Genomic DNA, 41,836 nt, shown 5'->3' with positions numbered 1-41,836 from the left:
CTGTCCTGAGCCTGTCCTGAGCCTGTCCTGAGCCTGTCCTGAGCCTGTCCTGAGCCTGTCCTGAGCCTGTCCTGAGCCTGTCCTGAGCCTGTCCTGAGCGGTGTCGAAGGGCGGTGTCGAAGGGCGGTGTCGAAGGGCGGTGTCGAAGGGCGGTGTCGAAGGGCGCAGTCGAAGGGCGCAGTCGAAGGGCGCAGTCGAATAAGCCGAAGTGCTTTCAAAAAGTGCCAGCTTTTATGAGGTGGCAACTGAAAAACCTTGCACTTAATTCCTACTTAAAGAAAAAATCGTTCCTATCCAACTCTTGAAACTGTCACCGTGGCGTAGCACCTGTCACCTAGCCTTCACAGATAACTTTTTCAGCAAACCCTAATTAAGAGGCTGAATAATGCCTCTCAAACCCATGCTACTCAAGGTTTGAACCATTTGATTAGCACTATCTTGACTGCTAAAAACGCCCACTTGCATGACTCTGCGACCTTGTAAGACTCTGGAAAAAGCATCAGGAACTATTGAACGCACTAATTCCTGTTGTGAGTCACTGATAACCGGCACTACAACCCGATAACGTACACCCGGACGAGTATTTGTATAGCTTCTGGGTGCTGTGGCTATTCTAGAATTACTAATAGTTTTTGGGTTATCGGGTTGTTGATTTCTCATAAGTTGAGGTGCAACAAACTCAATAACCCCTGGTTCAACCTGCACATAATTTAATTCCGATGTGTTTTGGGAATTATTTCTGGGCAAAGAACCCTGTCCGTTAACATTGGTAGTTGGTAGCTGTGGTGATTGACCTGATTGACTATTTGGGCGTGTATTTCCGCTACTCGATAAAATCACGCGAGATGGGTTAAATTTTTGGGGAATGTTGGCAGCAGCAAAAACTATTTCTGTTTCTGTAGCTATTTCCTCTACAGGTACAGAAGTAGGTGGAGAATTTCTGACTATTGGTGCTGTTGTGCCGCTAGTATCTACATTGCCGCTAATGCGATTTTTGTTGAGGTTATTGCCAGCAGCATAAACTACTTGTTTAGCAGCTTTGGCGTTAATATCATAACGACGATTATTTCTAAATTCATTACCACCCGGTTCTCTGCTATTACCTAAATCTGGTGTAGCTTGGGCAATGACTACTAAACCATCTTCTTGACTGCCTTGAATGAGATTATTCCGCAAAACTGGGCTAGTATTGGCTTGAACTACAATCCCTGATCTATTGTCTAAAATCTGATTACCAACCACTACGGGAGCCGCATTTTGGGCAATGTTAATCCCAAAACCGGTACTTTGAAAGAGATTTTCCCTAATTTCAGGACGGGCATCACCAGAAATTGTAATTCCATTAGCACCATTACCCTGAAAATAATTTTTGCGAATGCTGGGAGTAGCATTACCAGTGATGGAAATTCCATCTTGGGTATTGCTGGTAAAGGTGTTTTCCTCAACTACCGTATTAGCAAATTCAATCCATAAACCATAACCACGGCTGTTAGAGTTGGTGACAGTAACACCGCTTAAACTGGCTTGATTTGCACCTACAATGGCTACGTTTTGACGGCCAAAGCTGCGACTGAGATAGTCACCACCACCAACAATATTTACTCCTTTGCCTTTTTTACCAATATTTCCTTGAATAGCTACACCTGGTTTGATGATTAAGGGAAATACTTCTCCTGTGTTGGCGCTGTATGTACCAGTAGCCAGCATAATCACAGTATTTGATTGTGCTAGTTGCAAAGCTTGAGTAATTGTCCCAAAAGGAGCGTTTCGACTACCATTCCCATTTTGGTCATTGCCGATACTGGGGTTGACAAACAGCAGGTTAACTTGAGAAATTGTACTCTCATCGTTAAATTTCTGTTCTGATCTGATGGTAATCTGAGCAATGGCGCTGCTAAAATTTGTGTCTAAAAGTGCTATACTTCCTATTCCTAAAGCAACGCTCACACTTAATATTGAGGTGGGCAGAACTGAAGGTTTAAGTAGGTAGGAGCAAATCCGCTTTTGTAAAGGGATATTTGGTAGACGCTTATGAAACTCTTGAAGGGGAGGCATAAACTTTATATAACTCCTGAAAAACACACAAATGATTTTTATCCGCTCAACCAGTCTTGTCCATAATATTCTTATTTTTCACCCAGTGCCTGTTTTTGATCCGGGTAAATTTAGTCAATTTTTCACAAAAAACCGCAAAGATGCAGATATTATTTAAGAGGCTGGATGTTTCTGTGAGACTACAAGCAAGGTTATTTTAATGGTCGAAGCCCACAGCCAAACACAACAAATACAACAAGTGGTTTATCGCATTTTAGACGCAAATTTGGATCGCGCCCGCGAAGGGTTGCGAATTATTGAGGAATGGTGTCGTTTTGGTTTAAATGATGCCCAGTTAGCTGAAGACTGTAAGCACCTCCGTCAAGAGGTCTCTAAGTGGCATACTGCACAAATCAGGGCAGCACGAGATACGCCAGGTGATATTGGTACTGATTTAACCCATCCCCAAGAAGAACAACGAAGTTCAATTACATCTTTGTTACAAGCTAATTTTTGCCGTATACAAGAAGCTTTGCGGGTTTTGGAAGAATATGGCAAGCTTCATGATGCCGAAATGGGGAAAACTTTTAAGCAAATGCGCTATCAGGTTTACACCCTGGAAAGCACTTTGATGGGTTATCAACGTCATCAGTTACTTTGGCGATCGCGTCTGTATCTGGTAACATCCCCGGTAGATAATTTGTTGGAAATTGTGGAAGCTTGTCTCAAAGGCGGGTTAACTTTGCTACAGTATCGAGAAAAATCTGCTGATGATATGATTCGTTTAGATAGAGCTAGAAAACTACGGCAGCTATGTCACGATTATGGCGCTTTGTTTATCATTAATGACCGTATAGATTTGGCTTTGGCTGTAGATGCAGATGGGGTACATTTGGGACAACAAGATATACCTATTGCTGTAGCCCGTCAGTTGTTGGGTCCCCAGCGGTTGATCGGTCGCTCTACCACAAATCAAAAAGAAATGCAAGGGGCAATTGCTGAAGGTGCGGATTATATTGGTGTGGGTCCTGTATATGAAACACCGACTAAAGCAGGTAAAGCCGCAGCAGGTTTAGATTATGTGAGGTATGCGGCTAAAAATTGTCAAATTCCTTGGTTTGCTATTGGGGGCATAGATGCCAGTAATATTAATGATGTCATGGATGCGGGAGCGCAACGGGTAGCTGTGGTGCGATCGCTCATGCAAGCTGAACAACCTACTTTAGTCACACAATATTTTATTTCTCAGCTTTATAGGAAGTAGGGGACTGGTGACTGGTGACTGGGGACTGGGAAGATAAATAACGTAATTACCAATTACGAATTATGTCTAATCAAATTAGTTTACAAGTGAACGGGGAAACACGCAGTTGTTTATCCCCAACGCTTTTACCAGAATTACTTCAGCAGTTGGGTTTTAATCCCCGCTTGGTAGCGGTGGAATATAATGGTGAAATTTTACACCGTCAGTTTTGGACAGAAACTCAAATTAAAGATGGCGATCGCCTAGAAGTTGTTACCATCGTCGGTGGAGGATAGAAGAGGTTACAGGTGACAGGTGACAGTTGATAGTTGATAGTTGATAGTTGATAGTTGATAGTTGATAGTTGATAGTTGATTGGTGATTGGGAAACATCAAATTGATTACCCAGTCCCCAGTCCCCAGTCATCTAATTCAATAGACAAGAATAACGAGATTCAGGATTATATAACCAGCGGTGATAGGTTTTGCGTTTGGCTAATTCTTGTCCTTGACGACCGAGTTTTTCCCGCAGTTGTTGGTCTTGACATAATCTTTTGAAAGCTTGTAAAACTTCATAACCAGAATTGGGATCTACCAACAGGCCATTTTCTTCATGGTGGACTGCATCCAAAATACTCCCTAAGCGAGAGGCGATTACAGGTTTACCAAAGTATCCTGCTTCTAAATGAACTATTTCAAAATTATCAAAATTATCAAAATTATCTATGTTTCTGGCTTTGTCTTCCTGTAAATTTAGCATGGCGAAAATGTCACAGGCTGCATAATAATTGGCTAATTCCCGTTCTGGTACATTCCCAGCAAAATGCACTCTTTTATCCACCCGCAAACGCTGACATTGGGATTTTAGTTGTTGTTCACAAAGTCCTATTCCGCAAATTATGTAATGAACATCTACGCCAATAGTTAATAGTAAAGGAATGTTATCTATTACTTTGTCAAAGTTTTTATTTTTAATTAATTTACCGACAGAAAGAATGACAATTGCTGTTTCAGAAATGTTGTAAGTTTGACGTAAGCGGATACGTAAATCATCCAGATGACTGAGATTGCTAGGAGTACCAAACTTTTCTAGTCTTACTATTGGGTTAATGACATGAGTAGGAGTATCTAAGCGAAAAATATTTCTTAAAGTTTCTCTAATATAAGAATTGTTACAAACAATTCCTTCGGCTCTTTTGAGGGTAATTTTCAATAAAAATCGCCATAAAGGATGACGGGAAATATCAACCAAATCATTACCGTGGAGGTAGATAAAAAAGCGAATCGGTAAGATATAACTGAGTAATAACAAAGCTGGAAAATCGTAGCCGTGACACCATTCGATGTAACGGTAATGATAGCGAAAATATAATCTTATGGCTAGTAATAATGAGCAAACAAAGTTAAAAAAATTGAATAATGGCTTGATTATAATGCTCAAAAAATTACCACCAAATAAACTCAGCCAAAGACTCAAGTTAGTCCAACGATAAACAGGAAACTGTTGTGATTTATCAAATATTTTATCTCCACAGCAACCAGCAGCCAGTACAATTACTCTGTCTGGATCTTGTAAACAACGATTATAAATATATTCTCCAATGACAGCTTCTTGGGGATGAAAGATGCGGGAGATAACTAAAATATCTGGACAAGCAGTTTTCTCCCTAATTTGTGTTCCTAGTTGTGAAATATGTTCCATAATTCAGGTTGATAAATAAGCTGCAAATTTTTAAACTACAGTAGGGAACTTTTAACAGGGAACAAGGTTAAAAGCATCTAATTAAATAATGTATTTAAACTTTAAGAAGTATGAAAATAGCCTTATCAATCTGTAAAGTAAACTTGATCGTGTTTAGAGATTGATTGGGAGCATCCCAAATGTGTAAATTTATTTTTATCTAGGGAAATAAAATGCTCCAAGACTTGATATGATTGAACCGCAAAGGACGCAAAAGACACAAAGATAAGAGATTATGAGAGATTTTTTAGTGTTGCTGCGTTCATTTGGTCAAAATTGGGATGCTCCTGATTGATTTTGCAAATTGTAGCTACAAAACTTGGTTCAATATATTCATGCCAGAATTTTTAATCAATATTGATTATCCCCATTTGCTCAAAAAATTGGTATCAAATTGGTATCAAACATTTGTTTCTTGTCTGCCAATTTCTTACCAAAGGAGGATTTTTAACATGATTATTTTGACACGATGAAATAAAGCTAGAGTTGCTCGTTGATATGCTCCAGTAATTGTATAGCGACTGCTGGAAAAATTAAATCTAGCTGATACTTAGTAGATTAGCTTGAATTTTGCCAAAATTCATGCCAAAATGCCAAAAAGTCATGAATAAATGATACTTTGAATTATGCTTCTTCTATCAAAATGATGATTTAAATCACATAATATTTTGTAATTCCTCATAGTTAATATTATTATTTATTGTGTTGGATAGATTATAAGTATGAAAACGAAAACTATCAATAAATAGGTTGTCATTTGCTTTGATTAATACTGGTGTAATTTTACCAAGCTTTCTCAAGGTAATAGCTGATTACTGATAGCTAATTACTGATAACTGATTACTTAAACCTCCTTACCAATATGTGCTGAACATAGGTTCTTGATCCGGAAAAAATTTATTCACTATCAAAAATAATTTAACCGAGAGGTTGTTATACCTAAGTTAAAATTATTGCTGTTAAGTATGTCATGCTCCAGAGAAGGTAATAATTAATTGATTCCAAAGTTTTGCACTGGTACAGATATTTTGCGGTACGGTTATCAACCAAGGAATCTTCGCTGTCTTCCCTGCCAAGTAGTGTGCATTCACGGTAGATTAAAGATATGGCTGACAATCCCTGCGGCAGATTGTGGTGATTATGTTCTACCTTGTCTGAATCCTAGCAATAGGAGAAAAATCTTAAAAATATTGTTTTTTGGTAGCTTGTTTATGCAAAAAAAATTACAACGAATCCTCAAACCCCTGTTAAAAATTTCTTTTGTCCTGGGTCTAGTTTTGGCTTTAGCATTGGGTAATGCTGATGGTGCTTTAGCTGCACGCAGTGGTGGACGTATTGGCGGCGGTTCGTTTAGAATGCCATCAAGCAGGACTTACACACCTCGTACATACTCACCTCCTGGTGGTGGGGGATATTATCCTGGTGGTGGTTTTGGTTTTCCTTTCCTGATACCTTTTTGGGGTATTGGTGGTGGTTTTGGTGGACTGTTCACAATTTTGATTTTCTTTGCGATCGCTAACTTTTTAGTCCAAACTTTCCGTCGTGTCACCAGTGGAGATACTGAAGAAGTAACTTATAGCAGTAACCCCAATGTTTCTATCACTCGGTTACAAGTTGGTTTATTAGCACAAGCTAGAGGTTTACAAAGCGAACTTAACCAAATAGCTGAAAAAGCTGATACCAACACTCCAGAAGGAAGAGCAGAAATTTTACAAGAAGCAAGTTTAGCTTTGCTGCGTCATCCTGAATATTGGGTTTATGCTGGTGGTGGTACACAACAAGCTAAGTTAAACGCGGCTGAATCTCAATTTAACCGTTTATCCTTGGCTGAACGTAGCAAATTTAGCGAAGAAACTCTTTCTAATGTCAACAATCAGTTAAAATCTGTTTTGGCTAAAGAATTACCCGGTGATGTGGATAACCCTACCCGTTTAATTAGTGAAGGTCCAGGAGAGTATATTATTGTCACCTTATTAGCTGCAACCTTGGGTAAATGGGACATTCCCCAAATTAATAGCGCCGACGACTTACGTCAAGCTTTACGACAAGTTGGTAGTCTTCCCGGTGAGCAAGTTTTAGCTATTGAAGTGTTGTGGACTCCCCAAGCAGAAGGTGATACTTTGACTTCTGATGATTTGTTTGCTGAATATCCTGATTTAAAGCTGGTTTAGTCAACCTATACTCACAAAGTAAAATGTAGGGGTTTAGCAATGCTAAACCCCTATCTCATTATTGTTGACATTTAAACTTCAGCGGAAAACACCACCCGAAAACCCGACATTCTTAAACCACTTTCCGCTTCATTCCAACTGCGACTAGCACTGCGACAAAGTTCCGCGCTAAAATTCCAAGCACCACCGCGCAAAACCCGACGATGGATATCACCACCAATATCCCAGACACTACCATTTACAGGTGCGCCATGATAATTATTATGCCAAGGATCTGCACACCATTCCCAAACTAACCCGTGCATATCATACAACCCAAAGGCATTTGCTATATCCAAACTGCCTACATCTGTTATTTTGTTGTAGAAATTACTTTTGGGTTCAATTGCATAAATTTCACTACCGTTACAATTAATTAAATCAGAAGTTACTGTTTCCCCAAAATGAAAAGATGTGGTAGTTCCTGCACGACAAGCGTACTCCCATTCTGCTTCACTCGGTAAACGATAATTTCTTCCTGTTTTCAGCGACAACCGCAAACAAAATTCTATTGCTTCATACCAAGAAACGTTTTCTATCGGTAAATTTGCACCTTTAAATTTTGCTGGGTTGGGATTTAAATCTTGAGTAACTTTGGGTAATGCTGCTACCGCTTTCCATTGTGCTTGAGTAATGGGATATTTCCCTATATAAAAAGGTTCTATTTTCACTCGATGTTGGGGATGTTCATCCGCATTACCTTCAAATTCTGGTGAACCCATTAAAAAACTACCACCAGGAATTGATACCATTTCTAAGGTGACGTTTCTATTCAATTCTTCTGCGAAAAATTGGGACTTTCCTCTGTCTCGGTAAAGTTCTCTCCCTCCTGTATCTACAGTAATAATCTCAAAATCAAATGTTTCTAAATCTGGAACAGGAACAATAATTTTTTGTTGTTTTGTAGGTGTTTCGATAATAGGGGCAAATTTTAACTCTATCGGTGTTGATGATTCGATGTTTAAATAATTTGGGAAATTATTTGGTAAATTATTTGGGAAATCATGTTTTAAATCATGTAACACTTCTATTGCTGACTGATATCTATCACTAGGAAAATGTTGTAGCAAATGATCTAAAATGTATGTTAATTCTTCACTAATAGTAATCCCTTTTTCTTGTAAACGTTGTTTCCATAACCATTTTGCATTCATCGGATCATACAGAGGATCTTTCAATCCATAGGTATGTTGCATGGGTAAATCTTGAGTTAATAATCTCACACAAGTTACACCCAAAGCATATAAGTCACTTCCATGACAAGCAAAACCTGCCATTTGTTCTGTGGGTGCATATCCTAATGTATAAATAGCTGTTGCTTGTCTAGCTATACTTGTTTGGGTGACTTGTTTTGCACCACCAAAGTCAATTAATACAGGTTTTTGGTCTGCATTTCTTCTAATAATATTCTCTGGTTTAATATCCCGATGGATAACGTTTTTTTTGTGAATAAAATCAATAACTGGTAATAAGTCTATTAGCAGTTGACGCACTTCTTTCTCAGTATACGTCTTTTCTTTGACTTCTTCTAGGAGTGTTTTCCCAATAATAAATTCCTGCACTAAATACAAACTTGAACCTTGTTCAAAGTAAGCTAATAAACGGGGAATTTGCGGATGGTTTTCTCCTAGTTCATACAACCGAAAAGCCTCTTCTTTGAAAAATTCTGCGGCTTTTGCTCGTTGTCCTGTTCCCTGCACTTGGGGGAAAAATTGCTTAATAACGCAAGGTGCGTCTAGTCTGTCTACATCTTCTGCTGCGTAAGTTTTGCTAAACCCACCTTCACCTAATAACCGCAAAACACGGTAACGGTTTCTGAGGATTTCACCAAATTTATCATGTCCACAAACGATGCAAAACTTACTGTAGTTGGGGTTGAAGGGGTTGGAACAATTGGGATTTTGGCAAATTTGCATGGCTGAGGGGAAGATAGCATTTTTTCCAAATTCAGCCCCAATATTTAATTAGTTATTAGTTATCACTTATTCATTTATCAGCAGTAATTAAAAAGGGTTATATATGGGCGCACAGATTTCAATTATAAGATAAAGATTAGAATAATTTTGATAATTTGTCAATGGTTTTTTAATTGTTTTTTGGTAGCTTTATATCATATTTTTGCCCTGTAAATAGTTATATAATGTCCGGTTGAACACTTATCATATCTGTGGAGGCTGGTAATTGGTAATTGGTAATTGGTAATTGTTAATTGGTAATTGGTAATGGAACACCTACATGGTAAGTGATTGGGCAGACATAATATTATTTACTATGCTAATTTACTATGCTGATTTTATATTTATAAACCAATAACCTGTGTAGAGAGGCTGTATACAACATCTGTGAATACCACATCTCTACATTAAGTTGTAAATTGGCGGAAACCTAACTACTCAACGCCTTGATAAACCGCTGCAAACTCTTAAACACACTGGGTTTTTTCGCGGGTGTTCCGTCAGTGGTTTGTGGTTGTTCTTTCATCAGGATCATGTCTATTTCATCACCTGATGGTTTTTTAGGTAATTCAGCTATTTTTTGATATTCGCCTGCGGTTTCTAACCACACTTCCCAATCTCCAGGATAGCAGCGCATAAGGGCGCTTTCATCATCGACAGGACGCAGATAATAGCAAGATTCAATGGTACTAATGAAACGTTTGCGGGTTTCTCGCGCTGCATAACCTATACCCACTGTACCGGAGTCTTCCAGACGGGGGTTTAACATGACAAAGGGGCGTTCACCAATTAATTCACAAAGTTTTTCTAGTTGGGGTACTTCTACGGAAGTAGGGGCGATAAACAGGAAAATTTCATCTTCTGGCTGAATTTTTGCTTCTAGGGAAGCAGTTCTTCCTGTACCGATATCTAAAATTTTAAATGGTACATCTGCCCAGTCTCGACAGGCTAAAGCGGCTGCACCAGCATCTGCAAAGAAGACTTTAAGACCAGATTCATATTCAGCGAATACAGGGAGAAATTGTTCTGCAACTGGCATAAATTTGAGTTCTGGGAACAGTAACTCAACTTGAATGCGAGTGATACCATCAGCTAAAGCCGATTTTACCGCTTCACGAGATTGAGCGATCGCATCTTCTAGGGTTTTGGGTAGTTCAGCCATAATTTACAGAAGTACGTTTTTTCATCAATTATTAAGAATAACTCGAAAACTCTAATTCATTTTGTAGGCGTAAGTAAAAGACGGAAGTAAAATGTAAGCTGTTGTGCATTTAATTTATATAAGTGGAACAGGCATCTTGCCTGTTAAACAAGAGTTTAGAATATTAGGATTATACAATTTAGCTGTGTAACAGCTTAGTAATGTGAAATTGTGGTTAGGTGATGCAGAATTAGCCTTTCAATCACGTTAATAAAGTTCAATTTTGTGAAGAATTCGGGGATATTTTTCAGGAGTATCCCAAATATATAAGTTTATTTTTTGCCTGATTTAAAGACGTGAAATGAACAAACCACCTTAACTGAAGTGTTCCCGCAAGGTAGGACAAAAAGGATACGAAGGGAAGAGAGAAAAATAGAGTTTTTGGTGTTGCTGAGGTTATTTTCTAAAAATTGGGATGTTCCCTATTTTTCACTATAAACCAGATCGCCTTCCTGAAAAAGGATCTAATAATATACCAGGCTTTGGCTGTAAATTTTCCAAAAGAAATCGGCTATTTTTCTGTTTAAACTTTTATTCAAATTTACAAACACCTAATACCGCTTTCCAAACCTTCACAAACACCAACAAGAAAATCTAAATCCAAACTAGCAATAGTATCACTCGGTTTGTGATAATTAGGATTTCGCATAAATGCCGTATCTGTCACCATAATTGCTGGATAACCTTGATCCCAAAAAGGTGCATGATCACTTAGTCGAGTTTGGGGAACTAATAAACCCCGATTTGGTACTGGTAGTAACTGACAAGGTAAACCCGATTTACTAATAGCACTACGGATATTGACTAAATCTCCTAAAGTCCGTAAATTGCCAATTAAACCAATAAAATCTCCAGTATTGGGGTACAATCTATCTAAAAAAGCTGGATATCTTTGCGAACCAGGTCTGCAATCCCGATATCCTAACATTTCCAAAGAAATCATTAAACGTAGACGTTGCTTTTGTTGGTGTAATAAAGCTGCATAGTCAGCACTACCTAACAAACCATATTCTTCCATATCAAAAGCAACCAAGCGCAAAGGATATCTAGCAGGTGCTTGGGTAAAAGTTCTGGCAAATTCTAACAAAACTGCCACCCCAGTAGCATTATCATCAGCGGCTACAGTACCAGGTACACCATCATAATGAGCGCCCACCAAAATCGGAGGAAAATCAAGCTTTTGTCTTTTCTCTTGAGCAGGTAAATTTAAAATCAGGTTATTACAACTTTTACTCCCCACTTTAAAGGTGTGGATTTCCACACTTCCCCATTGTCCTAATTCGTTGCGGATGTATTCTTGAACAAAGAAATGTCCCGCACTGGCCATATAAGGATCGCGTTCCCGTGCAATTTCTTGGAGATGATTTTGCAATCTTTGTTTTAAAGTCAAGATGGTGATTGGTGACTGGTGACTGGTGACTGGTGACTGGTGATTGGTGATTGGGAAAGAAAATTATTAATTTTGTATGAGTGCCTTCTGTTCCCTGTTCCCTGTTCCCTGTTCCCTGTTCCCTTTCTGCAAATGCTATCCTATGTTTGGCAAGTGACAGGTTAAGCTACAATTTCTCTAAATTATCTAAATTATTGAATTTATGGAATTAATGATGATAATTATACCATTGGGCGGTTTTTAACATCTGGTTGCAAGCGGAAAATATGCCTCCCAATCATAATATATAGATGTAGTCAAACACGCAGCAGGAGAAGAGTAACGCATGGGCAAGGTAGTCGGCATCGACTTGGGTACAACCAACTCAGTAGTCGCCGTGATGGAGGGTGGCAAGCCGGTGGTGATTGCCAATGCTGAAGGTATGCGAACCACCCCTTCTGTTGTCGGCTTCAGCAAGGAAGGCGAAAGGGTGGTAGGGCAAATGGCCAGACGGCAAACTGTGCTGAATCCCCAAAATACTTTTTTTGCAGTTAAACGCTTCCTTGGGCGCAGGTATGCTGAACTTAATCCAGATTCCAAGCGCGTACCCTACACCATTCGTAAGGATGAAATGGGCAGTATTAAAGTTGCCTGTCCGCGATTAAATAAAGAATTTGCCCCGGAAGAAATTTCAGCAATGGTGCTGAAGAAATTGGCGGCTGACGCTAGTCGTTATTTGGGTGAACCTGTTACAGGGGCTGTAATTACAGTACCTGCTTATTTTAATGATTCTCAACGTCAAGCTACTCGCGATGCTGGCAGAATCGCAGGTTTAGAAGTGCTACGTATTCTTAATGAACCTACCGCCGCTTCCCTAGCCTACGGATTAGAAAGAGGTGACGTAGAAACCATCCTGGTTTTTGACTTGGGTGGTGGAACTTTTGATGTTTCTATTCTAGAAGTAGGTGACGGAGTTTTTGAAGTTAAAGCTACCAGTGGAGATACTCAGTTAGGTGGTAATGATTTTGACAAAAAAATAGTTGATTGGTTAGCGGAGCAGTTTTTAGAAGCAGAAGGAGTAGATTTAAGACGCGATCGCCAAGCTTTACAACGGTTAATGGAAGCCGCAGAAAAAGCCAAAATTGAACTTTCTGCCGTCAGCGTTACCGATATTAACCTACCCTTTATCACCGCTACCGAGGACGGACCCAAACATTTAGAAACTCGCCTCACCCGTTCCCAGTTTGAAGGTTTATGTGCTGACTTAATCAGTCGTATTCGTAACCCAGTCAAACGGGCGTTAAAAGATGCCGGACTATCACCTGTAGATATTGAAGAAGTTGTATTAGTAGGTGGTTCAACCAGAATGCCAATGGTGAAACAGCTAGTACAGGATTTAATTGGCATTGAAGCCAGCGAAAACGTCAACCCTGATGAAGTGGTAGCCGTAGGTGCAGCTATTCAAGCAGGTATTCTGGCAGGAGAAACAAAGGATGTCCTGTTATTAGATGTCACACCCTTATCCTTGGGTTTAGAAACCATAGGTGGTGTGATGAAAAAACTCATTCCCCGCAATACCACCATCCCCGTCAGACGATCTGATATTTTTTCTACATCGGAAAATAACCAAAACAGTGTAGAAATTCACGTAGTCCAAGGGGAAAGGGAAATGGCAGCAGATAACAAATCCTTGGGACGTTTCAAACTGTATGGTATTCCCCCAGCACCTAGAGGTATACCGCAAATTCAAGTAGCTTTTGATATAGATGCCAACGGTATTTTACAGGTAATGGCATTAGATCGGACAACTGGACGAGAACAGAGTATTACTATTCAAGGTGCTTCTACTTTGAGTGAATCAGAAATTAACAGAATGATTCAAGATGCTCAGAAATATGCTGATATTGACCGGGAACGGAAAGAAAGAGTAGAAAAACGGACTCGTTCCGAAGCTTTGATTTTACAAGCAGAAAGACAACTGCGGGAAGTAGCCTTAGAAATGGGGATGCAGTTTGCTCGCAACCGTCGTCAACGCATTGACAATATTTGCCGGGAACTGCGAGAAAGTTTAAAAGATGATGATGATCGGGGCATTGATCAGGCTTACTCAGACTTGCAAGATGCTCTCTATGAGCTAAATCGAGAAGTCCGTGAGTATTATGCTGAAGATGAAGACGAAGATTTATTTGGTGCGATTCGGGAAATCTTCACAGGTGATAAAGAACGGGAACGGGATTATTCTCCCAGAGAAACCTATCGAGAACGGGATTCTTATAACAGAGACTATGGTAGAGGCAATGGTAGAGGCAATGGCAGGGAATATGGAAGAGACTATGGTCGAGAAAATCGTTCTTCCTCTTATGATAACAGTCCTCCCCCCCGTCCCAGTCGTCCCAGCTACCAGGATAATTGGGATGATGACGATGATTGGCTGTAAATTTTAGATTCAGGAGTCAGCAGGCAGAAGGTAGAAGTCAGAAGGCAGGAGAAATGAAAATTGTAACTTTTGTCTCTTACTATTCCCTATTCCCTGTTCCCTGTTCCCTATTCCCTGCGATGCACTGAGCTTGTCGAAGTGTTCCCTGTTCCCACTGATAACTAATAACTGATAACTGACTATGCAAAACTTGCAAAATTTCCGCGATTATTACGAGATTTTGGGAGTCACAAAAGAAGCCTCTAGCGAAGAAATTAAAAAGGTTTATCGCAGGTTAGCAAGGCAATATCACCCTGATCTTAATCCTGGTGACAAGGAAGCAGAAGAAAAATTTAAGACTATTGGTGAGGCTTATGAAATTTTGTCCGATCCGAGTAGGCGATCGCAATATGATCAATTTAGCCGCTACTGGAAACAAAAAGGCTTTGCTGGTAGCAAACAGTCACCAAAACCAAAGGGTTGGGGAGATAGTCGCACCAACACCCGTACTAGTCAAGAGGTAGATCCCAGCGAGTTTCCTGATTTTGAAAGTTTTATTAATACAGTCATAGGTGTTAGCAGTCGCAAAGATACCAGAACTAATACTGATAGTACAACTACTAGCGACCCGTTTCGCACTCCCAGAACCAAAGTTGCTTATACAGTTAACACACCACCCCGTACTACTCGCAGAGATATTGAAGCGAGGTTAACTTTACCTCTAGAAAAAGCTTATCAAGGTGGTAATGAAAGAATACGTTTAGAAGATGGGCGATCGCTCGAAGTAACTATGCCACCTGCTATGGTTACGGGTCAAACTATCCGCTTGCGAAATCAAGGGATCGGCGGCGGTGATTTATACTTAAAAATTACTGTTGAAACCCATCCATTGTTTAAACTAGAAGGTGCAAATATTTTCTGTCAAATTCCTGTAACTCCCAGTGAAGCGGTTTTAGGTGGACAGGTGGAAGCACCCACTTTAGATGGTCCTGTGAAAATGACCATTCCCCCCGCAGTCAGATCCGGTCAAAGATTTAGATTAGCTAATAAAGGTTATCCCGTAGAAGGTGGTAAACGGGGTGATCAATTAGTAGAAATTCAAATAGTCACACCGAAAAATATTACTACTGAAGAAAGGCAACTGTATGAAAAATTGCGGGAAATTGAAAGTTTTAAACCAAGGGCGGATTTGATTTAATGGTAATTTTTTCATTATTTGTATTTTCATATTTCAGGTACATAGCTGATGGCTGACGGCTGATAGCTGAATGCTTACTGAAATTAATTAGTGAGGGCATATTATGAGTGTATTTCTCAAGAATGACCCAGGATTGCTATATTAATAGCAGATTTGTGATAGTGTTTTCTCATCATCAGGAAAAAATTATCTGCGTTTATCTGCGTTTATCTGCGTTTAATGCTAAATTCCCGCACCTCACTAGGACGGGAAAAGTAGTCATAATTTAAAATATAAGAACAGATGTGATCAAAGTGAATCAAAACCGTGAGTCAAACTGGGACACAGGCACAAAGCAGTAACACTACAACATATTACACCCTCTTGGGACTGCATCCCTCAGCGTCAGTCATAGATATACGTCGCGCTTATCGGGAACTAAGTAAACAGTATCATCCAGATACAACAGAATTACCTGATCATGTTGCTACTGCCAAATTTCAGGAAATTAACGAAGCTTACGCTACTCTCAGTCATCCAGAGCGCCGTTTAAGTTATGATTTAAAGATTGGTTATTCTCGATTTGGGGTAATTCAAATACCAACAGATTTAAACCATCCAACCCATAAACCCCATGATTATTCTAAATCAATGTACTTGGATGCAAGCGATCGCCCTTTATCATCGGGTGAAATCTTTGTATTATTTGTTTTAGGATTAACCTTTGTTGGTTGTTTAGTATTGGCGATCGCCATTGCTGCTTTGCGTGGTGAACCCTTACAAACCCAACTTACCCAACCCACCCCAACCACTCAACATCTAGTTTCCATGTTCCAAAATCACAACCCTCAACCAGCCGAATTTTTTTAATTTTTAATTTTTAATTTTTAATTTTTTTTAATTGCTTATGCTTCCCGCCAACACACCACTGTATAACCATCCCCTCCCACAAATTGAAAAATGGCTAAAAGAGCAAGGTTGTCAACAAGATGACACCGAGTTACATTGTTGGCGCGTGCAAAAACCAACTTGGCAAGCGGATCTATGGTTAGATATTGAACAAATCACCGTGAGATATATTAACGCTGGAGAAAATGGTCAAGATATCCAACGTTCCTTTAAATATTCTCTCAGTCGGGAAGATATTCAAGCAGCTGTTTTTTCTGGCCCATAAATCCAATTCCAGCATCGTTTTTACATCCTAAGTAGTCGTGCAAAATAAATTTCATAGTTAGGAGAGGGAACAGGGAACAGGGAACTCTTAACAGGGAACAGGTAAGGTTTACAGAGATTTTTTCTTCAATAACTATGTGCAATTAATTTTGCCTGGGTACTTATACAAAGAAGGCAAAAGGCAAGAGTTTGGGCTATCTGTTATCCCCAAATTTTTTGATTTCCGATCCCCGAAATGCACAGTTTTTCTGGTATACCTTTCAAAAGCCTTGCACTTTTCTGGGCGGACAGAAATGAAAAAATGTCTTTAATTCTCCTCCTGACTCCTGACTCCTAGCCCTAACGAAAGGACTTTTATGCCTAACAGCACGCTACGCGAACAGCAAGCCCTAGTTATTCTCCCAAAAGTTAGAATTTAGGAGTATTTCTAACTCCGATGAATACGGCCATTCCGAAGGAAAATTGACTGATTTATACTCACTCCTGACATTAGTTAAACTTCGTCGCCAAGCTTCCTGAAAACTCGTATCCCATAGAGACTTGAGACTGGGTACTTGGGTAATTAATACATCAAGTTCAGTTCGTTGAGTCCGAATTGTGCGTTCCCACCCATTATAATCGTAGGTTAAGTCAACATATAATCGCTTGAGTAAATGTTCTAGTAATACAATTAAACGACTCAATAGTTCTCTTTTTTGCGAAGTTCCCAAAGCCTCTACTTCCTCAATCAGATTTTCAATATCCAAGGTTTCAAAATCCCGTGCTTTGAGCTTCGCAACAGTATCTTCAACCCAGAGTAAAATATCTTGATCATAGAGGGATAGTGTCATATTTAATTTTTCTCCCAAATCTTACTATTGAATATAGCATTACTTCCTAAACCTTCCCAAACCGCCGTTCTCGTTGTTGATAAGCACATAAAGCGCGGTGAAATTCCTTTCTATCAAAATCTGGCCAGAGAGTATCAGTAATATAAATTTCACCATAGGCCATTTGCCAAAGTAAGAAATTAGATAAACGCATTTCTCCACTGGTGCGGATTAGCAAATCTGGATCAGCGATACCAGCTGTATATAAATGACTTTCAAATAACTGTTCAGAAATTTCATCTGGTTTTAATAAACCTTCCTCTACTTTTTGGGCGATCGCTCGACAAGCTTGTAAAATCTCCTGCCTACCGCCATAATTAGTAGCTACTGTAAACTTAATACTTTGATTATCCTTAGTTTCTGCCATAGAGCGAGAAATTTCTTCTTGTAGCGATTTTGGTAAAGCTTGTAAATTACCCACAAACTGAATCTGCACATTTTCTTCTACCATTTCCCGCAGTTCTTGACGCAGAACCCTTTGGAAAAGACTCATTAAAAACTCCACTTCTTCCTGTGGTCTTTTCCAGTTTTCCGTAGAAAAAGCGTAAGCAGTGAGAGCTTTAATACCCCAATCTTTACAACAGCGTAACAAATCCTTGAGGGCATCAACTCCCCGCTTATGCCCCATAATTCGAGGTAGACCTTGACGTTTAGCCCATCGACCATTGCCATCCATAATCACCGCAACGTGCTGGGGGAGTAATTCTCGTTTTAAATCAGAAGGCAAATATTGCAGTTCAGTATGTTGTGTAGTCATTTTTCGGTCTTATTTTTTTGGCGAGAAGCAGTCGATGGTAATCTAAGTAAACGTGAAACCAGTGCTAATGTTTGACCACCTAGTTGACGACCTAAACTGAAAAGACCAGGTGCTACAGCTTCTCGGTCTACAGTTGGCGAAAATCGTTCCTCTAAAGACTCTTTTAACTTTCTAATCGTCAGTGGTCTATATAAAGTTCCCCTTTCAGCTAAGGAAATAGAACCCGTTTCTTCTGATACAACGACACAAATGCAATTTTCGACACGCTCGGTAATTCCCATTGCTGCCCGATGGCGTGTACCCAACTGGCGTGAGGCTGTGCGTCCTGAAAGTGGTAAAATTATACCGGATGATACAATCCGCGAACCACGGATCAAAGTTGCCCCATCATGCAATAAAGTTTTGGGCTGAAAAATTGTCTGTATCAGTTCCTTAGACACCTCTGCATTTAACTTTACACCAGGTACAGAAAAATCTCGCTCATCCATTGGTCCGGTAGTTTCCAAAATCAGCAAAGCACCAATCCGATTTTTTGACAGTTCTTTCACAGCATCGACAATTTCATCAATCACGCTATCAGATTTAGGCACTGTCAAGCGGTTAGGTTGAAACAACTGCCGAAACTCACCCCGTCCCAATTGTTCCAAAAATCGGCGAAACTCTGACTGGAGTGCTACGGCCATAGCTACAGCACAACCAATTACCAACTTTTCCAAAACGAAATTGAGCAAAGGTAGTCCCAAATTCCCACTCAATGCTGAGGCCAGCATCAAGATTATAAATCCTCGCACCATCCATAGTATCCGGCGTTCACTAATAATCACCAGGATCATGTATGTCAACGCCAGCACTAAAAGAATATCCAGAGTCCCAAGCAGCAAGGACTGTGACCATCCCAGGTTTGTCGTCAGCCATTGCTTCCACCAATCTCTCATGACATCTGGATTCTAATAGTCATTAGTCATTAGTCATTAGTCATTAGTCATTAGTCATTAGTCATTAGTCATTAGTCATTAGTCATAATTCTTAGCTAATGACCAATGACCAAGAAAAAATAACTATTTCAATTTTTCAGGTAGGCAATCTTGGCGAATGATGTCTTGATAGGTTTCCCTTTGCAAAATTAAATTTGCTTCACCGTTAGCTACTAACACAGCAGCTGGTCGGGGTAGACGATTATAGTTAGATGCCATACTGTAATTGTATGCTCCAGTTGCCATAACTACGAGAACGTCGCCTGGTTCAGTTTTGGGAAGTGGGGCGTTTTTAATCAGAATATCTCCTGATTCGCAGTGTTTACCTGCTACTGTGACTGTTTCTGTTAAAGGAGCGGACATTTTGTTAGCAACAACAGTCCGATAAACTGATTGATAGGTGATGGGGCGGGGATTATCTGACATTCCGCCATCAATTGTCACATAAGTACGAATATCAGGAATTGTTTTAGCTGATCCAATAGTGTAGGCAGTAACGCAAGCTGTGGCAATGAGCGATCGCCCTGGTTCACACAGGAGTTTGGGGAGGGGCAAGTTTTCAGCAGCGCAAGCTTCTTGCACTACTTCACAAATCGCCTTTGACCATTCTTCAATGCTTGGGGGATCGTCTGATTCGGTGTACTTAATCCCTAAACCACCACCGACATTTAACTCTGTCAATTCTAAATTATATTTTGCTGCATCTCGCAACCACTGTACCATTACAGCAGCCAAATCTCTATGGGGTTGACGTTCAAAAATTTGCGAACCAATATGAGCGTGTACACCCACACAGTTTAAAGCGGGTTGTTTACTTACAAAGGCAAATACCTCTTCTAAATCATTAGGGTCAAACCCAAATTTACTATCTAAGTGTCCGGTGCGAATATACTCATGGGTATGACATTCAATCCCCGGAGTTAACCGCAGCATAATACGGATGGCTGAATCTTTGGTTGCTAGTTCTACCAAAGTATGTAATTCATACCAGTTATCAACAACAATGGTACAACCTGATTCAATGGCTAAAGTTAGCTCATCACGGGATTTATTATTTCCGTGGAGGTAGATTTTCTCTGGACTCACACTGGCTTCTAAAGCTGTGTAAAGTTCACCACCAGATACTACATCTATTCCTAAACCTTCTGAAGCGACAATGGCGCAAACTGCTAAACAATTCCATGCTTTAGAGGCGTACAATACTTGAGATTCACCTTTGTAGTATTTTTTAAAGGTATCCCGGTATTGTTGGCAAGCTGTCCGCAAGGTTGTTTCATCCAAAATATATAAAGGTGAACCAAACTGCTGAACTAGCTTTGTGACATCACACCCACCGATTTCTAGAAAATCATCACGATTAACTCTAGCAGTCAAGGGTAGGAGTTGTTGATTAGGAGAAATATTTGTACTATCCTGGCTGGGAGATAGATATTGATTGCCAGAAGGTTGAACCTTGACGGGGTGAGTCGATACCATAACTAAATTAGAATTTGTCCTTGTTAAAATTACGAGCGTGAGTTAATATCCCGATTTTCAGTTTACTGCTTTATTGGTGATTGGTGACTGGTGATTGGTGACTGGTGACTGGTGACTGGTGACTGGTGACTGGTGACTGGTGACTGGTGACTGGGAAAATAAAAATAATTTTCCCCTGCTTCCCCTGCTTCCCCTGTTCCCTGTTCCCTGTTCCCTGTTCCCTTCATCGTGAAACTATTAGATTTAAAAATTCAATCCTTAACTTCAGAGAATTTAAGTGAACTACTAGAACTTGATAAAGCCTGTTTTGATGGGTTGTGGACTATGGAGGGCTACCGTCGAGAACTGGAAAGTCCTAATAGTCATTTTTTAGGTTTATTTGCCCCATTTTCTAGTTGTGGTTTGTTGGGAATGGGTTGTTTTTGGTCAATTTTAGAAGAAGCGCATATTACAATTTTGGCGGTTCATCCTGAATATCAGGGTCAAGGTTTAGGACAGGCTTTGTTGTATGCTCTACTCAAAACAGCAAGCGATCGCGGTTTAGAAAGGGCAACATTGGAAGTTCGGGTTTCTAATGAAAAGGCAATTTCGCTTTATGAAAAATTTGGCTTTAAGACTGCTGGTAAAAGACCACGCTATTACCAAGATAATAATGAAGATGCTTTAATTTTGTGGACTTCTAACCTACAACAGCCCAGTTTTCTCAAAAATTTGGATGATTGGGAAGTGATGATTAGCGATCGCCTAGCCAAATCTTCTTGGAGTTTAACTGAATAGGTGACTGGGGACAGTAATAAGGGGATAGGAAATAGGGAGAAATATTTACCTTCTGCCTCCTGCCTCTCCCAATGCCCAATTTATCAATATTTCAAAATAAATATTTTTATTTAATAAAAATTTATTATATTAAAAACTTTTGTATTGACAATGTACCATTGTATATGATAATTAAGTTTGTTTGGGAATAGATTAACAAAATCTAAAAATTAGTAGTGTCTTGTTAGTCGTAATTTCCAGGAAGGCTAGTAAATTCAATCTCCTCACCAGACTAGCGATAGAAAAAGTAATAAAAATTAATGAATGAACCCATCAACTTGTGTGATGGCTGGGGGGTATCTATTTTTTTGATAGAGATATCCAAAATTTTAGCCTGTGCTAAAATCAGCATACCGGCACGACGCAGGTGATGGGAAAAATGCCATGTTTGAACGCTTCACAGAAAAAGCCATTAAGGTAATCATGCTGGCCCAAGAAGAGGCCCGCCGTTTAGGTCACAACTTTGTGGGAACTGAGCAGATCCTCCTGGGTCTGATCGGGGAAGGCACGGGGGTGGCAGCCAAGGTGCTAAAGTCAATGGGTGTCAATCTTAAAGATGCCCGGATTGAAGTTGAAAAAATCATAGGTCGGGGTTCCGGCTTTGTGGCTGTGGAAATTCCGTTTACGCCACGGGCAAAGCGGGTTTTAGAACTATCCTTGGAAGAAGCACGCCAACTAGGGCATAACTACATTGGCACCGAGCATCTGCTGTTGGGTCTCATCCGTGAAGGGGAAGGCGTAGCAGCCAGGGTGCTAGAAAACCTGGGTGTAGATTTGTCTAAGGTGAGAACCCAAGTGATTAGGATGTTGGGAGAAACTGCGGAAGTGACTCCTGGCGGTTCTTCGGGTCGCACAAAAACCCCTACTTTGGATGAATTTGGCTCGAATTTGACCCAAATGGCTGTGGATAACAAACTCGATCCTGTGGTGGGACGCGCCAAGGAAATCGAGCGTGTGATTCAAATTTTGGGTCGCCGGACTAAAAATAATCCAGTGCTGATTGGTGAACCTGGGGTGGGTAAAACAGCCATTGCTGAAGGTTTAGCCAGTCGCATCGCTAACAAAGATATCCCGGATATTCTGGAAGATAAACGGGTGGTAACTCTGGATATTGGTTTACTGGTTGCAGGAACTAAGTACCGGGGTGAATTTGAAGAACGTCTAAAGAAAATCATGGATGAGATCCGTCAAGCGGGTAATGTCATCCTGGTAATTGACGAGGTTCATACTTTAATCGGTGCTGGTGCTGCTGAAGGGGCGATTGATGCAGCGAATATCCTCAAGCCAGCTTTGGCACGGGGTGAGTTGCAGTGTATCGGCGCAACTACTTTGGATGAGTACCGCAAGCACATTGAACGGGATGCAGCGTTGGAAAGACGTTTTCAGCCTGTGATGGTTGGTGAACCGACCGTTGATGAAACAATAGAAATTTTATATGGTTTGCGCGATCGCTATGAAGCGCACCACAAGTTAAAAATCTCCGATGAGGCTTTAGTGGCAGCGGCGAAGTTGTCTGATAGATATATTAGCGATCGCTACCTTCCAGATAAAGCCATTGACTTAATTGATGAAGCTGGTTCTCGCGTCCGTTTGATTAATTCCCAGCTACCCCCAGCAGCGAAGGAATTAGACAAGGAACTGCGGCAAATCTTAAAAGAAAAAGATGATGCTGTTCGTTCTCAAGACTTTGACCGTGCTGGAGAACTGCGCGACAGAGAAATGGAAATTAAAGCGGAAATTCGCTCCATTGCTCAAAACAAAACCAATGCAGCCGGTGGTGATGGTGTTGAACCTGTAGTGACAGAAGAAGACATCGCCCATATCGTTGCTTCTTGGACTGGTGTACCAGTGAATAAACTCACTGAGTCTGAATCTGAGAAGTTGCTGCACATGGAAGACACCTTACATCAGCGCCTCATCGGTCAAGATGATGCGGTGAAAGCGGTTTCCCGTGCGATTCGTCGCGCTCGTGTGGGCTTGAAGAATCCTAACCGCCCCATTGCGAGTTTTGTATTCTCTGGTCCGACTGGGGTAGGTAAAACTGAGTTAGCTAAATCCTTGGCTTCTTACTTCTTCGGTTCAGAAGAAGCAATGATTCGCTTAGATATGTCCGAGTACATGGAGCGTCACACCGTCAGTAAATTGATTGGTTCACCTCCAGGTTACGTTGGTTATAACGAAGGTGGTCAGTTAACAGAAGCTGTACGTCGTCGTCCTTACACTGTGGTGCTGTTTGACGAAATCGAAAAAGCACACCCCGATGTATTCAATATGCTGCTGCAAATTTTAGAAGATGGTCGTTTGACTGATGCTAAAGGACGCACAGTAGACTTTAAGAACACTTTGTTAATTTTAACTTCTAACATTGGTTCTAAGGTAATTGAAAAAGGCGGTAGCGGTATTGGTTTCGAGTTTGCTGAGGATCAAACTGAATCTCAATACAACCGGATTCGTTCTTTGGTGAATGAGGAACTGAAGCAATACTTCCGTCCTGAGTTCTTGAACCGTTTGGATGAAATTATTGTCTTCCGTCAGTTGAATAAGGCTGAAGTTACCGAAATTGCCGACATTATGCTCAAAGAAGTGTTTGGTCGGTTGACAGAAAAAGGCATTACTTTAGAAGTGAGCGATCGCTTCAAGGACCGCTTGATTCAAGAAGGTTACAGCCCCAGCTACGGTGCAAGGCCATTACGGCGAGCAATTATGCGCTTGTTGGAAGATAGTTTGGCGGAAGAAATTCTGTCTGGACGCATCAAAGACGGTGATGTTGCTTACGTTGATGTGGATGAAAATGGTGTTGTCCAAGTTACAGCTAGAGAAAGTCGGGAGTTGTTGACTCCTGGTGTTGAGTTGTAGTTAGGATTTTTTAATAGTTAAAAAAACGGTGGAGGATGTAGGTTCTCTGCCGTTTTTTTGTTTTTTCTCACGCAGAGGCGCAGAGTCGCAGAGAGGAGGAAGGAGATTTTAGATGATTGAAACGAACAGTTCGTTTAGAAACTTCCAGTCGCGGAGAGGAGAAGGAGGTTTTTGTAGGCGACTAGTCATCTTCAACTAACCTCGGATCAGGTACTCCGTAAAGTCGTTTGGCTAGATCTATATCACGTTCATAATTTGGTTCATACCCGTAATACTCAAGCTTTATAAAATATGCTTATATATTAACTTATAAAAGCTCATAATCACCTTCATTTTCATCTCTCCTGCTGTATGGGAGATTTTTTTTACAGATGAAGTAATAACATACAAAATACTTTTTAGCAAGTAGTAATATAATAACCTCTGAGGACGGTATTCTCCCATATAGACCATTTTCGGTTAGATATAGACCTCATTAAGTTTGTTATATAAAGTAAATTAGGTAAAATTAAATGACATCAGAATTAATTAATCGTCACATTATCCTTGACGTTAGACATATTGCCAAGCATTTACCAAGAACACTGCAAATGCAAAGACTTCTAAAAAAAAGGACAAGCTGCTCATGTATTTAACGATGAAAATACCATGAATCAAGTTGCTCAGTGCATAATAGAAAAAGGTGAGTTTATCGGCATTGTTCGAGACTATGAACGCTATGGAATGTTTTTTACTGAACCAATAGGTTATAGAATTAGTCCAGATGGTAGCAATATTCCCACTATTCCACTTTACTATGGGGAGATAAAAATCAATGCAGACAACCAATACCACGTCATACCCCGCACCAGACCTAGTGAAGAATAATTGGGAATTTACAGAAGTATGGATAGATCCGATGTTATCGCCTCCATACATTCTGTTATTACTTTGTGATAGTGAGGGAAACTGTCAAATTTATGATCCAAAACAGGGTGATAAGGTTGTATTTTCTAGTAATAGTTATGAAGCTGCTCAGTTATGGTTATTGGAAGATGAATATGAACCAGTTGAGGGTAGGCTTTTAGCTGAAGAATTGGTTTAAATAGATTCCAATGGTAAATGGGGGTATTTTTTATGATAAAGTTTGATTTTAAAACTATGAGTATGAAGGAATTACGTGCTTATGTTTTATCGCATCGGCATGATCAAGAGGCGTTTTATTTTTATGTAGATAAGTTGAATGCTGAGGGAAATTGGGTGGAAATGTCGCCTTCTGCATCTGTTGATGATTTGATGAATTATCCTGAGTTTTTGCAGCGTTTTAGTAATGAAAAAGGGGTGTTGGGAAAAGATGACATTGGTTAATTATCAAGCAATGACTCTAAAAGAGTTACGTCGTTATGTTCTCACTCACAGAAACGATATTGCAGCGTTTCATGCTTATGTAGATCGTTCAAAGTCTGAAGGAAAGATGATTACTATTAATCCTAATGACGAAAATTGGGAAGAGGAGGTAAGACAGATTATAATTAAAAATGAAATCTTGTAATATAAGGAATAAATACTATGATTGCAAATAGTGATTTAATTTTAGGCGAAATTTTCACTTTTCCAGATAATGTAGATACAAATCATGAATCAGTGTCAGACGAAGAAATCAATAAAAAATATAAAAAGCGTGAAATTAGAATTATTACCGAACAAGCTCGTTATCCTTTAGATAGTATACCGACAATGCTTGATAGTAAAAAATATATTCTTGATCCTGAATATAAGCGTAGAAAAAGATGGGGTAATACTCGAAAATCTCGTTTAATAGAATCATTAATAATGAATGTACCAATTCCACCTATATTTCTGTATGAAATAGAATATTCTCTCTATGAAGTAATAGACGGACAGCAAAGACTAACTACTATTTATGATTTCTACAAAGGAAAATTTTTTTTAGAAGAATTAGAATATTGGCAGGAATTAGAAGGTAGAAATTATCAAAATTTACCAGGACAGGTTAGAAAAATTCTAGATAGAAGATATTTATCATTTATTGTGTTATTGCAAGAAACAGCAGAAAGTCTAGAAGAAGCTGAACATATTAAAAAAATAGTGTTTCAGAGATTAAACAGTGGAGGAGAAGAATTAACTCCACAGGAAACCAGGAATGCTTTATATAATGGTAAGTTTAACCAATTATGTCTAAAACTTTCTCAAAATGACTATTTTCGTAAAATGTGGAAGTTCCCTTTACAAAGTGAAGGAGAAGAAAAATTACTAGAAAGTGAATCTTATCGCAAAATGGAAGATGTAGAATTAGTTTTACGATTCTTCGCTTACCGTCATTTAGATAAATTAAAACTTCCAGTTGATAAGTTTTTAGATGAATATTTAAAACAAGCAAATAATTTTCCAGATGAAACTATTGAAAATCTTGAAAAGCTTTTCAATGAAACTATTGAATTGATTTATTATATCTTGGAAGATTCAGCTTTTATTCCACCTCCACCACAAGGAGAGCGGAATAGAAAAATTCCTTTAAAAATAGTGTATGATCCAATTATGCAAGTATTTGCTAGTAAACTTCCCTTTAAGAATGAATTATTAAAGCATAAGGAAGCGATAAAAAATGAGATGTATTCTGATGAAAAAATGTTATATGTAGAAGAAGAAAATAATCGTTTTCTTTTTGAAGGTAGGTATGCTACCAAAAAAGCATTGGAAACAAGAATCGAATATTTTGATAAGTTTCTACAAAGCTACATTAAATAAAGTTTGGTAGAAATTATGAATATAGAATCATTAGAAAACTTTAAAAGAGAACTCAATCAAATTCGAGAATATTTAAAACATATTCAATATGTAAATGATGTAGCTGCTTATCATGTTCAAGATAATGATAATGAGCAAATAAAAAATTTACTCAATACTTTGAATGGTCACTATAGAGGTTTTAGAACAGATAAGCGAATCTTTGAATATAAAGCATCTATTATTTCACTATATGGACTACTAGAAAAATATGTAGAAATATGGATCAAAGAGTATCTTGATTTTCTATCGAGTGTAGTACCTGAATACACACAAATAGATGAAAAGATTAGAGATAATCATTTTGAACTTTCTTTAAGATTGATAAATACTATTACCAGTAGAGAAAGTGCTAAATATCAGCATCTTACAAAAGAGGAAGTGCTAAAGAAACTTAATGATTGTATAGTTAATCCTACTAAATATCAAATTAATACAGATGCTTTTGTGCTTTTGTCAGGTAATTTAAAACATAATAAAATTGTAGAGTTATTCAACAAGCTAAATTTGGATTTGAATAATGAACTATTAAAAAATGAAGAACTTAACAATGAAATTGGTTTAAATCAAAATTCTATTTCTAGAATAGAAAAGGATATTTTGTATAATAAAATAAATGATTTGGTTGAAAGAAGAAACCAAATTGCTCACGGTTCAGAAGAAGTAGATGATCTTCTTAGCATATCTGAATTAGAACCTTACATTCAATTTTTAGAGAAATATTGTCAAGCTATTTTTGAGACATTATTTGAACAAGTTATCAAAGAGGAATCAATACATACTTTTCAACAAGTAGAAAATGTAATTAAAATTTTTGTTAGTAAAGTATTGGCATTTGAAATAGAAGACTATACGATAAAAGTTGGAGATATGCTAATTATCGAAACAAAAGAAGGTAGATTTTATAAAAAACCTATTTTAACAATTCAATTAGATAATACAGAATATCCTGAACTGCCAATTACTGAAAAAACAAAGATTGCTGTTAGTGTAGATCATAAAATAAAAGATAATCACACATTTTACATAGTCAAGAAATAATAAAATCGCTCTTCGTTGGTTAATATGGAAGTAGTGCGTTAGCGAAGCTTACCGACGGTATCGCATAATTAACTCAAAGACTTGATATCATCAATAGTAAAAAGCCATTCAAATTCTTCAACCATGACAGAATTACTACAGCGTGCGATCGCTCTTTGTTAATGTAGGGGTAATGCGTTAGCATAGCTTACCCTAGCTATCACATAACTGACAAAAAAATATAAATGACTTATTCAAACAAATTTTGAATATCTCTTGCACCATGAATTACCCTTACAAGTTCAATTCCATCAACTACGGGACGGTAAAACAAAAGGTATTTACCAACAGGAAAACTTCTAAGTGATGGTGCTAATTCCTCACACAGTTTCCCCATTTGAGGTAATTCTGACAAAAGTATCAACTTCTCATTAATAGCATCTATAATTCTATCAGCAGCAATTTCATTATCCTGACGAATATAGAGCCAGATTTCAATGAAGTCATTTTGAGCTTCTGGGGATTGAAAAATATTTGCCATATCTTAAATACTGCTAACTAATACGTTTTGCAGCTTGTCTTTTTCTCCCTTCAGCTTTGATTTTTTCAGCATCAAAAGCTACACCTTCACCCCTATCAAGTTGATCTATTCCTATTTGTATTTCCTTCCGCAATTCTTCCATTCTCAACTTCCGTAAATCTTCCCGTTCTTTTAATAACCGTAGACCTTCACGAATGACCTCGCTTTGTGACTGATATAGTCCACTATCAACGAGTTCAGCAACAAACTGATCAAATGTAGTACCTAGATGAACATTCATAGATTCACCTTTGAATTAATTACATAGTCTTTTCTTTAGAATTGCACACCTGTCAATAATTGTCAATTTTTGTTAGTAGTGAGATAATCTAAAATAGTAAAAAGCCATTCAAATTCCTCAACCATGACAGAATTATTACAGCGTGCGATCGCTCTTTGTTAATGTAGAGGTAACGCGATCGCTCTCAGTTAGCTAATTGTGGAAGAAATACGTTAGCGTAGCTTATTCCTCAATTAACCAACCTCGCTTTATTCCATATTCAATTCCACCAGACCAGTCCATTGTTAAATGCTTCCGTACCTTATGAAATAAATGTTGTACTACAGTTGGATTAATTGGATTTTTAACATAAGTTTCTTCATACCTAAATTCTCGATCCGTGTTTTTCTGCTGACGTAATACATAAATCTGATCAACCTTGTACTTCCGAAGATTAACATCACTCGTCAACTTGATCCACTCCATTAATACAATATATAAACTATTCGGATTCCTAGCTTTTAAATCTTCTGCTGCTCTTGATGAACCTTCCAACATAGTTTTATCAAGATAAGTTTTACATTCAATAACAATAACTGGAATATCAAAAATATGAGTTTCTGTGTTACCTGTAACTGTAACATCTGAATAGTTGTCTGGTTCTTCTTTAATAATTGTCAGCATTTCACCTGAATTTTCTTCTTCTGGTGGTGTAACTGCTTCAAATGATGCTTCAATAGTTGCACCAATCACAAAATCATGATCTTTCTTTTCAATACGTGCATAGGGACGTTTCAACATTTCTGCATATTTGGGAGGAACAAAGAAAATATCTTTAAAAGTATGGGATTTTCCAATGAGCGCGTTTTCTCCAAAATCTTTTGCTAAATCTCGAAATAAATAATAGAGAAATTCCTCCAATACACTAGAGTGAAGATTGGAGCGAGAGTCAAACTTTTCAGCATAATGTTGTTGATCTAAAAAATCTTTATATGCTGATAAAAGTTCTACTCTTTGAGAAATAATTGCATTATCATTTTCATTAGGTGTTGATGTTGGTCCAACTAATTCAACATTAGCTAAATGCCATTTATCATATTCAATTCTAATTTCTTGGAGAAATTTTCTGCTTTCAGCATCTCTATATTTTTTGCGGTGATTTTCTTTTTGTTCGAGATTTGAACCATGAACTAAAGGGTTTCTATCAGTTGTGGACATAGCTCTAATTTTTCTTGAAGATGAATTGCAATTGCTTTAGCTAGAATGGGTGGTACAGCATTACCTATCTGATTGTACTGGCAAAGGAACTTTTCATTTAATCTATTTTCCCTTTGTAATAACTTATGAGATACAACTGTTTTCTTTCCTAAAAAACGATAAGTATCAGGAAAAGATTGGACACGCGCACCCTCACGAGCGGTCAAATTACGATGCTGGAAAGGATGAATAAAATTTGCATAAAAGGATGCTGCTATTGTGTATGCTGGCCTGTATGGATGTAACCGTCTGTTGTTTTGATCATAAGTTTTATTAGATAAGTCACCATTTCCACTACGACGTTTAGCACCATATTCTGTAGCAACATCTGAACTGGATTCACCCCATTTTATTTGTTTAAAACGTTCTACTAATCGCTGAGAATGTTCCATTGCTACATGATTATAAAGAATTTTACTACCTTGTCTGATCCAGTGCTGATATTGATTTTGAGATTCTGATATATAAGGTTGTTCTTCTTTACCTTCTCTCGCATTAAGTGGAGGTAAGTCTGATATTGCATCCCATAAGCTGATAGCAGGAAGTAAATTTATTTCTTCAAGGGATAATTGCCATATCTTGTTTTTTAATAAGTCTAGAGAATGGGTTGGTTGAGGACTACCTAATTTTTTACCTAGTTTGTTTCCAACAATAAAAACACGCTCTCTAACCTGTGGTACACCATATTCAGCAGAATTAAGTAACCATACTTCTACAAAATATCCAAATTCTTCAAAAGTTTGTTTAATAATATCTAGGACTTTTAAACCTTCGCTATTTTTGCGTGAGAGTAAACCTTTCACGTTCTCCATCACAAATGCTTTAGGTTGAAGAAAACTTATCCACTGAGAAAAGTTAATGAATAAACTATTTCTAGGATCATTTGGATCTTTTCGTGCTGGACCTGCAACACTAAAACCTTGACATGGAGGACCACCAATAATAATATGCGGTTTGTATAGACAAATTTCTTTAACACTACTTAAAGTATTAAAATTACGAATATCATCTTGAATTACTGTCATGTCAGGGTGGTTATAACGGAGAGTATCACACGCCCAAGCATCAATTTCAACAGAAAGGGGAATATTAAAACCTGCCATCGCAAAACCTAAACCAAATCCGCCAGCACCAGCAAATAAATCAATAGCAATAGGTTTGTCTATTTTCATAAATGTCTCATGTATTTAGCATTGAATTATAAAGCAATAAAAATTCGTTTCATTGGTATTTTTCAGTTAGATAAGTCGCATAATCTCCATTAATATTCTCATCACTAGAGATATTTGCACTTTTAGCAATGCCACGCAGTCGAGATAAATTACCTTTCTTTGATGCTGAGATAGATTCTTGTTGTATTGATTCTAATACAGTTTGTACCAATTGCCAGCGTTCACTCATTGGTAACTGTAATACTTGTTTTTGCAATTCTTGTAATGTCATGATAAGATATCAAAAAATATTTATTTTTATTATATATCAATTTAGCTGAAGAAGAATAAAATTTATTATAAATCCAGTATAATAAATATAATCACAAAAAAAGGATGACATAAAATGCAATCCATTCTCCTCAGCAGTGAAGAAGTCGCCAAACGTGCTAAAGAATTATATGAAACTATCATTCGTTCACAGGTGGAAACTGAAGAAAACATCGGTAAAATGGTGATTATTGATATAGAAACTGGTGAATATGCAGTTGATAAAACAGGGATAGAGTCAGCGCGTTATTTACGGAATAAAAACCGATTTGCTCGACTTTTTGGGATTCGCATTGGTTACAAAGTCGCTGCATCCTTTAGTGGAGAAATGGAGCGTGATTATCGGTGATAACTGGTATTATTAAAAATGGACGTGCAACTGTCAATGTTATATTTTGATTGCCAGATCAACAGATTTTACTATTGAATTTGTGATTGATACAGGTTTTACAGAGTTTCTTTCTTTACCTCCAAGGGCAGTTAATCTTTTGAATTTGCCTTTTGTTTATGATATGTATGCAAATTTAGCAGATAATAGTCGTGTACTTTTACCAGTACATCAAACTACTATTATTTGGAATGGCGAGGAAAGAGAAGTTAATGTTTTAGCTACAGGAAAACTGCCATTATTAGGCACTGCTTTACTTGATGGTTATGAGTTGTCTATCCAATTTACAGAAGGTGGTTTAGTGACAATTGAAGAGTTATAGTTAAATGGTTTTGATTAGTGCGATCGCTCTTATTTTCTATAGGCTAAAAAATAGCGATCGCCCATCCTAAATTTACCTCTCTAATCCTCCACAGATGCTAACTTTAAAGGATATAATGGCTCAGATCCATTTAATTGCCAAATTCTAAACACCAAAGCAGCAGCTACAGTTAACCACACACAAGAAAAAGATAAAATCATTCCCGCTAAAGGTACAGTTTGCCAATAAATTACTGTGACAACAATTGCCGATAACCAAGGTCCTAAAATCACAACTGGAACAGCAGCACCTAATCTGCGTTCTACGGTAAAAATCGTATTCCAAGTATCACCGACAGCTAAATGAATCACAAATAAAATGAAAGGTAATACCAAGAATTGATGATCTAATTCCTGCCAAATTAACACAGAAGAAATCACCCGTAAAACAGCAATCAGCATCCAAACTATAGGAAATGCTAAAGGTGGGGGAGACCACCTTGGTCTAATTACTTGATCATAAGTTGTTTGAGAACGGGTATTATCTAAAAGTGAAAAAATCCGAGAACGAATACTTAATAAAGCGAAAAATAAGGCAGTAACTACAGTGCTAACCCAACTAGGAAAGGCAGAATTACTATCAAGTAAATTGACTAAATTTTCCATTCCTAGTAATACTAGAATCATTGTTCCTATTTGCAGAATAGTCCCTAGCTTATAAACGATGACTGCTTTGATGTCTAGTTCTTTTGTTGTTGCTGATGTATTGAGTGACTGTTTTTGATTTCCTGGTTTTACTCCCATTACTGTGTTGACAAACTTTTCCAAAATGCCGATATTACTGCTTTGATTCATGGTGAATAAATTGCGAGTATTTTTTAGTAGTGTTCATAAATTATTATATGATATAATTCACAATCAACCCTAGTTATAAATAGTTATATTTTTTTACTTCCTGCTGTAGAATAAACCCATCTTCTCATGTTCGGTTTCTTTGACAACCAATTCAGACATATCTTGATAAATTGATAATCAAGCGAGTTGAAAGTAACTGCCATGAGTAATCTTTCCCATTCTCAGCCTGAGTATTTCGCACCACAAGAAAATAATGATCAGTTTTGGCAATACATACAATCTTTAAACCCAGAAGCAGTATCCCAACTATCTAAACCTAACTCACCAGAAGTATTAGAATTGATTCAAAAATCTATTGTTGCTATGTTAGGTAATTTGCCTCATGACAGATATAATACTATGATTACCACTAGCCGAGATGAATTAGGAAAACTTTTAGGTTCAGCAATGATTGATGGGTATTTTTTACGTAATGCAGAACAAAGATTAGAAATGGAAAAGAATTTCCAATTAGTAGATTTTCAGTAAAGTAATAAGTTAAGAGTCAGTAGGGGTTTAGCAATGCTAAACCCTGACAGTTTATCTACATCCTAAAGATTCACGAGTATCTACACCAGTTTTAGAATTAACACCACTAGCTTTAACACAAAGTTTTTTCATTTCTACCCCATCTAAAACCGCATTGGTAAAGTCTGCACCAGTGACATTAACATTATCAAAAGTTGAACGCAACATCATCGCATCTGTCAATACTGCATCACTTAAATCAGCATTTTTGAACTTGGCTAAATAAGCAATACCTTGACCAAAATTTACACCATGTAAATTTACACCTTCTAACAGAGTACCGTTAAACACTCCACCCCGTAAGTCAGCATTGCTAAAGTTAGCATTCTCTAATTTAATGTTGGTAAATTCTTTACCGATTAAATTTTGTCCTGAAAAATCTTGACTTTGTACCTCATCCCCTGCGGAACGGGTAATACTGGAAGAACTTGCTGCTTGTGCGGATAAGGGAGATACAAACAACACCACAGCTAAAACTACACTAACGAGTATTTGCCAAATTTGCCCACGCTTCATAATTTTTGTTTAATAAATCTCAACAATTACACTATTAATTATTAAACCGCACTAGGGAAGATAGATCCCTGACTTCTTGAAGAAGTCGGGGATCTGGGTAAAATACCTAAAATAACTAAAACACCAAAAAAACCTGTGGCGAAACCAGAAAATAATACCCAATTTCTAGCGCAAACTCCTTTATATCACATCGGTGTTGAACTCAAAGCCCGCTTTACCAGCTTTGGTGGGTGGGAAATGCCAGTACAATATAGTGGTATTACCCAAGAACACCAAGCTGTCAGAAATGCTGCTGGAATGTTCGATATTTCCCACATGGGTAAATTTACTCTCCAAGGTCAAAACCTGATTTCCCAACTAGAAAAATTAGTCCCTTCCGATTTAAGTCGTCTACAACCCGGTCAAGCCCAATATACAGTGTTGTTAAATGAGCAAGCCGGAATCATTGATGATATCATTATTTACTACCAAGGTAGAGAAAATACAGATAGCGAAAAAGCGGTAATTATCGTTAATGCTGCCACAACAGAAAAAGACAAAACATGGTTATTACAACATCTTGACCTGGATACAATCCAATTTCAAGACCTGTCACGGGATAAAATCTTAATAGCTGTTCAAGGTCCAAAAGCTACCAGCCATCTTCAGTCTTTTGTATCAGCCGACTTAACCCCAATTAAAGCCTTTGGGCATTTAGAAACAACCATTTTTGGTCAACCCGCTTTCCTCGCTCGTACAGGCTACACTGGGGAAGATGGCTTTGAAGTGATGGTAGACCCCGAAGTAGGGATAAAATTGTGGCAAAGCCTCTATGATGCTGGTGTCATTCCCTGTGGTCTTGGTTGTAGAGATACATTGCGTTTAGAAGCAGCAATGGCACTTTATGGACAAGATATCGACGACAACACCACACCCCTAGAAGCGGGTTTAGGGTGGTTGGTTCATTTAGATACAAAAAGCGATTTTATCGGTCGGGAGATTTTACAACAACAAAAAACCGTGGGAGTACATCGTAAACTCGTAGGTTTACAAACCCAAGGGCGAAATATTTCCCGTCATGGCTATTACGTATTATCTTCAGGTGAAGTAGTGGGAGAAGTAACAAGCGGTACTTTATCACCTACCCTTGGTTATCCCATTGCTTTAGCTTATGTTTCCAGTCAGTTAGCAACCGTTAAACAGGAGTTAGAAGTGGAAATACGCGGTAAAGCTTATCCAGCAGTCGTGGTAAAACGTCCTTTTTATCGCTCAAAAAATCGTGTTACTAACTGATAAGTTTTGAGATTTTTGAGGAATAATGTTGTTTGGGTTACTCTGGTAACACCATTTTTTTAACGTGGAAGAGGAAGTGTTATGGCTTTTGAATATCCCGATGATTTACGCTATCAAGATACTCATGAATATGTACGTTTAGATGGGGAAATAGCCACTATCGGTATTACTGAGTTTGCTATAGATCAACTGGGTGATATTGTATTTTTGGATCTGTCAGAAATTGGTGATGCGGTCTCCAAGGGAGACTCATTTGGTACAATTGAATCTGTTAAAGCTGTAGAAGACCTGAAATCACCAGTTACAGGTACAGTAGTAGAACGCAATGAAGATTTGATTAACTCTCCTGAGTCAATAGTTGATGATCCTTATGGTGATGGTTGGTTTATCAAAGTGCGTGTTAATGATCCTGGGGAAGTTGAAGATGGGATGACAGCTAGTGAGTATAGTGCTTTGGTAGAGGGTTCGTAAACTAGGTGACAGGTGACAGGTGAGGAAAATTTTAGATTTTAGATTTTAGATTTTAGATTGGAGATGACAAAAACAATCCAAAATCCAAAATCCAAAATCCAAAATAAATAACTCCTGACTCCTGACTCCTGACTCCTGGTGTAAATATTTCTATTTTCCTATTCCCTCAAAGTAATCATTACAATATATTAAACCTTAACATCTGGAGCATAATTTGTGGTAGCTAATCCCCCACGTCCTCAAGTTTCGGCTAAAATCAACCAAGTAAGCGAGTTTGCTAAAAGACACATCGGACCAAAAGCAGATGACGTTCAACAAATGTTGAATTTATTGGGTTTATCTAATTTAGATGATTTAATCGCTAAAACCGTACCTTCATCTATTCGCTTTAACCAAGATTTAAAATTACCAGCAGCACAAAGCGAATATGCAGCATTAGCAAAATTAAACCAAATCGCTGAAAAGAATCAAGTTTACCGTTCTTACATCGGGATGGGGTATCACGATTGTATTACCCCTGGAGTGATTCAACGCAACATCTTAGAAAATCCCGGTTGGTACACTGCTTACACCCCCTATCAACCAGAAATCGCTCAAGGACGTTTGGAAGCGTTGTTAAATTTCCAAACCATGATTATTGATTTAACTGGTTTAGAAATTGCTAACGCATCTTTACTAGATGAAGCGACCGCAGCAGCAGAAGCAATGAGTATGAGTTATGGTATCTGTAAAAATAAATCCCATAACTTTTTTGTTTCTAGTGCGTGTCATCCCCAAACTATGGATGTATTGCAGACTCGCGCTAAACCTTTAGGTATTAATATCATTATCGGTGATCATCAAACTTTTGATTTTTCGGAAACTATCTTTGGGGCGATTCTGCAATATCCCGCAACTGATGGTACAATTTACGACTATCGCCACTTTATAGAAAAGTCCCATGCTCAGGGTGCATTGGTGACAATTGCGGCAGATCCTCTCAGTTTAACATTACTCACACCCCCCGGTGAATTAGGGGCAGATATAGCGGTAGGAAGTACCCAGAGGTTCGGTATTCCGATGGGATTCGGTGGACCTCATGCGGCTTATTTTGCGACTAAGGAAGAGTATAAACGCTTAGTTCCAGGGCGCATTATTGGTGTATCAAAAGATGTTCATGGTAAACCTGCCTATCGGTTAGCATTACAAACCCGTGAACAACATATTCGCAGAGATAAAGCTACTAGTAATATTTGCACAGCGCAGGTACTGTTGGCAGTGATGGCGGGGATGTATGGAGTGTATCATGGACCCGATGGACTAAGAGCGATCGCCCAAAATATCCACAAATTAACAGCAACTTTAGCCGCAGGTTTGCAAAAGTTAGGTTATAAAATTGTTAGTGACAACTTCTTTGATACACTGCGGATTGAGTTAGGAAATACCAGTTTACAGGCAATTTTAGAAGCTGCGGATGCGAGAAATATCAACTTGCGAATTTTTGATAATTCTGATGTGGGAATTTCCTTAGATGAAACGACAACGGAAGCAGATGTAATTGATTTATTGCAAATTTTCGCAGGTACAGATAACTTACCTTTCAGCGAAACAGAACTTACTTCTCTTACCAATTACCAATTACCCATTACCCATTACCCATTACTTCGTGAAAGTAAATACCTAACTCATCCCATCTTCAACCGCTATCATTCTGAAACGGAATTATTACGTTATTTACATCAACTGGAAACCAAGGATTTATCATTAACAACATCAATGATTCCCTTGGGTTCTTGTACCATGAAGTTAAACGCAACTTCAGAAATGATTCCTGTAACTTGGGCAGAATTTGGTAAAATCCATCCTTTCGCGCCAATTTCCCAAACCAGAGGTTATCAAATTCTCTTTCAACAACTAGAAGCATGGTTAGCAGAAATTACAGGATTTGCGGGAATTTCTTTACAACCAAATGCAGGTTCTCAAGGTGAATATGCGGGACTTTTGGTAATTCGTGAATATCATGAAAGTCGGGGAGAAGCACACAGAAACGTTTGTTTAATTCCCCAATCTGCACATGGTACAAATCCTGCGAGTGCGGTAATGTGTGGAATGAAGGTTGTAGGAATTGCTTGTGATGATCATGGTAATATTGATGTTGCTGATTTAAAAGCGAAAGCTGAAAAACATAGTAGTGAATTAGCAGCTTTAATGGTGACATATCCATCAACTCATGGAGTATTTGAAGAAGCAATTCAAGAAATTTGTGCCATAGTTCATGAACATGGTGGACAAGTTTACATGGACGGGGCTAATATGAATGCTCAGGTGGGTATTTGTCGTCCTGGTGATATTGGTGCTGATGTTTGTCATTTGAACTTACACAAAACTTTCTGTATTCCTCATGGTGGTGGTGGTCCGGGAATGGGTCCTATTGGTGTCGCTTCCCATCTTGTACCGTTCTTACCTGGTCATTCTGTAATTAAAATACAGGAAAATAATCCAAAATCCAAAATCCAAAATCCAAAATTCTCTGGTGCTGTTTCTGCTGCACCTTGGGGAAGTGCGAGTATTTTGGTAATTTCTTGGATGTACATTGCAATGATGGGTGCAGAGGGGTTAACGGAAGCTACCAAAGTTGCGATTTTAAATGCTAATTACATCGCTAAGAAATTAGAATCTTTTTATCCGGTTTTATATCGCGGAAAAAATGGTTTTGTAGCACATGAATGTATTTTAGATTTACGTGCTGTGAAAAAATCAGCCAACATCGAAATTGATGATGTTGCGAAGCGGTTAATGGACTATGGTTTTCATGCTCCTACTGTTTCTTGGCCTGTGGCTGGTACAATAATGGTAGAACCAACGGAAAGCGAATCTAAGGAAGAATTGGATCGTTTTTGTGAGGCGTTAATTGCGATTAGAAAAGAGATTTCTGACATTGAATCTGGTAAGATGGATCTGCAAGATAATGTGTTGAAAAATGCGCCTCACACTGCGGAAAGTTTGATTGTTGGTGAGTGGAAACATGATTATTCTCGTGAACAAGCTGCTTATCCTGCTAGTTGGAGTAAGGAGTTTAAGTTCTGGCCAAGTGTGGGTAGGATAGATGCTGCTTTTGGGGATAGGAATTTTGTTTGTTCTTGTTTACCGATGGAGGCTTATAGTTAAATAGCTATCAGTTTTCAGCAGTCAGCAGTCAGCTAGTTAAGTTTTGAACCCACCTTCCGCACCCTAAACTGTCACACAACGAAAAATGGTCGTTTGGGGATTTGATATTGGCGATCGCCACCTAAGATTTCGACGATTTTGTATCAAAAGTATCCTCAAAGGTATTCAAAAATACGAAATTACCGATTGTGACACTGGGGGGTGCGGAATGTGGGTTTATCATTTATTGGTGGGGTTGAAAAAAGAAGTCGAGGATCTGAATTTTTGGATCTCTGAGAAGTATAGGACTTACGCAAGATGTGACTGAAAACCTTATTCTTGCGTAGGGGTAATTCATGAATTACCCCTACTTTTGTTTCCTTTTGCGTAAGTCCTGAAGTAGTAAAAGTCGATGTTACTTTGGCACAAGATTACATCTTCTTGTAAATTCATCATAATACTGCTCCATATTCTCTTTGGTTAACACTTCACCTCTATTATTTTCAACTAACTCATTTGTTACGCGCTCGATACATTCTTCTTTTGTTTCTTCATTTGCTTGTAATTGATTATTTATCCCATTATTATTCGTAGTTTCTCCCCCATTTCTACTACAAGCAGGAAAAATGTTAGCTAAAACGCCATACAATAATAGAAATACAACAACTTGTATTAATCTGACCATTGATACTCCTAAGATAATGATAAAAGTTTGTAGAGTGCATTAATGAAATGTAACACACCGTCTTCATTGTGGGATAAGGTGCATTACGCTTGTTCTAACGCACTCTATTAACTTGATATATAACTATAATACAACTTTTTATATGTTAAATTATACATTACATATATTTAGCTAGAGGATTTTCAGGATTGTTATTTGTAGGTTATTTGTGGGATGATGAAATTTTCATTATCTGAATCAGGATGTCCAGGATTTGAGGATTTACAGGATTGTTATTTGTAGGTTATTTGTGGGATGTGGAAATTTTCATTGTCTGAATCAGGATGTCCAGGATTTGAGGATTTTCAGGATTGTTATTTGTAGGTTATTTGTGGGATGTTGAAATTTTCATTGTCAGAATCAGGATGTCCAGGATTTGAGGATTTACAGGATTGTTATTTGTAGGTTATTGGTGGGATGCTGAAATTTTCATTGTCTGAATCAGGATGTCCAGGATTTGAGGATTTACAGGATTGTTATTTGTAGGTTATTAGTGGGATGTGGAAATTTTCATTGTCAGACAAAAAACATCTTAATCAAAAATAGAAATTACTTTAATACCAACTACTTTGTGCATCGGTTTTGTTTTCTTCTCAGTAGTAATTAACTCCTCAGCACCAACAGAAAAAGCAGCAGCTACATGAAGTGCATCCATAGCAGCTAATCCATACTGAGAAGCGATTTTATAAGCCTCTTGTACAATATAAGTTAAATCATTTGCCCAGTAAATAACATCATTAAAAAACTCTTCATAAAATTGAGATTCTGCTGTTTGCTGATGATAAACTGTTTTAGGACTTACTTCTAATCTGACAAACTCACTAGCAGCAAATACCCGTTGTGAGTCTGATAGTATTTCTAATGCTTTTTCTGCAATTAAACCAGTACCATTGGTTGCACTCAGTAACACCCCTGAATCAATATAAGTTATAATCATTCTTCTGTACCTTGGATTCCACCTCTACGAGCAGCTAATTCTTGTTCTATTTCATCTGCATTTAATAATGGTTTACCAGATGCAACAATTCTAGAGCGAATTTCTCGTAAACGTTCCCCTAAAGGCGGTTTTTTGACTGTGGTTTTCAATTGCATAAATTCCACAAATTTTAAAACTTCTTCTTGTTTATCCTGGGGTAATGATCGCCATTTTGTTAATAATTCTTGTTCTGAAATCATTGATTTTCACTTAACTAAATAATTTTAATATTATAGCAAATCTTACATCTAATTACAATATAATATTATAAATTATCTTATAAATTTTTACTTTACCCAAATATGATGATTAAATCGTTGGGTTTCACTGCGTTCTACCCAACCTACAGTTTGTATGGTTAGTTGGTAATTTGTAGGTTATTGGTGGGATGTTGAAATTTTCATTGTCTGAATCAGGATGTCCAGGATTTTAGGATATACAGGATTGTTATTTATAGATTATTCATGGGATGCTGAAATTTTAAATTGTCAGAATCAGGATGTCCAGGATTTGAGGATTTTCAGGATTGTTATTTGTAGGTTATTTGTGGGATGTGGAAATTTTCATTGTCTGAATCAGGATGTCCAGGATTTGAGGATTTACAGGATTGTTATTTGTAGGTTATTGGTGGGGTGTTGAAATTTTCATTGTCAGAATCAGGATGTCCAGGATTTGAGGATTTTCAGGATGGTAATTGATGAATTGTCTGTAAATATTGAAAGATGATAAAATACAGTTACACTAACAGTCAAGAAGTAACAGCAGATAATTTCATAATTTAACAGATAATTTATCTTATCAATCATCCCAAAGTCTTTAATTCTCATAGAAAATAAAACAACAACATCCTGAAAATCCTGTAATCCTGGATATCCTGATTCTGACAAAAAAATCATCAAATCCCCACTTCAAATAAACAACAACATCCTGAAAATCCTATAATCCTGGATATCCTGATTCTGACAAAAAAATCATCCAATCCCCACTTCAAATAAACAACAACATCCTGAAAATCCTATAATCCTGGAT

At 38.1% G+C, this 41,836-nt stretch carries 42 protein-coding genes; 22 read left to right on the top strand and 20 right to left on the bottom strand.

Annotated elements, in window-relative coordinates; translation table 11 throughout:
* Positions 1–366: 366 nt before the first annotated feature.
* A complete protein-coding gene (locus tag PN497_RS24955) occupies positions 367–1,947 on the bottom strand; it encodes a DUF1565 domain-containing protein (protein ID WP_272111025.1) in 1,581 nt (526 codons plus the stop codon).
* 307 nt (positions 1,948–2,254) lie between these two features.
* Here PN497_RS24955 and PN497_RS24950 point away from each other — a divergent pair, with 307 nt between their 5' ends.
* Entirely contained in the window at positions 2,255–3,298 is a 1,044-nt protein-coding gene (locus PN497_RS24950) for a thiamine phosphate synthase (protein ID WP_096571074.1), read from the top strand.
* Positions 3,299–3,360: 62 nt separating this feature from the next.
* Positions 3,361–3,573 carry a sulfur carrier protein ThiS gene (gene thiS, locus PN497_RS24945; protein WP_096571076.1) on the top strand — a complete coding sequence of 71 codons (213 nt, stop codon included), beginning with the start codon at positions 3,361–3,363 and terminating at the stop codon, positions 3,571–3,573.
* Between the two features lie 131 nt (positions 3,574–3,704).
* Here thiS and PN497_RS24940 read toward each other — a convergent pair whose 3' ends face one another.
* Complete coding sequence (locus PN497_RS24940) at positions 3,705–4,979, bottom strand: glycosyltransferase family 4 protein (RefSeq protein ID WP_096571078.1); 1,275 nt, start codon at positions 4,977–4,979, stop codon at positions 3,705–3,707.
* A gap of 1,250 nt (positions 4,980–6,229) precedes the next feature.
* Here PN497_RS24940 and PN497_RS24935 point away from each other — a divergent pair.
* Positions 6,230–7,189, top strand: coding sequence for a DUF1517 domain-containing protein (locus tag PN497_RS24935; RefSeq protein WP_096571080.1), 960 nt, complete (start codon positions 6,230–6,232; stop codon positions 7,187–7,189).
* Between the two features lie 71 nt (positions 7,190–7,260).
* On the opposite strand, the gene PN497_RS24930 is transcribed toward PN497_RS24935, so the two are convergent.
* The 3 genes from PN497_RS24930 to PN497_RS24920 form a co-directional block, all read right to left on the bottom strand.
* Positions 7,261–9,144 carry a bifunctional serine/threonine-protein kinase/formylglycine-generating enzyme family protein gene (locus PN497_RS24930; RefSeq protein WP_096571082.1) on the bottom strand — a complete coding sequence of 628 codons (1,884 nt, stop codon included), beginning with the start codon at positions 9,142–9,144 and terminating at the stop codon, positions 7,261–7,263.
* A 469-nt stretch (positions 9,145–9,613) separates the two neighbouring features.
* Complete coding sequence (locus tag PN497_RS24925; RefSeq protein ID WP_096571084.1) at positions 9,614–10,345, bottom strand: DUF1995 family protein; 732 nt, start codon at positions 10,343–10,345, stop codon at positions 9,614–9,616.
* Between the two features lie 580 nt (positions 10,346–10,925).
* Positions 10,926–11,774, bottom strand: a complete 849-nt coding sequence (locus PN497_RS24920; protein WP_096571086.1) for a M28 family peptidase — start codon at positions 11,772–11,774, stop codon at positions 10,926–10,928.
* Positions 11,775–12,099: 325 nt separating this feature from the next.
* Here PN497_RS24920 and dnaK point away from each other — a divergent pair, with 325 nt between their 5' ends.
* The 4 genes from dnaK (at position 12,100) to PN497_RS24900 (ending at position 16,520) form a co-directional block, all read left to right on the top strand.
* Positions 12,100–14,190 (top strand): molecular chaperone DnaK, encoded by a 2,091-nt coding sequence (gene dnaK, locus PN497_RS24915; protein WP_096571088.1) that lies wholly within the window; start codon positions 12,100–12,102, stop codon positions 14,188–14,190.
* Between the two features lie 181 nt (positions 14,191–14,371).
* Positions 14,372–15,367, top strand: coding sequence for a DnaJ C-terminal domain-containing protein (locus PN497_RS24910; protein WP_096571089.1), 996 nt, complete (start codon positions 14,372–14,374; stop codon positions 15,365–15,367).
* Positions 15,368–15,673: 306 nt separating this feature from the next.
* Complete coding sequence (locus PN497_RS24905) at positions 15,674–16,216, top strand: J domain-containing protein (RefSeq protein ID WP_096571091.1); 543 nt, start codon at positions 15,674–15,676, stop codon at positions 16,214–16,216.
* 37 nt (positions 16,217–16,253) lie between these two features.
* Positions 16,254–16,520 carry a DUF3143 domain-containing protein gene (locus PN497_RS24900; RefSeq protein WP_096571093.1) on the top strand — a complete coding sequence of 89 codons (267 nt, stop codon included), beginning with the start codon at positions 16,254–16,256 and terminating at the stop codon, positions 16,518–16,520.
* Between the two features lie 388 nt (positions 16,521–16,908).
* Here PN497_RS24900 and PN497_RS24895 read toward each other — a convergent pair whose 3' ends face one another.
* The 5 genes from PN497_RS24895 to PN497_RS24875 form a co-directional block, all read right to left on the bottom strand.
* The gene (locus tag PN497_RS24895; RefSeq protein ID WP_096571095.1) at positions 16,909–17,349 is read right to left on the bottom strand and encodes a DUF29 domain-containing protein; all 441 of its coding nucleotides are present in this window, start codon (positions 17,347–17,349) and stop codon (positions 16,909–16,911) included.
* A 46-nt stretch (positions 17,350–17,395) separates the two neighbouring features.
* Positions 17,396–18,145: an isoprenyl transferase gene (locus tag PN497_RS24890; RefSeq protein ID WP_096571097.1), complete on the bottom strand. Its 750-nt coding sequence runs from the start codon at positions 18,143–18,145 to the stop codon at positions 17,396–17,398.
* Positions 18,142–19,080 (bottom strand): diadenylate cyclase CdaA, encoded by a 939-nt coding sequence (cdaA, locus tag PN497_RS24885; protein WP_096571099.1) that lies wholly within the window; start codon positions 19,078–19,080, stop codon positions 18,142–18,144. The genes PN497_RS24890 and cdaA overlap by 4 nt, the downstream gene beginning before the upstream one ends.
* 123 nt (positions 19,081–19,203) lie before the next feature.
* Positions 19,204–20,595 carry a diaminopimelate decarboxylase gene (lysA, locus tag PN497_RS24880; RefSeq protein ID WP_096571101.1) on the bottom strand — a complete coding sequence of 464 codons (1,392 nt, stop codon included), beginning with the start codon at positions 20,593–20,595 and terminating at the stop codon, positions 19,204–19,206.
* A gap of 62 nt (positions 20,596–20,657) precedes the next feature.
* Positions 20,658–20,822: a hypothetical protein gene (locus tag PN497_RS24875; protein WP_272111023.1), complete on the bottom strand. Its 165-nt coding sequence runs from the start codon at positions 20,820–20,822 to the stop codon at positions 20,658–20,660.
* Between the two features lies 1 nt (position 20,823).
* On the opposite strand from PN497_RS24875, the gene rimI reads away from it, so the two are divergent.
* From rimI to PN497_RS24835, 9 genes are all read left to right on the top strand, one after another.
* Positions 20,824–21,372: a ribosomal protein S18-alanine N-acetyltransferase gene (gene rimI / locus PN497_RS24870; protein ID WP_187041230.1), complete on the top strand. Its 549-nt coding sequence runs from the start codon at positions 20,824–20,826 to the stop codon at positions 21,370–21,372.
* A 423-nt stretch (positions 21,373–21,795) separates the two neighbouring features.
* Complete coding sequence (locus PN497_RS24865) at positions 21,796–24,267, top strand: ATP-dependent Clp protease ATP-binding subunit (protein ID WP_096571105.1); 2,472 nt, start codon at positions 21,796–21,798, stop codon at positions 24,265–24,267.
* 512 nt (positions 24,268–24,779) lie between these two features.
* The gene (locus tag PN497_RS25995) at positions 24,780–24,902 is read left to right on the top strand and encodes a DUF6972 family protein (protein ID WP_409349345.1); all 123 of its coding nucleotides are present in this window, start codon (positions 24,780–24,782) and stop codon (positions 24,900–24,902) included.
* Between the two features lie 13 nt (positions 24,903–24,915).
* A complete protein-coding gene (locus PN497_RS24860; protein ID WP_228051905.1) occupies positions 24,916–25,134 on the top strand; it encodes a DUF6972 family protein in 219 nt (72 codons plus the stop codon).
* Complete coding sequence (locus PN497_RS24855; protein ID WP_096571107.1) at positions 25,082–25,351, top strand: hypothetical protein; 270 nt, start codon at positions 25,082–25,084, stop codon at positions 25,349–25,351. The genes PN497_RS24860 and PN497_RS24855 overlap by 53 nt, the downstream gene beginning before the upstream one ends.
* 17 nt (positions 25,352–25,368) lie before the next feature.
* Positions 25,369–25,614, top strand: a complete 246-nt coding sequence (locus tag PN497_RS24850; protein WP_409349344.1) for a DUF6887 family protein — start codon at positions 25,369–25,371, stop codon at positions 25,612–25,614.
* Positions 25,601–25,798 carry a DUF6887 family protein gene (locus PN497_RS24845; RefSeq protein ID WP_096571109.1) on the top strand — a complete coding sequence of 66 codons (198 nt, stop codon included), beginning with the start codon at positions 25,601–25,603 and terminating at the stop codon, positions 25,796–25,798. The genes PN497_RS24850 and PN497_RS24845 overlap by 14 nt, the downstream gene beginning before the upstream one ends.
* 17 nt (positions 25,799–25,815) lie before the next feature.
* Positions 25,816–27,015 (top strand): DUF262 domain-containing protein, encoded by a 1,200-nt coding sequence (locus tag PN497_RS24840; RefSeq protein WP_096571111.1) that lies wholly within the window; start codon positions 25,816–25,818, stop codon positions 27,013–27,015.
* Positions 27,016–27,030: 15 nt separating this feature from the next.
* Positions 27,031–28,095, top strand: coding sequence for an MAE_28990/MAE_18760 family HEPN-like nuclease (locus tag PN497_RS24835; RefSeq protein WP_096571113.1), 1,065 nt, complete (start codon positions 27,031–27,033; stop codon positions 28,093–28,095).
* Positions 28,096–28,324: 229 nt separating this feature from the next.
* On the opposite strand, the gene PN497_RS24830 is transcribed toward PN497_RS24835, so the two are convergent.
* The 5 genes from PN497_RS24830 to PN497_RS24810 all read right to left on the bottom strand — a co-directional run bounded on the left by PN497_RS24830 (position 28,325) and on the right by PN497_RS24810 (position 31,574).
* Positions 28,325–28,615 (bottom strand): type II toxin-antitoxin system RelE/ParE family toxin, encoded by a 291-nt coding sequence (locus PN497_RS24830; protein WP_096571115.1) that lies wholly within the window; start codon positions 28,613–28,615, stop codon positions 28,325–28,327.
* A 13-nt stretch (positions 28,616–28,628) separates the two neighbouring features.
* Entirely contained in the window at positions 28,629–28,895 is a 267-nt protein-coding gene (locus PN497_RS24825) for a type II toxin-antitoxin system ParD family antitoxin (RefSeq protein WP_096571117.1), read from the bottom strand.
* A 222-nt stretch (positions 28,896–29,117) separates the two neighbouring features.
* Positions 29,118–30,092, bottom strand: a complete 975-nt coding sequence (locus PN497_RS24820) for a Bpu10I family restriction endonuclease (RefSeq protein ID WP_096571119.1) — start codon at positions 30,090–30,092, stop codon at positions 29,118–29,120.
* The gene (locus PN497_RS24815) at positions 30,065–31,303 is read right to left on the bottom strand and encodes a DNA cytosine methyltransferase (protein WP_096571121.1); all 1,239 of its coding nucleotides are present in this window, start codon (positions 31,301–31,303) and stop codon (positions 30,065–30,067) included. The genes PN497_RS24820 and PN497_RS24815 overlap by 28 nt, the downstream gene beginning before the upstream one ends.
* Positions 31,304–31,352: 49 nt before the next feature.
* The gene (locus PN497_RS24810; RefSeq protein ID WP_096571123.1) at positions 31,353–31,574 is read right to left on the bottom strand and encodes a hypothetical protein; all 222 of its coding nucleotides are present in this window, start codon (positions 31,572–31,574) and stop codon (positions 31,353–31,355) included.
* 114 nt (positions 31,575–31,688) lie between these two features.
* On the opposite strand from PN497_RS24810, the gene PN497_RS24805 reads away from it, so the two are divergent.
* Complete coding sequence (locus PN497_RS24805; protein ID WP_096571125.1) at positions 31,689–31,961, top strand: hypothetical protein; 273 nt, start codon at positions 31,689–31,691, stop codon at positions 31,959–31,961.
* 46 nt (positions 31,962–32,007) lie between these two features.
* Positions 32,008–32,322, top strand: coding sequence for a clan AA aspartic protease (locus PN497_RS24800; RefSeq protein WP_409349343.1), 315 nt, complete (start codon positions 32,008–32,010; stop codon positions 32,320–32,322).
* A gap of 80 nt (positions 32,323–32,402) precedes the next feature.
* On the opposite strand, the gene PN497_RS24795 is transcribed toward PN497_RS24800, so the two are convergent.
* The gene (locus PN497_RS24795) at positions 32,403–33,155 is read right to left on the bottom strand and encodes a TspO/MBR family protein (RefSeq protein WP_096571127.1); all 753 of its coding nucleotides are present in this window, start codon (positions 33,153–33,155) and stop codon (positions 32,403–32,405) included.
* A 201-nt stretch (positions 33,156–33,356) separates the two neighbouring features.
* Between PN497_RS24795 and PN497_RS24790 the strand changes: the two genes are divergently transcribed.
* A complete protein-coding gene (locus PN497_RS24790) occupies positions 33,357–33,683 on the top strand; it encodes a DUF760 domain-containing protein (RefSeq protein ID WP_096571129.1) in 327 nt (108 codons plus the stop codon).
* A gap of 51 nt (positions 33,684–33,734) precedes the next feature.
* Here the strand turns inward: PN497_RS24790 and PN497_RS24785 are convergent, their stop codons facing one another.
* A complete protein-coding gene (locus tag PN497_RS24785) occupies positions 33,735–34,238 on the bottom strand; it encodes a pentapeptide repeat-containing protein (protein ID WP_096571131.1) in 504 nt (167 codons plus the stop codon).
* Positions 34,239–34,373: 135 nt separating this feature from the next.
* On the opposite strand from PN497_RS24785, the gene gcvT reads away from it, so the two are divergent.
* The 3 genes from gcvT (at position 34,374) to gcvP (ending at position 39,128) form a co-directional block, all read left to right on the top strand.
* On the top strand, positions 34,374–35,510 hold the full coding sequence (gene gcvT / locus PN497_RS24780; RefSeq protein ID WP_096571132.1) for a glycine cleavage system aminomethyltransferase GcvT: 1,137 nt from the start codon (positions 34,374–34,376) through the stop codon (positions 35,508–35,510).
* Between the two features lie 81 nt (positions 35,511–35,591).
* On the top strand, positions 35,592–35,981 hold the full coding sequence (gene gcvH / locus PN497_RS24775; protein WP_096571134.1) for a glycine cleavage system protein GcvH: 390 nt from the start codon (positions 35,592–35,594) through the stop codon (positions 35,979–35,981).
* 216 nt (positions 35,982–36,197) lie between these two features.
* A complete protein-coding gene (gene gcvP, locus PN497_RS24770; RefSeq protein ID WP_096571136.1) occupies positions 36,198–39,128 on the top strand; it encodes an aminomethyl-transferring glycine dehydrogenase in 2,931 nt (976 codons plus the stop codon).
* 394 nt (positions 39,129–39,522) lie between these two features.
* On the opposite strand, the gene PN497_RS24765 is transcribed toward gcvP, so the two are convergent.
* The 3 genes from PN497_RS24765 to PN497_RS24755 form a co-directional block, all read right to left on the bottom strand.
* A complete protein-coding gene (locus PN497_RS24765) occupies positions 39,523–39,792 on the bottom strand; it encodes a hypothetical protein (RefSeq protein WP_096571138.1) in 270 nt (89 codons plus the stop codon).
* A 571-nt stretch (positions 39,793–40,363) separates the two neighbouring features.
* A complete protein-coding gene (locus tag PN497_RS24760; RefSeq protein WP_096571140.1) occupies positions 40,364–40,768 on the bottom strand; it encodes a type II toxin-antitoxin system VapC family toxin in 405 nt (134 codons plus the stop codon).
* Positions 40,765–41,007 carry a hypothetical protein gene (locus tag PN497_RS24755; protein WP_096571142.1) on the bottom strand — a complete coding sequence of 81 codons (243 nt, stop codon included), beginning with the start codon at positions 41,005–41,007 and terminating at the stop codon, positions 40,765–40,767. Before PN497_RS24755 ends, PN497_RS24760 begins: the two co-directional genes overlap by 4 nt.
* Between the last annotated feature and the right edge of the window lie 829 nt (positions 41,008–41,836).

The organism is Sphaerospermopsis kisseleviana CS-549 (genome assembly GCF_028329225.1).
Classification (GTDB): Bacteria; Cyanobacteriota; Cyanobacteriia; order Cyanobacteriales; family Nostocaceae; genus Sphaerospermopsis; species Sphaerospermopsis kisseleviana.
The sequence above is the reverse complement of the archived record's forward strand: the minus strand, read 5'-3'. Positions and strand labels throughout refer to the sequence as shown.

Coding starts and splice junctions, on each gene's coding strand:
- PN497_RS24895 (WP_096571095.1), bottom strand. CDS start 17,349: ATGACACTATCCCTCTATGATCAAGATATTTTACTCTGGGTTGAAGAT.
- lysA (WP_096571101.1), bottom strand. CDS start 20,595: ATGGTATCGACTCACCCCGTCAAGGTTCAACCTTCTGGCAATCAATAT.
- gcvH (WP_096571134.1), top strand. CDS start 35,592: ATGGCTTTTGAATATCCCGATGATTTACGCTATCAAGATACTCATGAA.
- PN497_RS24930 (WP_096571082.1), bottom strand. CDS start 9,144: ATGCAAATTTGCCAAAATCCCAATTGTTCCAACCCCTTCAACCCCAAC.
- PN497_RS24850 (WP_409349344.1), top strand. CDS start 25,369: ATGGGGGTATTTTTTATGATAAAGTTTGATTTTAAAACTATGAGTATG.
- PN497_RS24760 (WP_096571140.1), bottom strand. CDS start 40,768: ATGATTATAACTTATATTGATTCAGGGGTGTTACTGAGTGCAACCAAT.
- thiS (WP_096571076.1), top strand. CDS start 3,361: ATGTCTAATCAAATTAGTTTACAAGTGAACGGGGAAACACGCAGTTGT.
- PN497_RS24935 (WP_096571080.1), top strand. CDS start 6,230: ATGCAAAAAAAATTACAACGAATCCTCAAACCCCTGTTAAAAATTTCT.
- PN497_RS24820 (WP_096571119.1), bottom strand. CDS start 30,092: ATGTCCACAACTGATAGAAACCCTTTAGTTCATGGTTCAAATCTCGAA.
- PN497_RS24845 (WP_096571109.1), top strand. CDS start 25,601: ATGACATTGGTTAATTATCAAGCAATGACTCTAAAAGAGTTACGTCGT.
- PN497_RS24835 (WP_096571113.1), top strand. CDS start 27,031: ATGAATATAGAATCATTAGAAAACTTTAAAAGAGAACTCAATCAAATT.
- PN497_RS24805 (WP_096571125.1), top strand. CDS start 31,689: ATGCAATCCATTCTCCTCAGCAGTGAAGAAGTCGCCAAACGTGCTAAA.
- PN497_RS24900 (WP_096571093.1), top strand. CDS start 16,254: ATGCTTCCCGCCAACACACCACTGTATAACCATCCCCTCCCACAAATT.
- PN497_RS24840 (WP_096571111.1), top strand. CDS start 25,816: ATGATTGCAAATAGTGATTTAATTTTAGGCGAAATTTTCACTTTTCCA.
- cdaA (WP_096571099.1), bottom strand. CDS start 19,080: ATGAGAGATTGGTGGAAGCAATGGCTGACGACAAACCTGGGATGGTCA.
- PN497_RS24910 (WP_096571089.1), top strand. CDS start 14,372: ATGCAAAACTTGCAAAATTTCCGCGATTATTACGAGATTTTGGGAGTC.
- PN497_RS24940 (WP_096571078.1), bottom strand. CDS start 4,979: ATGGAACATATTTCACAACTAGGAACACAAATTAGGGAGAAAACTGCT.
- PN497_RS24825 (WP_096571117.1), bottom strand. CDS start 28,895: ATGAATGTTCATCTAGGTACTACATTTGATCAGTTTGTTGCTGAACTC.
- PN497_RS24865 (WP_096571105.1), top strand. CDS start 21,796: ATGTTTGAACGCTTCACAGAAAAAGCCATTAAGGTAATCATGCTGGCC.
- PN497_RS24785 (WP_096571131.1), bottom strand. CDS start 34,238: ATGAAGCGTGGGCAAATTTGGCAAATACTCGTTAGTGTAGTTTTAGCT.
- PN497_RS24755 (WP_096571142.1), bottom strand. CDS start 41,007: ATGATTTCAGAACAAGAATTATTAACAAAATGGCGATCATTACCCCAG.
- PN497_RS24830 (WP_096571115.1), bottom strand. CDS start 28,615: ATGGCAAATATTTTTCAATCCCCAGAAGCTCAAAATGACTTCATTGAA.
- PN497_RS24795 (WP_096571127.1), bottom strand. CDS start 33,155: ATGAATCAAAGCAGTAATATCGGCATTTTGGAAAAGTTTGTCAACACA.
- dnaK (WP_096571088.1), top strand. CDS start 12,100: ATGGGCAAGGTAGTCGGCATCGACTTGGGTACAACCAACTCAGTAGTC.
- PN497_RS24925 (WP_096571084.1), bottom strand. CDS start 10,345: ATGGCTGAACTACCCAAAACCCTAGAAGATGCGATCGCTCAATCTCGT.
- PN497_RS24765 (WP_096571138.1), bottom strand. CDS start 39,792: ATGGTCAGATTAATACAAGTTGTTGTATTTCTATTATTGTATGGCGTT.
- PN497_RS24875 (WP_272111023.1), bottom strand. CDS start 20,822: ATGAAGGGAACAGGGAACAGGGAACAGGGAACAGGGGAAGCAGGGGAA.
- PN497_RS24950 (WP_096571074.1), top strand. CDS start 2,255: ATGGTCGAAGCCCACAGCCAAACACAACAAATACAACAAGTGGTTTAT.
- PN497_RS24855 (WP_096571107.1), top strand. CDS start 25,082: ATGCAGACAACCAATACCACGTCATACCCCGCACCAGACCTAGTGAAG.
- PN497_RS24815 (WP_096571121.1), bottom strand. CDS start 31,303: ATGAAAATAGACAAACCTATTGCTATTGATTTATTTGCTGGTGCTGGC.
- PN497_RS24860 (WP_228051905.1), top strand. CDS start 24,916: ATGAATCAAGTTGCTCAGTGCATAATAGAAAAAGGTGAGTTTATCGGC.
- PN497_RS24790 (WP_096571129.1), top strand. CDS start 33,357: ATGAGTAATCTTTCCCATTCTCAGCCTGAGTATTTCGCACCACAAGAA.
- PN497_RS25995 (WP_409349345.1), top strand. CDS start 24,780: ATGACATCAGAATTAATTAATCGTCACATTATCCTTGACGTTAGACAT.
- PN497_RS24890 (WP_096571097.1), bottom strand. CDS start 18,145: ATGACTACACAACATACTGAACTGCAATATTTGCCTTCTGATTTAAAA.
- PN497_RS24810 (WP_096571123.1), bottom strand. CDS start 31,574: ATGACATTACAAGAATTGCAAAAACAAGTATTACAGTTACCAATGAGT.